Genomic DNA, 57,241 nt, shown 5'->3' on the forward strand with positions numbered 1-57,241 from the left:
TCAGAACGTCGTGAGACAGTTCGGTCCCTATCCGTCGCGGGCGTAGGAAATTTGAGAGGAGCTGTCCTTAGTACGAGAGGACCGGGATGGACATACCGCTGGTGTACCAGTTGTCTTGCCAAAGGCATCGCTGGGTAGCTATGTATGGACGGGATAAATGCTGAAAGCATCTAAGCATGAAGCCCCCCTCAAGATGAGATTTCCCATTACGCAAGTAAGTAAGATCCTCAAAGATGATGAGGTAGATAGGTCCGGGGTGGAAGCGTGGCGACACGTGCAGCTGACGGATACTAATCGATCGAGGACTTATCCTTTATGTTAATTAAGTATGGTTGAACTTGTGTTTAGCAACAATGTTGGTTTTATTCAGTTTTGAACGAACAAGATTTTCGTTCTATCGAGTTTTTTGAAAATACTTTTATAAAAAAAGTGCTTGTAAAACTCACCAAAGTTGGTATAATTAATATTGTCCTCATTGAACGAGACGAAGGTCTGGTGATGATGGCGAAGAGGTCACACCCGTTCCCATACCGAACACGGAAGTTAAGCTCTTCAGCGCCGATGGTAGTAGGGGGCTTCCCCCTGTGAGAGTAGGACGTCGCCGGGCCTGCAAGATTCATTACATAATGCAACACGCATGGACAACTTCCGTTTAAAGCGGAGTAGCAAGTGGATTGAAGAAACGATTGAGTGAATGAAGCTGACAAAAAAGTGCACAGCTTATCACATTTAAACCATGGAGGATTAGCTCAGCTGGGAGAGCACCTGCCTTACAAGCAGGGGGTCGGCGGTTCGAACCCGTCATCCTCCACCATATTATCTATACATTACACTTAGCCGGTGTAGCTCAACTGGTAGAGCAACTGACTTGTAATCAGTAGGTTGAGGGTTCAAGTCCTTTCGCCGGCACCACTTTTGAGCCATTAGCTCAGTCGGTAGAGCATCTGACTTTTAATCAGAGGGTCGCAGGTTCGAATCCTGCATGGCTCACCATTTATAAATTCTGTTTTGAACCAATTATGCGGGTGTGGTGGAACTGGCAGACACGCTAGACTTAGGATCTAGTGCCGCAAGGCGTGGGGGTTCGACTCCCTTCACCCGCACTTTCAATGCGGAAGTAGTTCAGTGGTAGAATACGACCTTGCCAAGGTCGGGGTCGCGGGTTCGAATCCCGTCTTCCGCTCCATATGAATAATTGCCGGGGTGGCGGAACTGGCAGACGCACAGGACTTAAAATCCTGCGGTAGGTGACTACCGTACCGGTTCGATTCCGGTCCTCGGCACCATTATTTTTAGTCAATGAAACATCGATATGCGCCCGTAGCTCAATTGGATAGAGCGTCTGACTACGGATCAGAAGGTTGTGGATTCGACTTCTGCCGGGCGCGCCATTAAGCTTAACGACGGGAAGTAGCTCAGCTTGGTAGAGCACTTGGTTTGGGACCAAGGGGTCGCAGGTTCGAATCCTGTCTTCCCGACCATCATATTGGGGCCTTAGCTCAGCTGGGAGAGCGCCTGCCTTGCACGCAGGAGGTCAGCGGTTCGATCCCGCTAGGCTCCACCAATATAATATTATTACTTTTCTTGGCGGCGTAGCTCAGCTGGCTAGAGCGTACGGTTCATACCCGTAAGGTCGGGGGTTCGATTCCCTCTGCCGCCATCCTAAAGGACCTTTAGCTCAGTTGGTTAGAGCAGACGGCTCATAACCGTCCGGTCGCAGGTTCGAGTCCTGCAAGGTCCACCACTATTTGAATAGTGAATACGGAGGAATACCCAAGTCTGGCTGAAGGAATCGGTCTTGAAAACCGACAGGGGTGTTAAAGCCCGCGGGGGTTCGAATCCCTCTTCCTCCGCCATAATGTATTAAAACAGTAGTGGTAGGTTTATGAAACACTGATAGCGTAGGATTTAAATTTTCTACAACTAATATTATTGCGGGGTGGAGCAAATCACATCACGCAGAATGTGATTTGTGTAATTTCCTAAAAGGAAATTACAACAAAGTCTCACGAAATACCGAATGCGTAGGCTTTAAAGTTCCTACAACTAATATTATCGCGGGGTGGAGCAGTGGTAGCTCGTCGGGCTCATAACCCGAAGGTCGCAGGTTCAAATCCTGCCCCCGCAACCAAAGGTCCCGTGGTGTAGCGGTTAACATGCCTGCCTGTCACGCAGGAGATCGCCGGTTCGATCCCGGTCGGGACCGCCATTCTTTAGTACTACATAAAGATTTTGATTTTAGAATAGGTTGATCTTGAAAGATAGAAACTTTTTTCTAAGTCACTTGTGGCTCAGTAGCTCAGTCGGTAGAGCAAAGGACTGAAAATCCTTGTGTCGGCGGTTCGATTCCGTCCTGAGCCACCATTATTTGCGGGTGTAGTTTAGTGGTAAAACCTCAGCCTTCCAAGCTGATGATGAGGGTTCGATTCCCTTCACCCGCTCCATGGGCCTATAGCTCAGCTGGTTAGAGCGCACGCCTGATAAGCGTGAGGTCGGTGGTTCGAGTCCACTTAGGCCCACCATATTCCGCAGTAGCTCAGTGGTAGAGCAATCGGCTGTTAACCGATCGGTCGTAGGTTCGAGTCCTACCTGCGGAGCCATATTAACTCGGGGAAGTACTCAAGTGGCTCAAGAGGCGCCCCTGCTAAGGGTGTAGATCGCGAAAGCGGTGCGAGGGTTCGAATCCCTCCTTCTCCGCCATATTGTTGGCCCCTTGGTCAAGCGGTTAAGACACCGCCCTTTCACGGCGGTAACACGGGTTCGAATCCCGTAGGGGTCATAACTAGAAAAAGAACTGCATTCATTTATACGAATGCAGTTCTTTTTATTTTGTTTCTATAATATTTGTTGGGGTGTTTGTACAAATTCAATAAAAATAAATACATGTACGCATATTCATCATGTGTTTTTTCTGTTTTGCACTTTTCTTTCCTTTCCTTTCCTCTACTTTTACACATTTAATTACGATCCCTAACATCGTGCAATTGATCACTTGATGGATATGGATTGGCCTGTTGCTTCTTTAATATGCTGGATGCTTCAATTTCCTCAGCGCTGCATCCGTATAACTTTCGTTACATCGGACGGATGAACAGTTTATAAAGTATTGATTGCTAAAAGCGTATCGTTTACTTGAGCTCTAGTGTATACAAGAGCGTTTCCTTCGTTCAATATGGATGCGATTTTTTTCGTTGTCTGGAGTTGATATGAGGAAGGGAGCGTTGAGTTAGCTATATTTTTAAGGAAAAAACCGTCATGCCCCTTTGAAAAGGAACTGACGGTTTTATTGCTTTTACAGGGTCAATAGTAATAACAGTAGACTTCAACGTTTTATCACCATCTCATCTTTCATTCAAATAGCTATCTTTTTGATGATAAGGGATATTGCCCATGGATGACTCCAACCCTTCATCATCTAACGTTTGTTCGTATTCCTCCGATTTTTCTGATCGCACAAAACCGCGTTTTTCTCCGGTAATATCTGTGCTGACGAATTCCTCCATTTGGTCAGCTGCCCCATCAAGTATTTCATCGTCATATAAAGAATTATAGTCATCATGGTCTCCTATAAAATCTGATGGTGTTTCTGATGTGCCTGATTTGGCGATTTCTTGAAAACTGTCTTCACTGTCTCTCCGTATACCTTCTCTTCGATCTGCAAAGGAATTTGCCTTTGCCATAACCAATAATTCATCTTCAACTGGTCGGTCTTCAGGAATGGATCGCTCAGTTGCATGTTCGTAACAATAGGACGTGTAAGGAATTGCTTCCAAACGCTCGTAGGGGATTTCTGTTTGACACTCTTTACAATACCCATAAGTACCTTCGTTCATCGCTTCTAGAGCGTGCTCAATCTTTTCTAATTCATCCCCCGCATGTACATTAATCGCCATATCCTTTTCCCGTTCATATAATTCGGTTCCCATGTCACCAGGATGATTGTCGTACATGGATAATTCGCCAACATCATTTTGAGAGGATTGTTTAATGTCAGTTTCTTGTTCAGTTTTCGTTAACTGCGTTCGCAATTGCAATAATTCTTCTCGAAGAGACGTTTTTTGGTGATCTGTTAACATGATTAGCACTTCCTTTGAAATTGTTTTCGTAGTATGGTCTGTTTCATGCAAGTTCATAGCTAAGAAATAATGCTAAGTAGTTTTCAATTCCCTATGCTGTAGCGAAACTAAACATTTATCGATAACTTCGTCAGATTTAAACGAAAAAACCGCATGGCGCAAAGTATAACAAACTTTGACATCATGCGGTTTCGTATGTGTTTTATTGACATAAATGATGGGTGTTTAGACCAAATGTCCAATCAGGATACCAATTCCGAGCAGTAGACCGAATATCGTATTGGTCACTGCTGTATGCTTCATCGCAGGCATTACCTCCAATGGGAGAAGATGTGCATGGAAGATTGTAATAGCTTTAATCGGTTTAGGAATACTGATTAGAACAAGTAATGCCCATGGTGTCAATTGACCAAGAATAACAAGACCTATCACCCATAAATAGCTGATGCAGAAAAACGTCGCAAGTATTTTAATGGCAGCGGGTCTGTCGACGAGAATGGCAAGTGTTTTTCTGCCTCCGATTTTATCTCCTTCAAGATCCCGAATGTTATTCGCTAACATGATTGCTGCAACGAGCAACATGCTTGGAATTGAAATAAGTATGGCTAGTGCGGTTACTGTACCGGTTTGAATATAAAAGGCAATTAATATGAGCAGCATCCCCATGACGACACCTGAAACAAGTTCGCCAAATGGTGTATAGGCGATTGGGTAAGGTCCACCTGTATATAAGTATCCGATCAGCATGGACACAAGCCCTACAAGTGCTAATCCCCAAGAGGTTTGGGAACAGATATATACACCAATCAACATTGAAACAGCGTAAAGTGCCAAGGCGATGGCTAAAACAGTTTGAGCTTTAATGCCATTTCGGACAATCGTTCCACCGATACCTACAGAATGCTCTGTGTCCAGACCTCTTTTGAAGTCATAATATTCATTGAACATATTAGTTGCCATTTGTATGAATAAGCTTGCGATAAGCATAGCCAAAAATAATGGGAAATGTAGGTCGCCGTATGTGAGTGCGATCATTGTCCCTAAAAAGACGGGGGCGAATGCTGCTGTTAACGTATGGGGTCTTGTCAATTGCCACCAAATTCGCCAACCGGTGTCTGCTTTAATAGTATGTTGCAATTTCCTCTCTCCTATTCTAAGGTTTCCGTTATTCATTGTACTCTAAATCGACGAAAAGAGGTATCCTTCTTTGCATTATATATGCGTGTTCTTATGATTTTCGGTATAATGTAAGTAAGATGTAAATAAAACAACTTATATGGTGAACGGAATTTTAATTGATTACACTGAAGGAGAGAAAATGATGAGCTACAAAATAACGGATGTCAGCAGCACGAAACAAGTGCCACTGTCTCCTCATACCCAGTTTTTCACTGAGACAGTGGAGGTTGGTAGGATTTCTCCTTTATCATTTTTCGAAGCAGGTGCATCGCACTATAAGAACGAGCGGTTCTATTGGCAAAATGCTGATAAGACGATGACGCTTGTCGGTGTAGGGCATGCCTATACAATTGTCAGTGAACAGCAGGACAAGCGTTATGAGGAGATCGCAAGTAAGTGGAAGCAGTTGTGTGCACTGTTAGTAAAAGAAGATAAAGATATCGAGCCAGTTCTGTTTGGTGGTTTTTCATACGATGAACGGAACAGACAGCCGTCAGAATGGGATGCCTTCCCATCTGCTTATTTTATTGTTCCGGCCTTTCAATTAAAGATTGAACATGGGAAGACGTACATTTCGATTAACATAGTGACAGATCAAAAAGATGTTTTATCATCTTTTGATGAACTACGTGAAGAACGGGATAGACTTATTCATACTGCACAAGTGGAGGAGCTTTCATTCACAGATACAAATCAAGTCATTGCAACAAAAGAGCGTGGCAAAGAAGCGTATTTAAAAGCTGTTGAAAATGTGACTGGAAAAATTCGACTCGGAAAAGCGGACAAAGTTGTCATTGCACGAGCAATTGAACTTGAATTTGAACAAGAGGTATCTGTTGCACGTACATTGCAATCCATTACAAATGAACAGCAAGAAAGTTATCATTTTGGACTTCAACAAGGAAAGTCCTTATTTTTTGGTGCTACACCTGAACGCTTAATTGAGGTGAAAAATGGAGAAGCCTATTCTGCTTGTGTCGCTGGATCGATTCGTAGGGGAAAAACTGCTCAAGAAGACCGAGAATTAGGTGAGCGATTGTTAGGCGATCCGAAAAATCGCGAAGAGCATCAACATGTAGTGAGTATGATATCTGATGTATTTGAGGCGTATTGTGAAGATGTGTGCGTTCCGAAAGTGCCGAAGTTAATGAAAATCCGGGATATCCAGCATTTGCACACACCTGTTCAAGGCACAATTAAGCAGAAGAGTGACATTTTCTCATTTGTACAAGCATTGCACCCGACCCCTGCATTGGGTGGTGTCCCGACGACGGTTGCTCTTGACATGATCCGGAACGAGGAAGGATTAGATCGTGGTTATTATGCAGCGCCAATTGGTTGGACTGATACGGCAGGGAATGGTGAGTTTGCTGTCGGCATACGATCTGCATTGTTGGATGGAAACAAAGCATATTTATACGCAGGTGGAGGAATTGTGGCCGATTCTGTTGCTGAAGAAGAATATGAAGAAACTTGGGTCAAGTTTAGACCGGTGTTAAGGGCGCTTGGAGGAAAGTTGAATGGATGAACGAAAAGTGTTAACCAACCATGTATTACGATTAACGCAGACTTTGATGCAAGCTGGAGTGAAATCGGTCGTCATTAGTCCAGGATCTCGATCAACACCGCTCGCTTATGCATTTGCAGCGAATGAACACATACAAACTTTCATGCAAGTCGATGAACGATCTGCTGGTTATTTTGCACTTGGCTTAGCAAAGGCGACAGGCAATCCTGTCGTCCTTTTGTGTACGTCTGGAACCGCAGCCTCCAATTATCATCCTGCAGTGACAGAAGCGTATTATGCACGCATACCTTTAATTGTCATGACTGCCGATCGACCACATGAACTAAGAGGTGTAGGGGCCCCTCAAGCAATCGACCAATTGAATATGTATGGCAAGCATGTAAAATTCAGTGTGGATTTACCGTTGGCTGAGGATAATGATGAATTGGATACTTTTCTTGAACGGCATACGCAACGGGCAGTTGCTATCGCAATGACACAGCCAACCGGACCGATTCATTTAAACATCCCTTTACGTGAACCATTACTGATCGATTTTGATAGACCTGCACCACCGATAACGTTTATGGAACGTATTGTAGGAGAGAATGAACTTTCTTTGCCAATGAAGGGACAGCTAAATAATCTTATTGCTAATGCAAAAAAAGGTTTGCTTATTGTAGGTGAAATGCCGATTAATTTTGATAAAAAAGCATTTTGGCATTTTGCTAAATCCCTGCAATGGCCGGTACTATGTGATCCATTATCCAATTTACGTTCAGAGGTTCCGACAGATTGTCTTCATCTGTGCATAGCCCATTATGATGCATTGCTAAAGAGTGAGCATTTTGCAGATATCGCAGTGCCTGATACGGTTATTCGTTTTGGCCCACAACCGGTGTCCAAACCATTGTCTCTGTTTTTAAAGAAAACAAAGCCTACAGTTTATGTCGTGTTTGATGAGTCTCCTGAGTTCCATGATTCGCTAGGTGTAGTTACGCACCATGTACAAGCATCACCACATGCTTTTTTTACAGCTGTTGATCAACTTCAGCGTACGGAATATGCAAAGTTATGGGCGACCGCTAATCAAGAAGCCGAACAATGTACACGTCATTATGAAGGGACGTTAGGCGACGAAGGAATCATTGTGAAATGTTTACTAGATAATCTTCCTACTGGCAGTGACTTAATAAGCAGCAGTAGTATGCCAATCCGAGACCTCGATACGTTTTTCTGTGCAACAGATAAGGAACTCATGCTTTTTGCCAATCGGGGAGCAAACGGGATTGATGGAGTTGTGTCAACTGCTCTTGGCATCGAACGTGCTCGTAAAAGACCTACATTTTTGCTTATTGGAGACTTAGCATTTCTCCATGACGTTAATGGCCTAATTGTGTCGCGTTTTCACGAAACGAGTATAACGATAGTGATCTTAAACAACGATGGTGGTGGTATTTTCTCTTATTTACCACAAGCATCTGAGCCAAATCACTTCGAGGAGTTATTTGGGACACCGACCGGCTTGACGTTTGAACATATTGGTGCAATGTATGATGCACAGTATGCGTCCGTTCACACAAAAGAAGAGTTTGTGCAGGAAATACAGAAGGACAAAGTTAAACCTATCCGCATCATCGAAGTATTTACAAGTAGACCTGTAAACGTACAAAATCACCGTGCTTATTGGGCTGATGTGGTTGAAAGGGTGAAGACGATTGGTTGAATTGACAATTACTGTTCGTGAATTACCGATTCACGTTGTCATGAACGGAGATGCACAATTACCGACAATCGTCTTTCTACATGGGTTTACAGGTTCAACAACGACTTGGCGAGAAGTTCTTGAACATGTTGGAAGTGAGTTCAGAACAATTGCTGTCGATTTGACTGGACATGGCAAGACAGGTGTACCTGAAGTTCCTGCCCGGTATGCAATGGAAGAGCAGATTGCTGATTTACATATGTTGTTTCAAAAGCTGTCCTTGCAATCCTTCGTGTTAGTCGGTTATTCGATGGGTGGCCGCATTGCGCTTGCCTATACAATTCAATACCCGGAACAAATCCAAGCACTTGTGTTAGAGAGTGCTTCACCAGGGTTAGCTACAGAAGAAGCACGAATTGCAAGACGCCAAGCAGATGAAAAGTTAGCGTGTAGGATTGAAGCTGAAGGTGTTCGTCCTTTTGTCGATAATTGGGAAAACATCCCGTTGTTTCAATCCCAAAAAAAGTTACCAGAAGAGAAACGTATCCAAATTAGAAACGAGCGGTTACAACAAAGCGGCCAAGGCTTAGCAAACAGCTTGCGTGGAATTGGGACAGGTAGTCAACCATCGTATTGGGGATTAATTGGTAATTTAAGGGAAAACGTATTGTTGATTACTGGAGAGTTAGATGAGAAATTTGTCACTATTGCCCGGGAAATGAATGAAATTGCATCGTTGTGGAAACATACGATCGTACCTGGAGCAGGCCATGCAATTCACGTGGAAAAACCGTCATTGTTTGCTACAATGGTAAAGGAATTTATTTTAGCTATACAAAAGGAGGAGCACTAGTATGACACGTCAATGGGAAACTATCCGTACATATGAGGATATTAAATACGAAAAGTACAATGGAATTGGTAAAGTGACGATTAATCGTCCAGAAGTGCGTAATGCTTTTAGACCGAAAACGGTTATGGAGCTAATTGATGCATTTTCACGGGCGCGTGATGATGAAAGTATCGGTGTTATCATTCTAACTGGCGAAGGGGAAAAAGCCTTCTGTTCTGGTGGAGACCAATCTGTACGCGGACATGGTGGTTATGTTGGAGACGACGAGATCCCACGTTTGAATGTATTAGACTTACAAAGACTGATCCGTGTAATACCTAAACCGGTTGTGGCAATGGTTGCAGGTTATGCAATTGGTGGTGGACATGTATTGCATGTAGTATGTGATTTGACAATTGCTGCAGACAATGCACGTTTTGGCCAAACAGGTCCTAAAGTTGGTTCATTTGACGCTGGTTATGGATCGGGTTATTTAGCACGTATTATCGGGCATAAGAAAGCGAGAGAGATCTGGTATCTATGCCGACAATATGATGCACAGCAAGCGTTGGATATGGGACTCGTCAATACGGTAGTTCCTTATGAACAATTAGAAGATGAAACGGTCCAATGGTGTGAAGAGATGCTTGCAATGAGCCCGACAGCTCTCCGTTTCATTAAAGCGGCAATGAACGCTGATACGGACGGATTAGCTGGTCTTCAACAAATGGCTGGAGATGCTACACTCCTTTATTACACAACGGACGAAGCGAAAGAAGGTCGTGACGCATTCAAAGAAAAGCGTAAACCTGATTTTGGTCAGTTCCCACGTTTCCCATGATGCAACTCCAAGGCACTCATTAAAATGGTGTAGACAAAGTCAAATATGGCTTTGTCTACACTTTTTTCAACAGCTTTTCTGATGAATAGAGGTGAAAAAGATGATTCCAAATTGGTTGGTACAAAGAGCAAATTTAACTCCGAATCGAATTGCACTTTCATTTGACAAGAAAGAGTGGACGTTTCGTCAGCTGTTGGACGAAGCAACAAACATAGCTCGAAAACTACGGACAAATGGGTTACAGGATGGGCAACGTATTGCGTTACTAGGTTCATCAACACCTGATATGGTGTTTATGATTCATGGCTGTTTGTTAGCAGGACTCGAGATTGTGATGCTAAACGCACGGCTGACATCTAGTGAATTGAAGTGGCAGTTGGACGATAGTGAGGCGGTAGCTCTATTATTGGATGATCAGAGTTCATTTCAGTTTACTAATTTATCGAAACCGATCTTGTCTTTTTCCGATATACATGCAAGTGGCAAATCCGAATTATCCATCATGGATAGGTGGCTGCCTTCCAAGACGCTAACGATTATGTACACATCAGGGACGACAGGTTTTCCGAAAGGTGTCCGACAAACAGCGGAGAACCATACGTCCAGTGCACTTTCTTCCGTTCTGAATCTAGGCTTGACAGAACATGATTGTTGGCTATGTACAATGCCGTTGTTTCATATTAGCGGATTTTCAATTATAGCCAGATCCGTTATTTACGGTATGACTGTACGTCTGTATGAGAAATTTGATGAGTATGCAGTTGCAGATGAGATACAGCGAGGGCAAGTGACACGAATGTCGGTTGTTGCGGCAAGTTTGCAACGGCTTTTAATGGTTATGGAAGAACAAAATCTGTATGCCTCAACAGCTTTTTTAACGATGTTGGCAGGTGGGGGCCCCATCCCAGTTGACTATTTACGAAGAGCGAGAGAACGAAGATTGCCCGTCCTACAAACGTATGGTATGACGGAAACGAGTTCGCAAACAGCGACTCTATCTGCTGAAGATGCTTTACGTAAAATCGGTTCAGCAGGCAAACCGCTCTTTTTCAATCAAATTAAAATTGATGTTTCAGCTAATGACGCAGTCGGTGAAGTACTTGTGGCGGGGCCGCACGTAACTCCAGGGTATATCGGACATGCAGCTGCAGTTAGTCCCACAACTGATGGCTGGTTCCCAACAGGGGATATTGGCTATGTTGATGAGGATGGATATCTTTTTATTGTCGATCGACGCTCAGATCTAATCATTTCAGGAGGCGAAAACATCTATCCTGCTGAAATTGAGAATATCCTGGCCTCTCATCCGCTCGTGGTGGAAGCTGGGGTTTGTGGTCAAGAAGATGAGAAGTGGGGAAGCGTACCCGTTGCATTTATTGTCAGTAAAGGTAAAATTGTAGAAAGCGATCTAGTGGCTTATTGTAAGCAACATTTAGCGGGCTACAAAGTTCCGAAGGCGTTTCATTTTGTCAAACAGTTACCGCGTAATGCTTCGAATAAATTAGTACGACGTAAATTAAAGGAATGGTTGTAAGGTGTTTTGTGGCGTATTAGAGGGTTAAATTGGATGAAGACTCGAGTAGTTCGGAAAAGTTATCAATCGAGTTCACAATCTTTTCGATTGTATTTATAGTTATCAATCAAGTTCACAAAGTACTCGCCATTTCATGACCTTTGGACTAAAAATTACCACAAACAAAACCAGTGCGATTACCTTCTTCGCACTGGTTTCTCTTTACTTACTCAAAGCTTGTTCAAAAACGCTTAAATTTCGTTCCATTAGAGTAAAATAGGTTTCCTTATTCTGAACATCTTCAGGCGTAAGGACGCCAAGGTTATGAAGCTGTAAAGATTCTGCACCGATTTCTTTACGGACGACATCGGTCAGTTTGGACGATACGTTTTGCTCAAACAACACGTATTGGATGTTTTCTTCTTTTGCTTGGTCAACGATTTTTGTAAGCTCTTTTTGGGAAGGTTCACTTTGGGAATTCAACCCAGCAATGGCTACTTGATTTAATCCATATGCATTCGCAATATAACCGAAAGCAGCATGTGATACAAAAAATGTTTTGGATGGGGCTTTATTTGCCATGTCAGCAAATCGTTCATCTAAATCCATTAATTGATCAGCAAGTGCATCATAATTCTTTTCGAATGTTTCTTTTTGCTCAGGCATTTTTGCGATGAGTGCTTCTTTAATAGATTTTGCTAACTCAATGCTTAACGTTGGAGAAATCCACACATGTGGATCAAATTCACCATGGTCATGGTCGTGGTGAGCTTCCTCACTATGCTCATCATGTCCTTCTTCACCATGTCCATGTTCGTCCTCACCGTGCTCATCATGTCCTTCTTCACCGTGACCATGTTCGTCCTCACCGTGCTCATCATGTCCTTCTTCACCATGTCCATGTTCGTCCTCACCATGCTCATCATGCCCGTCTTCATCATGATGGTGGTGATTTTCCCCTAAACGATCTTCCGAAATGGATTCTGCAGTGGCAATCATTTCGACGTGTTCGCTCTTTAACGTCTTTTGTGCATTTTCGACGAAACCTTCAAGACCAAGTCCGATATAAAAGAACAAGTCTGCATCTGCTAATGCCATCATATCTTTTTGGGTAGGATCGAATGTATGCTCATCTGCTCCTGCCGGATAAATGGATTGAACATGAACATGCTCTCCACCGATTTGTTCTGTGAAAAATTGTAACGGGTAAACAGTCGTATAGATGGATAATGTACCATCAGTCACCGTTGCTGCTTCCTCATTTTTATTTGTTTGCCCACAGGCTCCGACAATTAATGTCAGAACAAGCCCGACAAATAGTAGCCATTTTGTTCTTTTCATATTGTACCTCCGACTAATAATAGTAATGATTACGATTTGAACAATACCTACTATACAAGATGATTATTAGTTTGGCAATAAAAAAAGAAAAAAACCGGCAATTGCCGGCACAATCATTTAACAGTCTTCTCATTTTTTTCAGGAACTGGATCAAAACCACCTTCGTGAAAAGGATGACATTTAGAAATTCGACGTATTGCTAACCATGCTCCTTTTAGCGCACCGTGTTTTTCAATCGCTTCAACGCCATAGTGGGAACACGTTGGGTAAAATCGGCATGTCGGTGGCATAATAGGGGAAATGCTTTTTTGATAGATTTTGATGAAACCGATTAGTATGGCCTTCAATTCTAAACACCTTGCTTTCTGTTGTATGTTTAGTTTATTTGTTTTAGTGGTAAATTAACAGGGAGAAGCATTATAAACGAAGAGAGGTTTTACAATGAGTAAAGAATTGATGATGGAATTGAATAAGCAAGTGTCTACATGGTCGGTAATGTATGCAAAACTGCATAATTATCATTGGTATGTAAAAGGTAAACAATTTTTTACCTTACATGAGAAATTTGAAGAACTGTATAACGAAGCGACGCTCCATATGGACGAAATTGCTGAAAGAATCCTAACACTCGGAGGAGAACCAACTGCAACATTAAAAGAGCATCTTGAAGAATCAGTCGTCAAAGAAGCGACAGGTAAAGAAAATGCGGAAGAAATGGTTAAAACCATTGCAGACGATTTTGCGAAAATCATGAAATCCTTGAAAAAAGGGATGGAGTTCGCTGCTGAAAATGGAGACGATATGACAGAAGATATTCTGAATGCGGTCTATCAAAGCATTGAAAAACATCAATGGATGCTCAATGCATTTCTTGGTGAAGATAATAAATAATTCTTCATCCTCATCCAATTCCTCCGATAATAGAAGTGTGAAAGGAGGAATGGACAATGGAGTTAAATTCCATTATGGCAAGTCAATTGAGAAGTTTGCAATCGACTGTTCAACTGAGTGTCATGCATAAAGCGATGGCAATGAATACGACTGCAGCAACTGATATGTTGCAAAGCTTACCGGATCAGCCATCCACAGCATCCCATCCTCATAAAGGATTAGTCGTCGATCAAAAGGCGTAACTGATAAAAGCACGAATTCCAATGAGAGAAGGAATTCGTGCTTTTTATTCTGCTACAATTGTACATGAATCGTTTTGTTCCGAAGAACCATACTACGAAAAAAAGGTGGGGTTCAAATGGAAAGCGATAAAGTGAAAATGTACGTGTCCGTTCAAAGCCAGCAAGTTTATCCGCATAAATACGCATCACCATGGGAGTACGAAGTGGAAATGAGTAGAGAATTTCTTCCGATATTTGAACAGATCTTCAGAGAGATGGATCGGTTGGAGTTCAGGAATTTCTTACGTGCACACTTGCCGTACGTCCCTTATCATTATGATAAGAACAACCACGAAGTAGACGACAAAACAATGAAAATCTATGCATTGATCCATGAATTTTCGGATGAAGAAACGAAAAAGTTCATTGAAGGACTGCCGTATTTCACAAGACCGGCACTTCCGTAAATGAACGAGCCGCTCGTTTTTCGTCCGTTGATCGGAATGAAAGGACGATGATGGCGATGATTACAACTTACAAAGATTTAAAAGGAGCACATGTTGAGCTGACGTTTGGAGAGAATCGATTTGGCATGGAAGCGAGGCATGTGCTCGTTGTTGTGAAGCACGAAGGGAAATGGTTATTAACTCGTCATTCCATTCGTGGAATTGAATTTCCTGGTGGGAAAGCTGAAGTAGGTGAGTCCGTGATCGATGCTGCCATTCGGGAAACAATCGAAGAAACTGGGGTAACGATAACGAATCTCGTCCGTTTTGCGGAATACGTTGTCAATGGAGAAGAGCCCTTTTGTAAGGCAGTGTTTACAGGAACCGTGACACATATCGATGAACAGCCGACATTGCATGAAACAGAAGGGGCTCTTTGGTTGACGGATGAACAATTACTGGGTTGTACAACCTTGAGTTTTCATATGAAAGATGCAGGCATGCAGAAAATACGGGAATGGGTGAATGCCAATGGTTCCTAATGCGACAATTATACATAGAAGAGGCTATCCATCACCCAATCCACATATTCGATTGGAAGAAATTACGTATATGTCAGAAGGATTAAGGGTTAAAGGGATGCTTGCTACGCCTAAAGCTGACGGGAAGTATGAAGGCATTGTCTATTTGAGAGGCGGCATGCAACATATCGGCATGGTACGGCCAGCTCGCATCGCTCAATTTGCGTCACAAGGATTTGTCGTCTTTGCGCCTTATTATCGAGGCAATCGAGGAGGCGAAGGACGGGATGAATTTGCTGGAAACGATAGGCAAGATGCGATCTTTGCTGTTGATGTTTTGAAGCAACAACCCAATGTTCAACCAGATCGTATCCATCTTTTCGCTTTTTCAAGAGGGGGAATCATGGCGCTTTGGACCGCCATCCTACGTGAAGACATTACTTCCATCGTCACTTGGGCAGGGATTTCAGATGTGATTTTCACATACAATGAGCGAAAAGATATGCGACGTATGATGAAAAGGGTTATTGGCGGAACGCCCATTAATATGCCTGATGCCTATCGGGAACGGACGGCGTTATTTAGAGTAAACGAGATTAATGCACCAATTCTCATCATTCATGGGATGAAAGATGAGAACGTGTCATTCGAGCAGGCGATCCTATTGGAAGATGCGTTACGAGAACACGATCGTAAGTATGAGACATGGTATTTTCCGGAGTATACTCATTACTTTCCGGCTGCTCAAAATGCACAAACTGTGCGGGACCTATGTATGTGGATGAAACAGCAAGGGATGGAATAACTCAATATTTGCTAGTTGGAAGATAGACAGAAACTCTGACCGTATATTAGTACTAAAATAAAAGTATTACTAGAATCCCGGGATAATAAAATTTATGGAGGCTGGGACATAACAAAAAAAAGCTGCATTATGGCTAATTCGCCGTTTGCAGTTTTTTATATTTTTCCAATGTTTCTTTTCGAATTTTTGAGTGAATCGGAGCGGAAAAAGGCCGACTCCTGCGGGATTGTAGCGCGAATGTTGAGACCCCGCAGGAAGCGCATCGGACGAGGAGGCTCAAGCGCGCCCCGCGGAAGGGGTGCCTTTTGGAGCGCAGAGGAACGGTCTATTTAGAGTTTTGTCCCAGCCTCCAGACTGTAGACAAACACCTGAAATTATCAATTCCCCACTGTTTGTCGCTACGATAACTCCTGTCAAAACAATACTCTCGTTCATCTTCCGAAATAACATCGGTGAACTTCTTCATAAGAAGAAACGGATCACGTGGTTATGATTGTGGGGATTAACCGGAGTATCAAACTCCAATTCATCGATATACAGTTTGTAGAGAATATCTCCCTCAAATTTAAAGCTAGGTTTTCTTATTCCGTTCTTGGTCTGTTCCAAACTGGAATAGAAGCCTCTCCTCATGCCATTACTTGATTGTAGAGTCTTTTCGCTCATACAATAACACCCGTTCCAAAGATTTTTTACCTTTTTCATTTAAGACAAACAAAAAAACCTTTAGATGCTTGGTACACAGCAAATAAATTGCTACGACTACAAAGCAGCCCAAAAGGTTTTAACTATTCATCACCGAAAGACTAGAGCAGTCTGCAAAAAAATCAATGATAAGGTATACCTAAATCATCCAAATGGATCCCCCGTCGCAAATGTAATTAACCACATGTCACAAAAAAATTCACTGTAGGTGTTTACGAGTAGATAAGGATCTGTTCTTTGATTATTGAACATTACATGCTAAACACTTAACATAGTAAGAATTGGATATACCCATAAATTTCCATTCTCCTCTATAATTTACATAGTCGAAAGAATCAATTTTTTTGTCTGCAAGTGGGTTGTCTCCATTTCTATACCAAATCAGAAAAGCTTTCCCGACACCAGTAGGGTATTTGCCTGCTGCTACATAAGAAGCAACCCAACCACTTGCAACCCCAACAGCAATAGCACCTGCTGGATGTAGCGAAAGAAACCCTGCTATAAGAGAACTTATAATGGTAACTAGAGCGCCTGTACCGTAGGTGTCGAAATTCTTTTGAGCTTCATAGTTGACCCATTTACTACCCTTACTAGTCCAGGGACCAGGCTTTACTCCAGACCGTAGAAAGCCGTCAAAATATTGTATCTCAACGTTTTTATCGGGTGAAATTAGTTGGTCTTCGCCATCTTCCACGGTTACCTCAAAGTGGTTTATATCCCCATTGACAGCAAAATTATTACCCCCAAGTATTTCCACTACCTCTACCATATAATCTGTTATAGCTACCATTGTATCCTTGACATCTGTTTTCAGTATAATAACCTTCTCATCATGTATAATGTCGCTGTAGATTAAATTTTCATTCCAATTTTTTAGAGCTTTGTCTACAATTCGCTTTCTTTCAGGTGAGAGTTCTCTACTGTTTTCAACCGTTTCAGTATTGATTCCTGTTAGATGATTATTAATGATTTCTTGTTTTTTCTTTTCTAGTACATTCGTTTTAGGTGTGTCTTCACTTTTAAACTGATTCGCAAGAGCAATAGGATTAAATGAAGTGTTGAAAGTCATAATTAAAACGATTGTTATAATGAAAAACTTTAACGATTTATTCATCCTTTACTTCCCCCTATCAAAATTGTTGTACCGCATTAAGGTAAACACTTCACCCCTCCTTCATTGCTTGTCTACCTATGTAAGGAATTTTATTTTACGGTATTAATTCCATATTATCTCAAATGAACAAGAATTTCAAGAAATTGTTTGAAAAAAAAGAACCAAAAGACTATTATAAAAATATAGAAATAACCTAGGAGGGAAAAACTATGAAAAAATCGCGTTGGGAACTAGCTAAGCTCGGGCTAGCAGTGGGGGTAGGTTTGTATATTGGATGGGGTTTCGACTATTATGCCGGGTTGGGGGCATTAACCGCTGCATTGTTCTTAATTATCATAAATATAATCTACGTTATCTACACACATCCCAAAAAAAAAGGATAGAAAAGGAGATGTTATTAACATATAGCACATTGTGTAGAAATTCTTATTGGTTAACTTTAAGTCTATTATTCTAATTAAGCATGATACCCACTTAGTCTCTCGTCCTGCGGGTACTCATATATTCTTGTAATCCACGTTATCTATGCTCAAAAAGAAAAAAACGGGAAGTTTCCTCCAGCTTTTAATCCTACTTTATTGTTTGGTCAACATCTCATCTACTTTTTGGTTAAACTGTTTCTCAATTTCATGAGTCCAATCCGTTAGAAATAGATATACTTTTCTTTAGGAATCTCGATAAGGCTTTCCAAACAAACGGTGCTCCATTGGTAATTTCATCGATTACGTTGATTTTCGTTTCAGTCTCTTTACCACCCCCTCTGTTAGGGTAGATGTCGTAGATAGCTAACGTGATATAATTAAGTAAATTACACGGAGGTGACTCGGATACAGGGAAAAATAGAGAACTTTACACGAAAGAACGAAAAGAAGAAATCGTTAAAGCATGATGCCACCGCACAATGAGTCTGTTGCGCAACTTTCGAAAGACGAAGGGATTACAGAATTGACGTTGTACAAATGACGCAATGAAGCGCACGCGGAAGGTGAAGCGACGCCTAGTAATGGGCAACATCCGATAAATGGAGCAGCGAAGACAAGTTCTTAGTCGTGATGGAGACATTGAGATGAATGAAACGGAGCTTGCGGAATATTGCCGGTAAAAGGGATTATTCCGTGAACAGATCGAGGCATGGCGTTCTGTTTGCCTACAGGCAAAGGACAGGCATTTGACCAGGCAAAACAATTGAATACCCAGCTAAAAGAGGAAAAGCAACGCACAAAAGCGTTGAAAAAGGACTTGAAAAAGAAGGAGAAGGTACTCGCTGAGACTGCTGCGTTATTACTGCTTAGAAAAAAGGCCCAAGCGATTTGGGGGACGACGAGGAAGAATGATCAGCCCTTCAAATCGCGTACTCACTGTAGAATTAACCAGGAAGCCAATCAAAATGGCGCACGATTAGCGAATGCTTGTCAGGAGTTACAGATAAGTGTCCGGACATACGAACGTTAGGTGGCAGAGGCTTGATCAGCGTCGGCTTGTCAAACGACCTGTACCCAAAAACAAGTTATCTGAAGAAGAGAAGGAAGAAATCATTACTGTCGTGAAACAAGAAGATTTTGTGGATTTACCACCTACACAAATCGTCCCGAAACTTGCGGATCAAGGAACCTATATTGCTTCAGAATCAACCTTCTATCGTGTGTTGCGTGAGAAAAAGATGAAAACCATCGGGGGCGTAGTAAGAAACCCGAACGGAAATTGCCGAAAAGCCATCTTGCACTGCCCCTAACCAAGTATGGACATGTGATATCACCTGGCTCGCTGGAACTGTAAAAGGATTGTATTATCGTATGTATCTTATTCTGGATTTATTTAGCAGAAAGATAGTCGGTTGGGAGGTTTGAGAAACTGTAGAAGCGAAATATGCGGAAACACTCATAAAAAAGTCGGGCATCATCGAGAAAATCCAAGGTAGGCCACTCTTCCTCCACTCCGACAATGGCAGCCCTATGAAAGAATCAACATTCTGACCTTACTAGAGAAATTATGCATCCAAAGTTCATTTTCAAGACAGCACTTTAAAAAACATGAGTATGTCTATGACGAGCATTGTGACTGCTATCTATGTCCAGAAGGACAGGTCCTTACATTCCGAACAACTACAAAAGAAGGTTATCGCCAATATGCATCGACTTCTTCTATTTGTGCTACTTGTCCAGTGATTGACCAATGCACGCAGAGTAAGAATCAACAAAAGATGAATCAACGTCATATCTGGCAAGACTACTTGGATGTAGCTGAGGACTTGCGCCATAACTATGAAATTAAAGAAGTATATAAGAAGCGTAAAGAGACGATTGAGCGTGTCTTTGCAGATGCCAAAGAAAAGCATGGCATGCGATGGACAACCCTAAAGGGATTAAAAAAATTGTCCATGCAGGCGATGCTAACTTTTGCTGCCTTAATTCTCAAGAAACTGGCAACTTGGACGTGGAAAAGGCCAGCTATGGCATAATAGAAGCCAATATTGCGGGATAAAATGGCCTTTTCCGTTAAAATAACTTCATTTTTGAACGAAAGGGATGGAAATCAATTCGATTTCCATCCCTTTTGTCTACACTCTGGGACGACTTGCTGTTAAAGCAAATGGTCTTTTTTATGGATGAACAATCCGATTGTTATTGATTGGTATCTTTATTCTTGCTATTCTGTATGAAGACAATTATAGAGGGAGGTCAGACGATGAAACTTCGAGTTTCTGCTGTTCAGTATCATCTACATTCCATTCGTTCTTTTGAGGAGTTTGCCAATCAATGTGAGCATTACATTCGGAATGCTCAGGAGTATGAAGCGGAGTTTGTTTTGTTCCCCGAATTTTTCACCACACAATTGCTTTCAATTGGGGATGGAAACGGTAGAGCGATGGGGATTGAAGCATTACCTGGCTTTACGGAGCAATATCTTCAATTGTTCATAAGGCTTGCAACACACTATAACATGCATATCGTGGGCGGCACTCATGTCATTCAGCGTGAGGGGCGCCTATATAATGTCGCTCATTTGTTTTACCCAGACGGTACAATTGGTGAACAGGCGAAACTGCATATTACCCCTTTTGAAATCGAAGGTTGGAATATGGCTGCGGGCGATGAATTGAAAGTTTTTGATACAGCAAAAGGAAGAATTGCTATTTTAACGTGCTATGATATCGAATTTCCGGAAATTGTACGTATGGTGAAAGCAGCAGGTGCCGATGTCATTTTCTGTCCTTCTTGTACGGATGACCGTCACGGTTTTCATCGTGTTCGGTATACGAGTCACGCACGTGCCATCGAAAACCAAGTCTATGTTGTCTTGACGGGGACAGTTGGTTCATTGCCGACAGTCGACTTAATGCGTGCAAACTTTGGGCAAGCAGCGATCATTACGCCAAATGACATACCGTTCCCACCAAAAGGGCTTGCAGCTGAAGGAGAACTGAATAACGATATGTTGGTGACGGCTGATTTGGATTTGTCGTTATTGTACGAAGTACGGGAAAAAGGATCTGTCACGACATGGCGAGATCGTCGGACAGATTTGTATACAGATTGGGGTTCCAGTACACATAGAGGTACAGTCAATGACATATCGCAGTGAACAATTTGTTTTGTTTGATGGGACGTTCATGCCGATAGTGATCCGAAATTATACAGAGGCTGATTTTGACGAGATGATTGCTTTGCAAGCAGCATGTTTTCCGCCGCCCTTTCCGGAAGAATTGTGGTGGAATCGTCAGCAACTGACTGAACATGTACAACGGTTTCCTGAAGGTGCGATTTGTATTGAAAGCAACGGCACACTTATCGGCTCAATTACGAGTTTACGTGTTTCAATGAACGATGATGATCTGTCACATCGTTGGGAAGTAGTAACGGATAACGGCTATATTCGTACGCACGATCCGAACGGCAATGCGTTGTACATTGTCGACATTTGTATTCATCCTGCTTTTCGAAAAGCGGGGCTTGGAAAATGGCTCATGAACGCAATGTACCACCTTGTCATCAAACTCGACGTGCAACGAGTACTCGGTGGCGGCAGGATGCCAGGATATGGGGCAGTTGCGAACGAAATGACTGCACCACAATACATTGAAAAAGTAGTCGCAGGAACGCTTCGAGATCCCGTCGTTTCATTTTTACTGTCAACTGGTAGAATGCCAATCATGCTCATAGAAGATTATTTAGAAGATGAAGCATCAAAAAATTATGCGTTGCTCATGGAATGGAAAAATCCGTTCCATACGTAACTGTCAATTAGGGGGAATTGTACATGGAATATGTTCGCATCACATCAATTGAAGATCCATTGTTTCCGAAAATGCATACGTTACTCGGTGAAGTGTTTCCACCTGAAGAAGTGTTGGAATTCAATCTTTGGAAAGAACCATTGGAAGATCCAAGCATCCGGGTGTTTGTTGCAGTACATGATGGGGAAGTCGTTGGGTCTACAGAATACCGCTATTATCCGCAATGGAATATTGCAATGACCGATTTTACGATTATTGGGAAAACAGGGTTGGGCATTGGTCGATTCCTCGCGAAAAAGCGTGAAGAGGATTTAAAACAGTTAGCAGCAGAAAACGGTAAAGTATTGTTCGGGATGTTTGCCGAAATTTATAATCCGCAAGCACGTGAAGATTTTGCATTCGGAAATGTGTATGCGATGAATCCGTATGTTCGCCGGGAAGTGTTGTCGCATCTTGGCTACAAACGCTTAGACTTCTCCTACGTGCATCCATCTTGGAAAAATGATGGGGAAGCAGTGGAAGGCTTAGATTTCTGTTTTATGCCGATGGATGAAGAGACAAATGCTGTTCAATCTACACTCATTGTTGATTTTCTAACGGACTACTATTCCGTCCTCTCCAACAAACCAGACAAGTGGTTGAAAATGATCGATATGTTAAAACAGAAAGATACAGTGAAATTACTGCCTTTGTAATAAATGTTCAAGCCCTTTGCTCAATACGAGTGAAGGGTTTTTGTATGTTCTGAAAAATTTGTATTGACCAATGTGGTCGATGATTGATATAGTGGATTCGACCACATCGGTCTAATGGGTAAAGGTGGGTAAACGATGAAGGCATTTTCTAATCTAGAAGTTGAAAAACGACAAAAAATCATAAACGCAGCATTCAATGAATTTACTGAAAAAGGCTATGAATTAGCTTCTACTAACCAAATTGTGAAAAATGCAGGGATTGGAAAGGGGATGTTGTTTTATTACTTTACGAACAAGCATGAGCTGTTTTTATTCCTAATTGAGTATGCAATTGAAATAACGGAAAAGGAGTTTTTAAATAAACTGTCCGTTGCACCTGATTTGTTTGAACGATTTAAAAATGTAGCCATTCAAAAGTTGGCATTTTTAACACAGTATCCGAATGCAATGAATTTCATGGCGAAAGTAATGATCAATGAGGCGGTGCAGCTCGATGAAACCATAAAAGAAAAAATTCGAGTGTTGGAGCAAAAAACACATCAACGTTTGTATTCCACAATTGATACGGACTTGTTTCGTGAAGAGATTGATTCAGAGAAAGCGATCAAAATTATTCAATGGGCGTTTCGCGGATACGAAGAAGAAATAACGGTTCGACTGCAGAATGAAAACATAGATGTGCGAAACTTGGAGAACTATTTTGCGGAGTTTCATGAATATGTTGGCGTCATGAAAAAAGCATTTTATAAGGGGGGCCATTAAGATGGCGGTGTTGGAGACGATTGAACTAACGAAGCGTTTTGGGAATTTCACAGCACTGAACAAAGTAAGTATGTCGGTTGAAGAAGGGGAGGTATATGGTTTTATTGGGCCAAATGGGGCTGGTAAGTCAACAACGATTCGTATTTTACTTGGCATGTTGAGGGCGACAAGCGGACAGTCTACAATTTTTGGAATGGATGCATGGAAGGATGCGGTTGAAATCCATAAACGTCTGGCCTATGTCCCTGGGGATGTAAATTTATGGCCCAATTTGACCGGAGGCGAAGTTATTGATTTGTTTACCAAGCTTCGAGGTGAAAATGTTTCAAATCGGCGGAGTGAATGGCTGGAGCGCTTTGGTCTTGATCCTACAAAGAAGTGCCGAACGTATTCAAAAGGAAACCGCCAAAAGGTTGCGCTTGTAGCAGCCTTCTCTTCAAACGCCGATTTGTTCATTTTCGATGAACCGACATCCGGCTTAGACCCGTTAATGGAAAAGGTTTTTCAAGAAAGTGTCAAGGAATTGAAGCGTGAAGGGAAAAGCATTTTCTTATCCAGTCATATTTTATCCGAAGTAGAACGTCTGTGTGACAAGGTTGCCATCATCCGTCAAGGCGAAATTATAGAAGCCGGTACATTGGAGGAATTACGTCATTTAACCCGTGTACATCTTGTCGTTCAAACGAGAGAGCCCCTTACTGCCCTTCATACAATGCAGGGAGTTCACCAAATCAATCAAACTGGAAATGCTTATTCATTTCAAGTAGATGCTGATGCAATGGAGCATGTAATGGCAACGATCAGTACTTTCGGGATTGTTTCATTGGAAAGTGCCCCGCCGACATTGGAGGATTTGTTCATGCGCCATTATGAAGGGGCTGATTCCTAATGCGAACGGTGATGTTTAGGAATCTATTCACAATGAGTCGGTTTATCCTCCGTAGAGATCGTGTCAGGTTATTTGTGTGGCTGTTTTCAATAAGTGCGCTGACATGGTTGACCGCGATTTCGTTTACAGGTCTTTATCAAACTGAACAAGAGCGACAAGCCATTGCAGAAACAATGAAAAATCCAGCCATGTCGGCAATGATAGGAAAAGGATACGGACTAGATGCCTATACAACAGGCGCGATGCTTGCTCATCAAATGTTGTTGTTTACAGCAGTGGCCGTCGCCATTATGAGTATTTTGTTCGTCAACCGACATACAAGAGCAGAGGAAGAAGATGGTCGTTTCGAATTGCTTCGGGCATTGCCAGTCGGTGGGTTAACGAATATTGGGGCGACACTGTTACTAAATGCAACTTTCAACGTATTGTTAGCGATCGTAACAGCAATTGGTCTACTCGCTTTACAGATTGAAAGTATCGATCTAGTCGGTTCAATGCTGTACGGTGCAGCGTTAGGTGTAACTGGAATTTTCTTTGGAGTAGTTACTGCTCTCTTTGCCCAGCTTTCTGAAAGTGCGAGAGGTACGATTGGTTTGTCATTTTCGATCCTTGGATCAGCTTATTTGCTTCGAGCTGTCGGAGATGCAGGAAACGCTATTCTTTCCTGGTTCTCACCTCTAGGTTGGGTGTTAGCAGCAGAAGTATTTGTGAATAATTATTGGTGGCCAATTGTGCTTACGTTGGCAGGCGCATTAGTGATCGCTTGTATTGCCTTCTACTTACACGCTTTACGTGATCTAGGGGCAGGATACATACGAGCGAGGAGAGGGAGGAAAAGTGCCTCTGTTTTCCTGCAAAGTTCATTTGGCCTTGCTTTCAGGCTCCAGCGAACAACCCTCTATTCGTGGGCAATCGGTATGTTCGTGTTAGGTCTTTCATATGGATCCGTCTTAGGAGACTTGGAATCATTTTTCATGGAAAATGAAATGCTCGCACAAATGCTACAGCCTGTAGAAGGGTTCTCATTACTGGAACAATTCATTCCGATGCTCATGTCGGTCATCGCCATGATTGGTACAATTCCTGTCTTACTGGTCATGCTTAAAGTGAGACGTGAGGAAAAGAAAGGACGGTTAGATGCAATACTCAGTCGCTCGGTTTCAAGGATTCGATTACTGAGCGAATACGTCCTATTATCCTTTCTAACTTCCATCGTCATGTTAGGTGTGGGTGCTCTTGGATTATGGAGTGCTAGTTCTGCCGTATTAACAGAAAATCTGTCGATTGGTTTGTTACTGAAAGCGGTATACGTAAATGTCCCTGCGATTCTTGTGATGATTGGGATGGTAATCCTTCTAATTGGGCTGTTGCCGTCGCGCTCAAACGCGATATGGGTCTATTTGATCTATTCTTTTATTGTCGTCTATATGGGCGGTCTGTTGCAATTCCCAGACTGGCTACGCAAGTTATCCCCATTCGGCTATGTCCCACAAGTGCCGATTGAACAGGTGAATGGTACGATAGCTAGTTTGGTCGTACTACTCGGAATCGTCTTGATAGCATTCGGGATGAAAATGTTTAGTAAAAGAGATCTTCAATAGGGGGAGTAGATGGGTGATGTCCTAGTATATCACCTTTTGTTGATGGAAATTACGTCAAACCAAGCCTTCCCTCGCCCGAACCAACCAATCGCACTCCTATTTTGATAGAGTGGAACGATGATACGAAAAAAATGTTATTACCAAATAGGGTTGGACAAAACTCTACATAGACCGTTCCTCTGCGCTTCAAAAGGCACGCTTTCCGCGGGGCGCGCTTGAGCCAATCGAACAACGAAGAGTTCGATTTGCCGTATTTCTGCGTACTTTGCGGAAATTAAGGCATCCTTGCTCCCAACGCTTCGCTTATGCTCGCAAAAGCCGTTCTACGTGACGGCTTTTCCTGTGGGGTCTCAACATTCGCGCTACAATCCCGCAGGAGTCGGCCTTTTTCCGCTCCGTTCCACTCATGATTATGAAAAAGAAACATTGTGAAAGCAAAAATAATATCTGATAATTTTACCTTCATGCATTTTTTATGTTTTGTCCCAGCCTTGTTCTTACAATTAGTCAACCTTTTTAAAAGATTTATTTATACTTTCTAGGATGGTTAAGAGGGGCGGGATATCCCACCCCTCTTAACCGTCCTTTTTAGATACGCCAAAAAGACCTGACGATTTTAATTTTTTTCGAAAGGTCATTGTGGTATAGTTCTAGGTAAGTGATTACGATTTCTGAGCTGGTAGTGCGGACTCATAATCGTATAGAATGCCACACGTCAGTAACTGAAATGTCACTTTCAGAAACTTATTGATGCAGGCGATGATCGCAACCTTATGGGGCTTCCTCTGAGGTTGCTTTTTTAATTTGTAGTAATAATCCACAAAATGATTCGGCTTTCTTTTAGCCATAAGCATAGCGCATATCATAAAATATAGAATCTTCCGCAGATGTTTGTTTCCTCTTTTATTAATACGATCTCTATATTGTGTATTGCCCGACTGGTATCGCATAATATCGATGCCTGCGTAAGCGTTCAATTGTTTCGCATTCTTAAAGCGGCGAATATCTCCAATTTCTCCGATTAATCGGCATGCCGTCGAATCGCCTATACCCGGTATCGAGCGGTAAACAAGATATTCTTTTCGGCCTTCTGATAACTTTTTCATTTGTTTTATCAGTGTATCTTTCTTCTCCTTCAAGTCGGCAATTCGGGACGCGTAATCACGAACCTGGTCGCATCGAATATCATTCGGTTTGATGGCTGGATAGCTGTTTCGCGCTGCTTCCAATAGAACGGATGCTTTCGCTTCAGCTCGTGCCAACGAAAGGTTCTTTCTTGTATTAGCTTTTAAACGATTCTTAATGACCGTCTTTGAATGATCCAGTAAAAGTGCAGGATGCGGATAGAGCTGAACAATATTTAAGAACAGAGCTGAACTTGGTGTAATGAGCTTTTCTAATTCCGGGAAGCTAAGATGTAAAATAGAATGCATTCTGCTTTTCAGTAAAATCATTTCTTCATCAATTTCATCGTAATAACGCGTCAAGGCACGCATCTGTTCATAATAATCATCTTGGATATATGTATGTTTACGCGCCGCTTGGAAATGGGTCTTCGCAAGTTCATGGGCATCACTAAGATCTGTTTTATGCCGCCGCATCTTCGCCATCTGTAAATTGGCTTCAAGTGGATTCATGCGGCAATACGCATAGCCAAAATCTTTGAGAAATGTTTCGATAGGTTTTGAATAGACGCCGGTTGCTTCAAACACGATATCTGGTGCCTGGCCATCTACCTTTGTGATCTCTGCCATTCTTTCGTGCAATCGTTCAAATTCAACACGTGTATGATGAAATTCGCCTTCAAATTCACATTGGCGATAACCATCATAAATCGCAATCGTACTTTTTCCTTTACTCACATCTAAAGCTACGACATGTTTCATGTTCATTTCTCCTTCTTGACCAATCATAGAAGCCTCCACACTACCTTATCGATTCCACTTTCTTATACACGATCTCTATGGACCCAACATACTAAACTGATTCATATAAGGGCGTGAAGTTAGCCGGTTTTAAATACGGACTCAAAAGGTCCAAGAGGCTGGTCGGCTTTTCTTCACTTCTACTATAAAAAAATAGTAGCACAAACCATGGCCTTGGTTTGTACTACTAATGTTAGTATGTTTTCTTTCTTCAAATAAGTCTAATGTTATCTAATTAATGATTTGAAACAATTATTTCTCCATTATCAGTACTTATATAGTATAAAACATCGAATAAGTACTCTTTAGCAGGTCCTTCAGCAGAATTTACATGGATTCTATATACTAAAACATCCCGTTCATATTTTATAGAGTATACACTTTGCATCATTGTATTCCAGTCGGAAGAAATTTTAGGTGAGTCGTGTCCATCTAATTTAGCTTGATCTAATGCGATTCGTTCTGCATCCTCTTGTGTAATATTTATAGGATCTTCCCACGCGCTTTTATGGCCAGGAAACCTAGTTGTTTCCTCACTTGTGGCTGACAAATTGCTGCAACCCGTTAAGAACAAGAGACAGATTACACTTGAAAATAAAATCCTTTTGATGAATAACCCTCCCTATTTTTTATGTAGGATGTATCAAACGTCACGGATATTGTTAGGAATCAAATGACTATGATTGATTTGCAATGCTTATCTAGTTATATTTATAAAGTTATGTTAACTTTACCCTATTGTCCATCACAAAACAATATGTATTCAAAGACACAGGCTTGTTTATTGGCTATTTTTAAATAAGAATTCCATCGACTTGGCATCAGTTAAAAATTCAACAGCAGTAAAAAAGCTTCAGAATCCACCATATGAAAATTTCAAAGAACTATTTCAACAGCTCGTCAGTAAATGGAACCTTGCATACAGACGAACAAAAGTGTTGAAACGCGAAATAGCAATCCGTCCTGATGAGATCGCGAGCCATTCGGGAATAAGAGAGAGATGAAACTAGCAGGATGTAAAGATAGAAACAGGGATTAGAATTGTATATCGAATTACAAAGATACAGTGGATATTCTTAGCGTGAATGGGGCCACTGAACAAATCTACGTTAAATTTTAGTTTTACAACTAGTTGAGTTGAGAATTACACTATAACAAACAAAAAATCCAAGGCTCGCAATGAGCACTTGGATTTCAAGGTATCTATTAAGCAGTTGGTCCGCCTTTAAGCGTGATTTCTTCTGAAACGTGACCGAACTTCTTGAAGTTTTCACGGAACAAGTCCGCCAATTCATTTGCTTTTTCGTCGTATGCTGCTGGATCAGCCCAAGCGTTGCGCGGGTTCAACACTTCTGTTGGAACACCTTCGATTGCTTTTGGCATAGCCAAACCGAATACTTCGTTGATTTCGTATTCAACGTCATTCAATTCACCTGCGATTGCAGCGCGAACCATTGTACGTGTGTGTTTTAACGACATACGTTGTCCGACGCCGTAAACGCCACCTGTCCAGCCTGTATTGACGAGGAATACTTGTGCATCGTGTTCGTCAATTTTCTTTCCTAGCATTTCAGCATACACAGTTGCTGGCAATGGTAGGAAAGGAGATCCGAAACAAGTTGAGAATGTCGCTTCTGGTGATGTGACACCACGCTCTGTTCCTGCAAGTTTGGACGTGAAGCCACTTAGGAAGTGGTACATCGCTTGCTCTTTCGTCAATTTAGAGATTGGAGGCAATACGCCGAATGCGTCCGCAGTCAAGAATACGATTGCTTTCGGATGACCAGCGACAGAAGGAGTCACGATGTTTTCAATGTTGTGGATCGGATATGCCGCACGTGTGTTTTCAGTCAGTGAATTATCATCATAGTCTGGTACTCGTGTTTCTTCGTCTACCACTACGTTCTCTAAAACAGAACCAAATTGGATTGCACCAAAGATTTCAGGTTCTTTTTCTTGTGATAAATTGATACATTTCGCGTAACATCCACCTTCGATATTGAATACGCCATTATCTGACCAACCGTGCTCATCATCACCGATCAATTTACGGTGAGCATCTGCTGATAGGGTAGTTTTACCAGTACCTGATAATCCAAAGAATAAAGCTACGTCGCCTTCTTCTCCAACGTTTGCGGAGCAATGCATTGGAAGAATTCCTTGTTCAGGAAGCAAGTAGTTCATAACAGAGAAAATAGATTTTTTCATTTCTCCAGCATATTCTGTGCCACCAATTAACACAATTCGCTTCTCAAGTGATACAATGATAAATGTTTCGGATTTTGTGCCGTCAACAGCAGGATCTGCTTTGAAAGATGGAGCAGCAAGAATCGTAAATTGTGCTTCGTGTGTTTTCAACTCTTCCGCAGTTGGGCGGATGAATAGATTGTGGACAAACAAGTTTTGCCACGCGTATTCATTAATCACTTGAAGTGACAATTGAGAGTCTTTATCTGCACCTGCAAAGCCTTTGAATACGAACAATTCGTCTTTCGTTTTCAAGTGATTTAGTACTTTCGTATATAGGGAATCGAAAATTTCAGATGAGATTGGGCGATTCACTTTGCCCCAATCGATTTTATCTTTTGTTGAAGCTTCTTCTACAATATATTTATCTTCTGGTGAACGGCCAGTGTACTTTCCAGTTTTCGCAGTAATTGCGCCATCTGATGAAAGTTTCGCTTCTCCGCGAGCAGTCGCCTTTTCAACCAATTCCGCCACTGAAGGCTGTACATTGACGTTGTTGCCTGAGAGCAACTCGTTTAGTCCATTTTCAATTTTCGCTGAGATCATAGTATCTTACCGTCCTTTGCATGTAATCCCATCGTGTGGGTTTCATCACATTTCCGTAAATAGTATAACACATTTAGAATAATAATCTATACTAATTAAAAACTCAAGCACTAAACTCAGAAAAGATTTGACAAAATCCAACTTTTTTCGTAGCATAGGTAAATGAACGGATACTCTTATCCCGAGCTGGCGGAGGGACAGGCCCTATGAAGCCCGGCAACCTGCGCGGACATTGTCTGCGAAAAGGTGCCAAACCTGGAGCAAGGTACGATTCCTTGGACGATAAGAGTGAAAGGTGCTGCTTTTGAAATCATGCCTTTCCTCATGTATTTACGTGAGCGAAGGGCTTTTTATATTTATTTAGCTTTATGTCAATGATTGTAGAGGGAGAGACGTGTAAGACGGTCAACGAACCTCTAACTGGCGTTTGAAATGTTTACTAAATAAATATAAGCCTACGGCGGAAGTCAAAATTTGCCGTGGCCTAATCGATTTTATATGCCCTTAATCCTTGTGTATGTTGACGTCGACTCTCTTCAGGCGTGGAACAAAACTGGGACAAATAGAGTACCGTATCAATATTTGCAAGCTGTTAAGGAGGAAATTACATTGACTAATCGCCGTTTGTTTACATCAGAATCGGTAACTGAAGGACATCCTGACAAAATGTGTGACCAAATCTCGGATGCCATTTTGGATGCAATCCTTGAAGAAGACCCGAATGCACGTGTTGCGTGTGAAACGACCATTACAACTGGTCTCGTGCTCGTCATTGGGGAAATTACTACAACAACGTATGTGGATATTCCAAAAGTTGTTCGTGATACTGTGAAGGAAATTGGGTACACACGTGCTAAATTTGGTTTCGATTGGGAGACATCTTCCGTCTTGACATCGATCGATGAACAGTCACCGGATATTGCAGCAAGTGTCGACCAAGCACTTGAAGCGCGTGAAGGAACAATGACAGATGAGGAACTCGAAGCAATTGGAGCAGGGGACCAAGGATTGATGTTCGGTTTTGCGTGTAATGAAACACCTGAACTCATGCCGTTGCCAATTAGTTTATCCCATAAACTTTCACGTAGACTAGCGTACGTGCGTAAAGAAGAGATTCTTTCCTATTTACGTCCGGACGGTAAAACGCAAGTGACCGTTGAGTATGACGAAAACGACAAACCAGTTCGCATCGATACAATTGTTATCTCAACACAACATCACCCGGATACGCCACTTGCACAAATACAAAAAGAAATAAAAGAGCATGTTATTCTGCCAGTCGTCCCTGCGGAATTGTTAGATGATGAAACAAAATACTTCATTAATCCATCTGGCCGTTTCGTTATCGGTGGACCTCAAGGGGACGCTGGTCTAACAGGACGGAAAATCATCGTTGATACGTATGGCGGCTACGCCCGTCATGGTGGCGGTGCGTTTTCAGGGAAAGACGCGACAAAAGTGGACCGCTCTGCATCTTACGCGGCACGCTATGTGGCAAAAAATATCGTAGCAGCAGGATTGGCTGAACGTTGTGAAGTTCAATTAGCATATGCAATTGGTGTTGCTAAGCCAGTATCCATTTCCATCGATACATTCGGCACAGGAAAAGTCGCTGAAAGCAAGCTCGTTGAAATTGTTCGAGAATTGTTCGACCTTCGTCCAGCAGGCATCATTAAAATGCTTGACCTTCGTCGTCCAATCTACAAACAGACAGCTGCTTATGGACATTTTGGGCGTACGGATATCGAATTGCCATGGGAACAAACAGATAAAGCGGCTGCGTTAGTGGAAAAAGCTGGCGTTGTCACGCAATAAGTATCTACAAACCGGGAAGCATCCTTGCTTCTCGGTTTTTTTGGCTACAGTGGACACCGTAATAGTAGGAAACTATTCCATTAGCAAAGCGTCTAAATCTATAAGTCGGAGGAGGGAGAGGGGTGTAGTTGGCTATGAGCATCTTATTATTAGTGGTCATTGGCGGCATAGCACTAGTTAGCGTAGCAGCGATTATCATCCTATTAGTAGCAGTTAAGAAATAAAGGTGCAGCTCGAGTGAGCAGCACCTGTTTCAGTCTTAAATGGTATTTTTAATGTTACAAGCTATCACAATTCGTCTCTAACGACCCGTTTACTTTTGCATTTGCTTATATATTTGCCCTTTTTCGATGTAACTGTTGACAACGCGTTCCATTTCTTTGCGATCCTCTTCATTTAAATCGCGGACAACTTTGGCAGGAGACCCTAATGCAAGGCAACCAGGTGGGATTTTCTTACCCGGAGGAACAAGCGCTCCTGCGCCGATAAAGGCACCTTCACCAATTTCAGCACCATCGAGAATAATGGAACCCATTCCAATGAGCGCTCCTTTTCGAATAATACAGCTATGTAATAATGCTTTATGGCCAACTGTTACATCGTCTTCAATGAGTAGTGTCTTCCCTGGACTTTGATGAAGACAACTGAGGTCTTGAATGCTAACTCGTTCACCAATAATTGTTGGCGCAACATCACCACGAATGACCGTATTAAACCAAATCGAACTGTTTGCGCCAATCGTGACATCCCCTGTAATTGTCGCGTATTCTGCCACATAGACAGAAGGATCGATTTGTGGTGACTTTCCATTGTATGGATAAATCATCAACATCTCCTCTTTCCTTAAAATCGTGTATAATTTATCGTATCATAAATCCTTTCCGTACAAAAAGGGAATCTCTTTCTTGTAGCGAAAGGAACGGAGGTGAGACACATGTGGAAATGGGAAGCGGAAGGACAGCCAAAAGCAGTCGTCGTCATTGTCCATAGTGCATATGAACATCATAGGAGGTATGCATGGCTCATTCAAAAGCTGCGTAATGGCGGTTTTCATGTTGTCACGACTGACTTGCCTGGACATGGTGCCGAAAGTGGAAGAAAGACACATGATGAATCGTTTGCTTCTTACATAGAGCACGTTAAGAAATTAATAGAAGTAGCATTGCAAGACAATTTGCCTCTTTTTGTAGTAGGGCATGGTCTCGGTGCAACATTGGTTATGGACATTTTGCAAAAAGAAAAACTGGAATGTGCGGGCGTAATCCTCAGTTCACCATGGCTAGCACTGTCCCATCAACCCCCGAGACTTTCAGGGATGTTAACAAAGTTGTCGAGCTCCATGAAAGTGAAGCATGACGTGACGATTGAATTGTTGACGCGCAACTATGATATGTATGTCGAGTTTCAAAATGATAGGCATTATAGTTCCACAGTTGTTGCTTCTTGGTACCGTGAGCTGCAAGCGATGATGAAGTCTATTAATATTCATGAGGACACGATCTTTAACGTCCCCGTCTTACTGCAAACAGGCGGCAATGACAAACTTACAGAAACGGCGTTTGCTAAGAAGTGGTTACTAAAACAACAACTAACCGAGTTTCAATATAAACAATGGAAGCATCTCTACCATGATTTGTATCAAGAGCCTGAACGGGAAGAAGTTTACTTGTACACCGAATCGTTCATGAATAATGTTCTCCGTTCACTCGGCTATATCGTGTAGTACAATGACAAGAGGGGGATTTGTATGACAATTATTGGATTTGTAAGACATGGTGTAACAGCTTGGAATAAGGAAGGAAGGGCACAAGGGAGCTCTGATATCCCGTTAGACGAAGAGGGATTTGAGATGGCAGCGCGTGTTGCTGACCGTTTGGCGGATGAACAATGGGACGTCATCTATTCAAGCCAGCAACTTCGAGCAAAGCAAACTGCTGAAGTCATTGCACAGAAAATGGGGAATGTGGACGTTCGGATTGATCCTCGCCTCCGTGAAGTGGGAGGCGGAAAGATTGAAGGGACGACAGAAGCAGAACGGATTGAAAAGTGGGGAGAAGGCTGGAGACTACTCGATATGGGTTTTGAACCTGCCGAATTAATTCTTGCAAGAGGTACGGAATGCTTAACGGAAATCCAACAACAACACAAAGGAAAAAGAGTGTTAGTTGTTAGTCATGGCAGTTTCATAAAGCGAATGGTCCAAGCACTTGTCCCTAATCCTGCCTATGAAAAAAGTTTAGCGAATACATCACTAACGGTAATTGAACTAGCGGATGATGAAAACCGGTGTGAACTGTTCAATTGTACAAAACATTTATCGTAATTAATTGACTGTTAGACAAGCATGAGCTACGCGTCAACGGGTACTTGGTCAATGCACCTCTAGTCATGCTAAAAAGAGAGCAAGTTGTTTCATCGATAAACATAGAATAAGAGAACGAACCGATACGTTTTCCAACGACGTATTGGAATGGGAGGCTTTTCATTGAAAACAGAAACGAAAAAAGAAGTTTGGTCCTGGATTAAATCCATCGTCATTGCATGTGTACTTGTTTTTGTCATCCGACAATTCCTCTTTGCACCCGTCCTCGTGTCAGGTCAATCAATGGAACCGACTTTTGAATCGGAAAACCGAGTTGTCATCTCCAAAATCCATAAACTCGATCATTTTGATCTGATCGTCTTTCATGCACCTGGTTCAAAGGAAGACTATATTAAGCGCGTCATTGGACTACCAGGTGATACAGTTGTCATGAAAGATGACAAACTCTTCATTAATGGAAAAGAATATGAAGAGCCGTATGTCCAATCGAACAAAGAACGGATTTTCGAAAATCAGAAACTGACTGAGGACTTTGAAGTTACCGTGCCGGAAGGACAATTGTTTGTATTAGGGGATAACCGACGAAATAGTACTGATAGTAGAACAATAGGTTGTATCGATGAAAGTGCAGTCGTTGGAAAAGTAGGCTTTAGGTTTTATCCATTTAATTCAATCGGGATTCCGAAATAAGTGAAAACGACCATTATTGGAGTGGATGGATTAGGCGGGTCAGGAAAAACGACTTTTTCGAAAAGGTTGCAACAAACATTTGAGCGAGCGTACTTGTTTCACTTGGATGATTTTATACACCCGCGAAAAATTCGTTACGACGAAAAATACGAAGAATGGGAAGCTTACTACCACGCTCAGTGGCGGTATGACTATTTGTTGCAAACACTCATCCGTCCTCTATTTGACGGTGAACCGATTGACCAAATCATCCAATTTTATCATAAAGAAACCGATACGTACGATTTAAAAAGAATACAAATTCCGGTAGGGTCAACGGTTATTCTTGAAGGTGTATTTCTTCAACGGGACACACTTCGATCCTATTTTTCGCATGTGTACTATATCGATGTTAATAAAGAAACCCGACTAGCGCGTGTTCTTGACCGAGATGGCTATATAGGTGACAAAGCGGCTATTCTTGCAAAATATGAAAATAGGTATTTTCCAGCAGAAGAACAGTATGTAAAGGAATACAATCCAATCAAGCTTGCACATACAGTCATTACCCATTCGTTTTAAATCGGAGGTAGTTGCAGATGACATTCCCTGAATTGACGACAGAGCGGCTTCAATTAGTCGAAGTGAAGGTAGAACATGCACCAGCCTTATTCAAAAATTTTTCCAACCAGAAACTACTTCAATATTATGGTAGCGAGCCGATGACAGAAGTTGGTCAAGCAGAAAAACTGGTGCATCATTTCAACTCAAGCTATGAAGCAAAACGAGGAATACGCTGGGCAATCCTATTGAAGGATGAGCAACATTTCGTTGGAACAATCGGATTAAATCTTTTGTCGATGGGCATGAAACGGGCAGAAATCGGTTATGAAATCCATCCGGACTATTGGCGTAGTGGAATTACATCTGAAGCACTACAAGCAGTATTGACCTATTCTTTTAAAGAATTAGGCCTACATCGAATGGGTGCTGTCACGTTTTTAGAAAATAGTGCTTCCATTGGTCTTTTAGAGAAATTCGGGTTTCAAAAAGAAGGAATCCTCCGTAGCTATTTAAGGCAAGGCGGGAAGTCGTATGATGCCCAACTGTTTTCCTTGTTGCATACGGAATGGACTTGTCATGAGTAAATCTTCTTCTTTCGGGTATTCTGAATAAGACTACTCATGAAGGAGTGATGACCATGACAAAACAGGACAAACACAACAAGCAAACAGGTCAAACCGACACGAACCGAGCAGAGTTTACAGAAACCGAGTATACAGACGAACAACGAAGAACGAATGAAGTGGCGTCGACTGCGTACCAAGGTAGCAAGAAGGAAAAAGTGGATATCCAAAACGATCGCCTTGAATCAGGTGGCTTTTAACATCGTATAATGGGAAGTAGAAGTTCGGGTTGTTCATCATCCGAACTTCTACTTTTTTCATGGAACTGTGTTCGATGGAGCATCAGCTCTACAATTGTACATACATATGGTAAATTATATACAACGTCAGAAGAAGGAGTATCTATGCATGACTGATTTTTTTACTAGGAAAAAGAACGAATTACAAATTGAATTGAATAGCGTCCAGCAGCAGGCAGTCGTCCAGACGGATGGTCCGCTGTTGTTATTAGCTTGCCCAGGTTCAGGGAAAACAACGACGATGATTATGCGAATCGGCTATTTAATCGAAGAACAAAACGTGCATCCATCTCGCATTAAAGCGATTACGTTCAGTAAATCGGCTGCACAAGACATGACCGAACGTTTCAAACGTTTTTTTCCTCAACACCCACCAATTGACTTTTCAACAATCCATAGCTTAGGATTTGCCATTACGCGAACGTACATGACAAAGACTGGCGTCTCGTATGAATTAATTGAAGGTGGGAGAGGGAAAACAGGACTCCACAAATCACAAATCCTAAAAAATCTGTATAAACAAGTGTTAAAAGACGATGGAACAGAGGATGAATTGAATGCGCTCTCCACATTCATTAGTGCGTTGAAAAACCAGATGGTGCCTTTCAAAGACTGGGAAAACGTTTCCGGCCCGTTTGATCGGGCTGGTGAAATTGCGCTGAAATATGAACAATTGAAATCAAAAACACCGGGGCATCTGTTACTTGATTTCGATGATATGTTAACGATTGCAGAACAAGCTTTACGGACAGATGAGCAGATTGCGGATCAATTTCGTCAACAATACGATTACTTGTTGACGGATGAAAGCCAAGATACGTCACTCGTACAGCACCGAATAGTAGAGCACTTAGTCGCCCATCATGGAAATCTCTGTGTTGTGGCGGATGATGACCAATCGATCTATACGTGGCGCGGGGCAGACCCTCAATACTTGCTCGATTTCAAAAAGGTTTATCCCGATGCACAACTGCTGATGATGGAACAAAACTATCGTTCTTCAAAAGAAATTGTTGAGACTGCTGCAAAATTTATTAAGCGAAATAAACACCGCTATGAGAAAGAAATGATGACCGCAAATGGCGATGCAGGACCCATACATATTCGGCAATTTGAAGATCAGAAACGTCAACTTGAATACATTACGTATGAATTGTTAAATGAGCAGCATTTGAACGAAATCGCGATTTTATTCCGCAATAATGCGTCTTCGACATTGTATGTGAATGAACTGCATCGTAGAGGCATTCCGTTTTACATGAAAGACGCTGACGACAAATTCTTCTCCCATTGGGTCGTTGAAGATATGCTGAACTTTATGCGCCTCAGTTTCAATGTCGAACGGAAAGACATTTTTGCAAAAATCGCTATGAAGCTCAATCTATTCATTTCCCGCACGATGCTCAATGAATTCCTTGGAAAAGACACGGATGGCAATGTATTTGATGCTTTTATGCAAACCGTCCAACTGAAAAATACACAAAAGGACAAGCTCACTGCTTATAAAGCTGTATATAAAAAGATTCCTGACATGCGCCCGGCTCAAGTGATTCGAGTCATTCGTTACGAATTGGAATATGAAGATGCGCTAAAAAGCCGTGCAGAAAAATTCGGTTACCGGATTGAACACCTTCTCGGAATTTTGGATACGCTTGAAGGCATTGCGTCGCAAGTACGGACGATGGTGGAATTTGCAAATCGATTGAAAGAGTTGGAAGTAGCTGTCCAACAAGCAAAATTTAATCCCCCTGCAAATGCGTTGACGTTATCCACTTTCCATAGCGCAAAAGGGTTGGAATTTAGACGCGTCTTCATGATCGACTTAGTAAAAGGGGTCATTCCTTCTGAAGAGGACGAGTTGGATCCACTTCTGTTGGAAGAAGCACGCCGTTTGTTTTACGTCGGGATGACACGTGCAAAAGAACGGTTGGAATTACTTTCGTACCAACAGCACAATGGTAAATCGAAAGAAGATTCCCGGTTTGTCAATGAAGTGCGAGGCATCCTCATGAAACCGGAAGATCGCATCATTGAAAAAGAGAAATTATTGAAACGTAAAAAAGTGAATGAAGCCGACAATCCAAATGGTATTAGTGAGAGAGGAAAGTTAGCAGTCGGTATGCCCGTTTCCCATCGCGTTTTTGGGCGAGGAACGATTGTTGACATCGGGGAAGCCGACATCCACATTCAATTTGATAAGTCTGAAAAACGCCTTTCTCTTGAAATGATTTTAACGCGACGCTTACTGGAAGAGGTGGACGTATGAAGGTAGCGTTATATGTTGGCATAGCAGGAGCGATCGGTGCACTCAGCCGAGTGGCTATAGGGGAGTTTTTGCATGGATTAACCGTATTTCCGCTTGCCACATTCATCGGAAACATGATCGGTACGTTCCTCCTTTGTTTACTTGGAGGAGGGCTTTTGCAACGGTTCGTTCAAAATGGTACGCTTCAAACTGCTGTGACGACAGGTTTTTTTGGCTCCTTTACGACGTTTTCCGCAGTCAGTATGGAAACGGTCGATTTATTTCAGCGAGGGAATGCAATGATTGCTAGTAGCTATTTATTGGCAAGTGTTACCGTAGGGCTCTATTTAGGGTTTGTCGGCATGCGGCTCGGCCGGAAGGTGGTGCGGGCATGACGATGATGGAGGGTGTTGTTGTAGCGATGGGTGGATGTATCGGTGCGATTGTCCGTTATTTTTTCTCCGTTAAGTTAAACAAAGAGGACGGACTTCCGATTGGTACACTTGTCGTCAATGTAACAGGATCATTACTAATTGGTGTTGTTTTCGGCTTACAACTATCGCTGCTTTGGACGCTCTTTCTCGTTTCCGGTTTAGCAGGTTCTCTAACCACTTTCTCCACGTTGAACAAGGAGTTTGTATTGTTATGGGAGAGTGGAAATCGAAAGGCGTTTGTAGGATATCTTCTCTCTACATACGGGTTGGGTTTGTTTAGTGCGTTGATCGGCTATTCTGTTGGTGTGAATGTGTAAAATTTTTTACGTTTTGAGTCGGTCCAGTCGGGAATAGAGTAGGTGACTACAAAATCGACTGGAGGAATTGTTTTGACCGCAAACAATGAACGCTTAAGCAAAGACAAACAGCTCGATCAGTATCGTTCACTCGATAAAGGGAAGAAAATGACGACCAATCAAGGATTAAAAATATCCGAAGACGAACATTCCTTGAAAGCCGGTTCCAGAGGACCGACGTTAATGGAGGATTTTCATTTCCGTGAAAAAATGACACACTTTGACCATGAGCGTATTCCAGAGCGTGTCGTCCACGCAAGAGGATTTGCTGCTCATGGCGAGTTTGAATTATACGAGTCAATGAAAGACTATACAAAGGCAGCATTTTTGCAAAAACCTGGATCCAAAACGCCTGTTTTTACGCGTTTTTCTACAGTGGCAGGGAGTCGGGGATCGGCTGAGACGGTTCGTGATGTGCGAGGATTTGCCGTGAAATTTTACACAGAGGAAGGGAATTACGATTTAGTCGGCAATAATATGCCTGTATTTTTCATTCAAGATGCCATTAAATTTCCGGATTTAATTCACGCAGTAAAACCTGAACCTCATAATGAAATGCCTCAAGCAGCTTCAGCCCATGATACGTTTTGGGATTTTGTCGCGAACAACCAAGAGTCTGCCCATATGATCATGTGGCATTTGTCGGACCGGGCCATCCCACGGAGTTTCAGAATGATGGAAGGTTTCGGTGTCCATACGTTCCGTTTTGTGAATGCAGAAGGAAAAGCGCATTTTGTGAAGTTCCATTGGAAGCCGAAACTAGGTGTGCATTCATTAGTGTGGGATGAAGCACAAAAAATTAGCGGGAAAGACCCCGATTTCCATCGTCGCGACTTATGGGAAGCGATTGAAAATGGAGATTTTGTGGAATTTGAATTAGGTGTCCAACTCATTGACGAGAAAGATGAATTCATGTTTGACTTCGATATTCTCGATCCGACAAAGATTTGGCCTGAAGAACAAGTTCCTGTAAAAATTATCGGGAAGATGACGTTAAACCGTAATGTGGACAATGTTTTCGCTGAAACCGAACAAGTCGCATTCCATCCTGGTCATGTTGTACCGGGTATCGACTTTACGAATGATCCACTGCTGCAAGGCAGATTGTTCTCCTATACGGATACACAACTGATTCGGTTAGGCGGACCGAATTTCCACGAGTTGCCGATTAATCGCCCTGTTTGTCCGTTCCATAATAATCAGCGGGACGGTTATGGCAGGCAGACAATCAATGTCGGCCAAGTAAGTTACCATAAAAATTCTTTAGCGGATAATACACCTTCCACCTCGAGTGAAGAAGAGGGTGGATATGTGCATTATGAAGAAAAAGTAGAAGGACGCAAAATCCAGGCGCGAAGTGATTCATTCAAAGATCATTTCTCCCAAGCGAAGTTGTTCTGGAACAGTATGTCGAAAACCGAGAAAAAACATATTGTCGATGCATTCAGTTTCGAAGTCGGGAAAGTGAAAAACAAAGAGATTCGCCAGCAAGTTGTCGACATGTTTGCGAATGTCGATGTCGGTCTAGCAACAGCAGTGGCGGAAGCAGTAGGGACTGAGTTCCCGACAGATGTTGAAGAATCTCAAGTGACCGAGACGTCACCGGCATTAAGTCAACTGACGACAGCGAAACTTCCGAACACGCGCAAAGTGGCCGTGCTGATCGGCAAAGGATTTAACGGTGAGGAAGTAGAGTCAGTCGTCAATGCATGTGTGGAAGCTGGCATGACCGTTGACGTCGTCAGCGATAAATTTGGTGTCGTTTACGGTAAAAACGATTTGGCAGTTGAAGTGGATGAAACATTTTTAACTGTCCATTCGACGTTGTATGACGCTATTTATGTAGTCGGTGGAGAAGCTGACAATATGAAAAAATTCACGATGGATACAGTAGAGTTCATCAACGAAGCGTACAAGCATTACAAACCGATTGCCGTTGCATCTACTGGAAAAACGTTCTTTGAAGCTTCTGACGCAGAAGAAGGCCGGGGAGTCATTATAGGAGAAGATTCTTCTAAGTTCGGCAAAGCATTTGTCGATGCAGTGGCAGCACATCGCCATTGGGATCGGAAAGTGTTTGGCTGGGAAGGATGAAAAATGAGAAAACTGTCAACCTGTATGGGGTTGGCGGTTTTTTTATGAATTTATTTCAAAAAAAGATTGCTGAAATTTATTGCAGAGGTCATTAATCTAACTAACCTGCTAACAATACATAAACGTGCTAGAATGGTATAAGCAGCTACATAAAGCGGATGGGCGGTTGACACTCCCTTGAGAAAGGGGGTGTTTATATGGTGACATACGATGCAATGAATATGTTATTCCAATTTGGAATGTTTCTCGTAGCAACGGTAACAGCGGTTGTTGCGATAATTGCTCTATTCATCAACAGAAAAAAGTAACCACCCTCCGCTACGACCAAAGTAGATGAGGTGGTTACTTTTTCTATTCAAACATCTTATCAACTGGTCAACCGCACTTCATGCGGATGTCAGCTGCATTGACTGGGTGTTAGCGCACCTAGTCTTTTTTAGTATATCCTTAGTTTACCACAATTATGCTAAGTAGACACATGTTTAAGGAGTGTTTTTAACAAACTAGATTAAACGTTTCTGTTTGGCCTTTTCAATAGTATTACATCTCCATTTGGACCTAAAATATAAAGCTGAAGAATAAAGAATGAGGAATTTGTCAACTTAATAGTGTTGGCCTTATTGTGTAAAAGATTTTGTCTGAATAATTGCGAAAAGTTTGATATAATAAAACTAATACAACAGGTGTAATTTTTTATAATATATGGAAGAAGAATCAGGCAGTGTACTCTTTTAGATTGTAAAGATCACGACACCTATCGATGTAATTGAACGAGGGGGAAAGGATATGTTCAAAAGAAAAATCGCAGCGATGGTAGCGGCGTTTGGAATTTTCCTCGCTGGATGTGTGGAGGATGAAAAGCCAGCAGTAGACTCGGAAGAGAAAGAGAGTGCAGTTGTGGACGGTCAAACAGATGCAAAAGTCGTTGATCATTATTGGTCAATGTCGATTGAATCAGAGATCTGTCAAACAGTTGGCGAGTGCCGTGATCTAGGGGACACATATGGAGATGAACATTTTATTAGTTTTTATGGTTTCCTGAAAACTACCAATCACATGTCCTATTTGAAAGTGAATACAAGTGATGATCCTTCTAAATTTTCGGCGCGTAACACAGAAGACGAAAAAATAATTAGCGCTCGCTATGAATTAGTAGACAACGCATTTGTTAGAACACAGGGTGAAGAAGTGAGTATTTTTAAGAACCTAGTTGAGCTTGTGAGTGTGTTGTTCGATCGAGACAAAGCTAATATTCAAATGATTGTGTTCCAGGAGGATGTGTACCCACATGTTGATATATATGAAAGGAAATTGGTGTTACCTTCAAATATGATCACACAAACGTTGCAAGCAGATATGATCAGAATTCTCATGCATGAATTTGGCCATATGCTGACATGGAATGAAACGGATTTCGTCAAATCGGATAACTGTGCTGCTGATCGCTATCATTCCATTCCATTCGAAGAGTGTTATAACGATGAAAGTTATATGACCTTATTTTATGAAGCTTTTTGGAAGGATTATGACGAGCAATGGCTGCAAACTGGTTACGGGACTATTGAAGAAAGACTTGCTTTTTATGAAGATCATAAAGATTCTTTTGTGTCAACGTATGCTACGGTACATCCTTATGAAGATATAGCAGAAAATTTTTCTCATTTTATGTTAACGCCATACAATGATAATCCACAATCTGTACCAGAAAGAAAAGTGAACTTCTTCTATCAGTTTCCTGAACTTGTAGCACATCGCGCATTCGTACTGAAGGAATTGAAAGATCGAAAAGACGAGAAGTTATCTTTTTACTGAGGCAAGCAAGTGGCATGGGTTTAATATTTTTATAATTGGTTGACGGCTCTACTGTTTAACCGGTTGGCAATAAAACGTATTGTAAATATCGAACATGCCTCAATCGTGCCTTTCTAAAGAATCTCAGCTATGACTCAAGGGGGGAGAGTGCTATGACCATCGGATTGGAAATTATAAAAGAAGTATTGTCTCTTTATAACATTAAAGGACAAGTGACTACTGTTTATGATTTTATTCATTATCGTGATGAGAACGAATTAAAAATAATATCTAAAGTGGATTTTACCGATAGAGATTCGCTCGTAATAAAATTCGTAAGGGAAGATAAACATCCTTCCCATATTATTGAATCTCAAAGTGCCTTTTCTGAATACTTGAGAAGTCAAGGGATTTCGACGCCAAGAAGATATTTGAGCGAAGATAAGTACTGTATTCAATATAAACTGGATTATATGGATGTAGATATTACCCTTGAAGATTACATAGGTGAGGAAATACGTACTCTTGACACTCATCTTGCTACGAAAGTAGGGGAATTGATGGGGAAAATACATACACATTCAGAGAATGGAAACTGTCTAATTGGACAAAGTACGATATTCGATTTACTTGGATATAACGAAGTCAGTGGGTACAATACGTTTTGCGAGCTAGGTGAAACCCACAACATAGATGTGAAAATGTACCAGAAAATAAAAGAGCTCTATCATAAGAGGCTAGAAAAAATTAGGGTACATTGGAACACGTTACCGAGGTTTGCAACACAAGGTGACATTTCCATTAATAATTTGACGTACGTAGGCGACACCATTGGTATTTTTGACTATAACATTGCAGGTGATGAAACGCTTGTTGGTGACATGGTACTAGAGGGATTGTTACTAGCATATGAAATGGATTTATCTTTTGGATTGACAGATAACGATCGAGCTATTCTTTTTCAGCATTTTATTCAGGGATATCTTACTGAAAGACCTTTAACAGTGGACGAAAAAAATGTGTTAAGTGACATTTATTCAATTGCATTTGCTTTTTGGTTTACGAAGATAAAATACGATGAACATTCATTGGAAAAGTTAATAGAGCGTAATGAGCAAGAAAAAGTTGGAAGGCTATTACATGAAATCTACACTAGTTTAGTGAGAAATGAATTTGATGAACAATGCGAGTTGAATTGGAAAGTGCTAGGCTCGTAAGAATGAATGTATAAAACTTCTAACTTATATGGAGTTAGCGATTTTTACAGTTTTTGGCGTTGTGTGAATTTGAAATTAATTAAGATGAATTATAATTATTGTTAATGTTTGCGGGCAATTCAAATAGTGTATAAGTTCTTCAACTTCTGTTATACGATTAGGTAGCATATTTTCAAAGTACTAGCATTTAAATAGGACAACATTGTCTTTTTTAAGAAGTGAATGGGTAGTCAACCGTAAGTAAAGTTCTGGAAGTATTGGAGGTGAAGTGGTGAGTATTTGGTTTTATATAACAATCATAACAGGTTTTTCTCTTATTTATTATGGTTATGATAAAAAGAAAAGCTACGAATTAAAAGGAAAACAAATAGAGTTGGAGCAAAAGAAGTTAGAATTAGAGATGAAAAAGCTTGAAAAGGAAAGGGAATTATAAATTTTCTAAGCTCAATGTCAATCTAATTGTTACATCAAATGTTATAGCCACTCAACACAGACTATTGACTTCTTCCACAGACATGGTAGTATATCAAACATACATGAACAATCCAGTAATCATTACTAAATATAAAAATGGAGAGTTGACCTAGTAATCTTGTTGTGGGCAGTAAACAGAGACTGAATGGACAGTGGAAATTCAGGCAGCAACAAAGGTGAAGTACACCAACAGTTTTTCTCCAATTGCAATGAAGAGGATGATAGGTGTGCCTATCATCAACTAGGGTGGTATCGCGGAGAGCTCCTTCGTCCCTTTTTTAGGGATGGAAGGGGTTTTTTATGTTCAAAATACAATTGGGGAGGAATCCATGATGTTTCAAATTAAAGCGATCCATTCGCCTTCAGTAGTAGCATCCGCACTACTCACAATCAGTATTGTCGTAATGATGAGTACGAGTATCATTCTTTTCGAATCTGTGCCGCATATACCGATTTTGTTTTCAATCTTGTTGTTATTGGGCTACGGATTCTTTAAAAAGATTCCTTTTAAAAATTTGGAAAAAGGTTTGGTGGAAGGTGCCGGAGCAGGGATGAGTGCAGTGTTTTTGTTCTTCTTTATCGGCATTCTCATTAGTAGTTGGATGATGAGCGGTACGATTCCGACATTGATTTATGCAGGATTTCATCTCATTACACCTGCTTTCTTTTTCGCCATCGTCTTCGTCGTCACGTCGATCGTCGGGATTTCCATCGGTAGTTCATTGACAACCGTTGCGACAATTGGCGTAGCTTTCATTGGTATGGCTGATGTGCTGGAACTGTCTTTGCCATTAGCTGCAGGTGCGATTGTGTCCGGTGCTTTCTTTGGGGATAAAATGTCTCCATTGTCGGATACGACCAACTTAGCATCATCGATTGTTGGCGTCGATTTGTTTACGCATATCCGCAATATGGGATGGACGACGATTCCAGCGTTTCTGTTGTCGCTACTGTTGTTTGGCATTCTTTCGCCTTCCGTTAGTGGAGGAGAGTTTAACAAAATTACGCTCTTTCAAGAAACGCTCCTCAAAACGGAGCTCGTTCATTGGTATACGATTATTCCGCTTTTCGTGTTATTTGCATTGAGCATGAAGAAGGTACCTGCACTTGTTACACTGGCAATTAGTTCTGCTGTTGCGATTGGGCTTTCCTATTTCCATCACCAGTATGGTGTATCGGAAGTGATGGGCATTTTATTTAAAGGATTTGTTTCTTCGACAGGAGTGGAAGAAGTGGATGTCTTGTTGTCACGCGGTGGAATGAACAGCATGATGTTCACGGTCGGTTTAGTATTATTGGCATTAAGTATGGGCGGATTGTTGTTCACGCTTGGCATTGTACAACGTTTATTGGCAACAATTGAAGCACTTTTGAAGAAAGTGTCATCCGTTATATTGGCGTCTGCATTGACCGCGATCAGCATTAACGTCTTGATTGGCGAGCAATATTTATCGATTTTATTGACGGGGCAAGCGTTTAGAAAGCCGTATGAAAAAGTTGGACTTGCAAATAAAAACTTGAGCCGTGTTATGGAGGATGCGGGAACTGTGGTGAATCCACTTGTTCCGTGGAGTGTATGTGGGATTTTCATCGCAGATGTGCTAGGTGTATCGCCACTTGCTTATTTACCGTTTGCGTTTTTCTGTTTGTTGTCGCCGATTTTGACGATTGGCTATGGATATGTTGGGAAAACGTTGACGCGGGTTGCGCGGATTGATTGAAGAATGAGATTATGCGGCGATTTTTAGCGTTATGCTGTGTTTCTATTGGGGAATGCGGCGTTCTACGGATTTATGCCGCGTTTTGCTTGAATATGCTGCGTTCTTCTGAAGTATGCGGCGTTTGGAGAACTTATGTGCCGTTTGATTGCTTGTACCGCGGGAAAGTGTATTTGCTGGATAAATTTGTTGCGTTAAAAATGGTTTTGACAAACTAAAGGTTTCTTTAAAAAAGAATCTATTCCTTGCGCCAATCCAGGAGTTTGAGCGCTTTTCCAAGATGTGCAAATATAATGAAAGGCTGAGACATTTTTTGTCTCAGCCTTTATGCGTTAATCAATCGAAAATTCTTCACGATAATTTGTAGCATCTTTTAGTGCTTTCTCTTCTGCCGGTATACGGACGGACATCATCCATACGTTAAGGATTGTGAAGAGAATTGCTGTGAAATAAGCACTGAACAGTAATGGCAAGACGAGTAATTCAGTTGCGACGATGACATAGTTCGGGTGCCGAATCCATTTGTAAGGCCCTTTTCGTACAACTTTGGCATTAGGTAGGACAATGATTTTTGTGTTCCAATATTTTCCTAGTGAAGTGAGGCACCAGATTCGCAATAGTTGTGTAAAAAGGAAGATCGATAAGAACAGGCCCCAAATCGGTGATAGCGGGCGGTTAAAGATGTAGATTTCGATGAGCAATGAGAGAAAGAAACAGACGTGCATGGCAACCATGAAAGGGTAATGCTGAGCACCTGCTTCAAATGCACCTTGGCGCTTCATCCATTTTTCATTCCGTTTTGCGATGAATAATTCGACAATGCGTTGAAGGATGACAACAGAAAGTACGATTGGAATCATCAAGTTGAAGTCACCTCAATCCCACTGGATGAGGAGTAATTCTCCACAAAATCCTGGTCCTAATGCAGCGACGATGCCATATTCACCAGCTTGGGGCGTCAATGCCATGAATTGTTGAAGGACATACAAGACAGTTGGTGAGGACATATTGCCGTTATTCCGGAGTACATCACGCGAAATTTCCGTCATGGATGCATCGAATCCTAAAGCCTGTTCATAGGCAGCCAACACTTTCTTTCCTCCTGGATGAGCGACAAAGTGCGCAATGTCATCTTTCGTCAAACCGTGAGTAGACAGGAATTCATGTACAAATGGTCCTAACCACTCTGTAATGATTGAAGGGATGCTTTTTGAAAATACGACGTGTAGACCATTATTTTTAACATCCCAACCCATCACATCTTCTGAATTCGGCATTAGTTTGGATGTAGTTGCGACAATTGTAGGAACAGCACGAGAGACGGCTATTTTAGATTGATCACCAGCAATGAGGGCGCATGCGACGCCGTCAGAAAATAATGAGACACCGACAAGATTGCTCTTTGAATAATCGTCTTTTTGGAACGTTAAACTGCATAATTCAACCGCCAAGACAAGCACATTTTCTTTGGGAAATGCTTTGCAATATTCAAATGCGCGACTTAAACCGGCAGCGCCTCCAGCGCAACCCAATCCCCATAACGGGATCCGTTTGACGTCGTCCCGAAAAGGAAGTTCATTCATAATGCGTGCATCGATACTTGGCGTGGAAATGCCTGTGCTGGAAACAAAGATGATGGCATCAATTTCAGAAGGAGAAACGTCTGTCTGTAAAAAGTCCGATTGTTGCAGGCAAGATTGAATGGCTTTAATGCCTAAATGCGTTGCATGGTGAATGTACAAATCGTTGCGCTCTTCAAAATCGTGTTCTTGTCCATACCATTCCAACGGCATACAAACATCTCGTTTTTCGATATCACCGTTTTGAAATACTTTTAATAGACGCTCAATGTCTTTAAACCTATTGCTAAAAAGGGAGCGGGTCAGTTCAACAGCTTCTTGCTGTTTCACTTCATAGGGAGGGAGAACTGTACTGACGGATAGGATTTTTGGCATTTTCTAACCTCCGGAACATTTATCATTCTTTAACCTCGTAAGCTTGTACATAAACATTGGGATGTCTGTTGCTAAATTTGAATCAGATTCTCTTTTTAATTGCAATCTCAAACAATACTTAATAGTTGGAGAAGGAAAGACATGCCTCATTATATGAAAAGATTTTGGCAAATATGAAAGCCCACCAGTAATGGAGGGCTCATTGTTTCTGGGATAATAAAAATTGACATAATTCCCGCAAACTATTGATGAATTTCTCATTGCTTTCTTTTGATCGTTTTTTAGGTCCTTTTAGGCGACCACCGGCCATCCTGATTTTTTGGGCGGTATGTCTTGCTAATAGGAGTTGATCAATATTGTCATTCGTATAGCGTCTTCCGTTTTGATCGATCGGATGACCTTGTTTCGCTAAAACCATTGCCGCTAGCCCATAATCCTGCGTGACGACAATATCGCCTTTGTTCACTTTGTTTACTAATACAAAGTCGACTGCATCCGCGCCTTTTGAAACGATGACTGTATCGGCCCCGTCCCGATGCATTTCATGGGCTGTGTCACAAATAAGAGTACAAGGCATCTTAAATTTCTTGGCAATGGAAATCGTTTCATTCACAACAGGACAGCCATCAGCATCCACAAAAATCGTTACCATGACAGAACCCCTTTTCCGTATGAAGTAGATAAGTGCTCGTAAAAAATAGGAAGGATTAATGTCTCACTATATCATATTCACCGGAAAATTATTAATTCAAAAGTGAGAAATGTGAACATGGCGTAAAAGTTGAATCTATCTATTGTGCTATTCACTTCACTAAATCTTTTTGTTCAACAATGTTTTTTTGAAACAAAACGGTGAGTTAATCGTAAATTAAAGCAAAGCTGTGAAGTTGTAGGTTCTTATATTTTATAGGGAAATTAACATTTATGAAATGAAGAGAGGTAATACGCATGGGAAGCGAATATTTTGTCGGTTGGGGTACGTTGGCACTCATTAATGCGGGTATCGCGCAAGGGAAGAATAGAAGTGGATTGAATTGGTTTTTGTTGTCATTACTCCTGGGCCCTTTTGCAACGTTCTGTCTAGTCATTGCAGAAAAAAGATAATTCTTTCATTTTGACATTGTTATGGTAAACTATTTCTAGTATCGAAATAGATCAGTAGGGGGAAACGTGTATGACAGAAGTGAAAGTGATTTGTGCGAGCCATGAATTGATTGCTGGAAATGAGCCTTTAAAGAAATTTGTCGACCAACAAAAAGGGGCGCATTGTTCTGTTTTGGTTAATGAAACGCAGTACGTTGTCGTGAAAGTTGCAAAAGAAGCGGATATCGAAAAAGTCCGTGCAACAGCAGGCAATATTGCACGTGATCTTGCGAGTCAAAAAGTGGAGAAAGCACTTGTACTTGAAGGGACATTGGAAACAGCCTTTGAACATCTTGTAAAAGAAACGGTGTTTACAGCATTTGCAGAAGGTTGGGATCTTGGTTCATACCAATTCCTTACGTATAAATCAAAAGAAGAGTCATTCCAGACTGCACTAGAAGTAGAAGGGGAGGACGTCCAATCTGCTGTCGAACTCGGAAAAATCCGTGCCGCTGCTACTGCGTTTTCACGCGACTTGATGAATGAAGTGTCTGATGTGTTAAATCCTGAAACGTATCCTGATGTTCTGAAAAAACAATATGCAGACACAGGAATCGAAGTGACTGTGTATCGAAAAAAGGAAATTGAAGAGATGGGCATGAACGGCGTGTTGACTGTTTGTCGCGGTAGTAAATACAGCCCTTCATTCGTAGAAATGAAGTATGTCGGAGATACGTCAAAACCATTAGTGGCGCTTGTCGGGAAAGGAGTCACATTCGATACGGGCGGCATCAGCTTGAAGAGTGGGAAAGATTTAAGTGACATGCGTATGGATATGGGCGGTTCGGCTGCGGTAGCTGGTGCAATGCAGTTGTTAGCAAAAACGGAAGCGAAAGTGAATGTCGTTGCACTCATCCCGATGGTTGAAAATACGCCGGACAACACATCCGTATTTCCTGGTGAAGTAATTACGTACAAAAACGGTACGACAGTACAAATCGGAAATACCGATGCAGAAGGTCGTCTCATCTTGGCGGATGCCCTTATTCGTGCAGGTGAGTTGAATGCAGAATACATCGTGGACATAGCGACACTTACGGGTGCAGTCGTCAATGCGTTAGGAACGGAAATCGGTGGTGTATTTGGCGATGAAGAGCAGGCATTCATCATGAAAAAAGTCGGTGATGAAAACGGTGACTTCGTATGGCCGATGCCGTTAGTCGAAGCGTATGACAAATCATTGGCGAGTGACTATGCAGACATGAATAATATCAGTTCATTAAGCTATGGCGGTTCAATCACGGCTGCTCTATTCCTTCGTCGATTTGTTCCAAAAGACAGCAAATGGCTTCACGTAGACATGGCCGGCATGATGAGCAAATCGAGTAATTCTGGTTACTATGCTAAATCCGCAACAGGGTATGGCGCGCGATTACTTGCGGACTATGCTGTGAAGATTTCGGAGTGAAGTCCTGTTAGAACTGCGCTTTTGTCATCAAGCCGGTTGGCTACTCGTATAGCATTTCGAATGGAGAATTTACTATGAAAGAATGGTTTGGTTCTGCCGCTGTTTGTATGAATGAAAACAATGAAGTACTAATGGTGAAAAGTTATCATTCTGATGCATGGGCTATCCCTTCAGGTGGGATTGAAAAAGGAGAAACGCCAGAGGAATGTTGTGTAAGAGAAGTGATGGAAGAGACAGGTTATAGGGTGGCTATTGTGGAGAAGCTTTTTATAAAAGAAGTTACCATTACCAATATACAAGTTCAAACACATTACTATAAAGTAAAAAAACTTGGTGAGAGTAGTGGGATTAATGATCCAGATAACATCATTGAAACTGTAGCTTGGAAATCTCTCAATGACTTGGAGACAATCGAGCATGCCTATCCTGAGGATAAAGAGTTATTAATAAGGATTATTACTTCGATATAAAACGAGAAAACGCTTAGGTCTATTCCCAAGCGTTTTCTTTTTTGATTATCGATAAAAATGAGGAGAGAGTACCTTGTTTTTCATTTGCAAACAAGAATCTGTCTCTCAAACGTACCTTTCTTGGCGACACAACGATCGACAATTTGGAAACCGGCTTCCTCAATCATATCGTCCATCGGTTCAATCGTGGCGACGACGAGTTTTGACGTTATGCGTCGGGCATTCTTTAATATATCCAATTGTCCTTCAGCAGTAATATGGGTAAACAAATTATAAGGCATGTCAATAATTGCAGCATCATATGTAGTTGTCACTTCAGCGATAGGACCTTTAACGACTTCGCCAGCCAAACCGAAATGGGCAAGATTTTTGCGGGAACCAAGGCAGACAAGTGGATTAATATCTCTCCCAACCATATCAATCCCCATTGAACGTGCTTCGACTAACACCGTACCAATTCCACAACACGGGTCAATCGAACGGACCCCTTCAGGATGAGGAACTGCAATATTAGCCAACGCGCGAGCGACGCGCGTACTTAAAGCAGTCGAATACATATGCGGTTTTTGCATATGGTAGCGCCAAATCGGTTCACTTACTTGAAGGATGCCGAAATACCAAAGGCCATTCAGAGAGAGAATGCCAAAATTGACTGCCGGATTGTCTAAATCTGCTTCTCCCTCAATTTTTTCACCGATTTCTCGTTCCATCGCTCTTCGTTCTGGATGATGAATTTTAGCCGTGTCATTCAATGCGATGTCATTCATACAAGTGACTTTAAATGTCGAGTGACTGACGAACCCTTCAGCTTGTGCAAGTAAATCTGCCCAATCGTGTGCTGTCCATACTATTTCCAATCGCTCCTTCATAAAAGGGCTGCGACTAGGGTCAATGGCTACATTGCTAATTAAGGCATTTGCTGGAGTTTCGTACCCAAAGAACGCCCGCATTTCCAAACGGCAAAGCTCATGCTCATCCATTTGCCGGATATACGTGTAGGCATACTCACGTTGATGTGTTTCAAATGCCTGCTTCAATTTGTCGCCTCAAGTGCTGCGAGCATGTTGAAAATGAAACGATAAGCGAGATCAACCGCATCTTTTAATGGTAAATCTTTGTGGAATCCTTCAAGAGCATCAAGCGGTATGTTAATGTCCCATAGACCGTCCTGATCCGAGAACATTGCACTGTACGTTTTTAGACCGACGTTCGTTTCCAAATGCTCCTTAATGAAAGCTCCCCATTTCTTCTGAAGCTTTAATCCGAATAATACTGTAATGGTTTGAAAGACATCGTCCATTTCAATTGCCATTGCATCAACACCGATTGTGGTAAATGCTTCTGACTCGACATAGACAAATTGGTCAATGTTACCCCCGAAATAGGATACCGGCTCATTCATGAATGAGGGCGACTTTTCTTCTAGCATTTCTTCTGTCTCTTTTAAGCATAACTCGATGGCGGAGAAATCCCATTGTTTTGGTTGGACCAACTGATTAGCTGACAGCAGACCATTTCTTTCGGCATATTCTTTTTCAATTGAAAATAGCGCAATTGGTTGTTGCTCTATCGTATGTGCAAGTTTTTCTTTTAGCATGTGTGACACTCCTTTTCATTCAACAGTATACCTCATTTGTGCGTATGAAGTTTCGTTCTGCGCAGTATGAAGAATTAATTTTCATCTGGATACCATGGATTCAAATGGATGAGCACTTCATCCACATCAGCATGGGCTTCAATAATCATATTACGAATTTTACTCGATACGTCGTGACCTTGTTGGATGGTCAACGTCCCAGGAATACCAATCCGTAAATCGACTAGCACGTAATGGCCGTGTTCTCGAGCACGAAGTCGATCAATTCGCTTTACTTCAGGCACCGTGCGAATCAATGCGGCAAACTCCTGCAAACGCGCTTCAGGTACATTTTTCTCCATTAATACATCCATTGCCTCGATCCCCATTCCATAAGCTAAACGGAGCACGAGAATGGAAACAATCACACCGGCAAATGGATCCCCGTATGAAAGAAAAGGAATGGCAAATGCATCCCCGATCAAAGCCAACCCGATTCCGACAACAGCCGCAAGCGATGCATACACATCTGCAAGGTGATCATAAGCAGTCGCAATCAACCCCTTACTATTTGCTTTCTTACCGACGCGCATCGTATACACATAGAGAACCTGTTTCCAGACAAGGGAAACAATTGCCGTAATTAACGCAATAACACTCGCTTTTGCGGGCTCCTCAAAAAATGTTTTGACCGCTTCAAAACCAATATAAATGGCAGCGATCCCTAAAATAATTGCAACAAGTCCCGATCCAATCACTTCAGCTTTTCCGTGTCCATATGGATGGTCTTCATCAGCCGGTCTTTGTGAGAATCGCATCGAGGTCAAGGCTGCAGCGGAAGCGACAACATCTCCCGCGTTATGAAAGCCGTCAGCAAGCAAAACGGGACTATTAAAGAGAACCCCTACAAGAATTTTAACGACAGTCAACACGATGTTACTCATTAAACTGATCCAAATGGCAAAAACGGAAGCGATGGAATGTGAATGCTTATTTGTCATTGTACAACCTCCTGTTGAAAGTTTTCCTAGAGGAAAGAAAAACCCCTGACAACGTTCTGTCAAGGGATGATTGGAAAAATTAGATTAGTGGCGTCTTTTATTGTCAGTATCATTCTGATCACTCATTTATCGGTTAGTCTTACAAGCATATCACTATGTAAGTAACCGAGCAACAATTTGACAAAGCGAAATGCTATTGATTGTTTTTTTAGGATGATTGAGTTACAGGAAAGTATGGTGTGCGTCACTAAAAGTAGTTTAAAGACACTTTAGAGTGAAAAATACTTGCTGTCGCGTCATTATAAGAGGTTTAATGAAACGTTAGAGTGAAAAATGTTTGCTGACGCGTCGATAAAAACATTTTATGACACGTTGACGAGGAAAAAGGTTGTTAGCGCGTCATGAAAAGCGGTTTAACACCCCTGTCTAAGTAAAAAACTGTACATTGGTATTTTAATTGTAAGAGATGAGTTCTAAATGCCCGTCAGTGCTACAAAACGTGAGTAACGGTCAAATAGAAGCGTTCTAAATGCCCGCCAGTGCTACAAAACGCAAGCCTCGGTCAAATAGAAGCGTTCTAAATGCCCGTCAGTGCTACAAAACGCAAGCCTCGGTCAAATAGAAGTGATCTAAATGCCCGTCAGTGCTACAAAACGTGAGTAATGGTCAAATAGAAGCGTTCTAAGTGCCCGTCAGTGCTTCAAAACGTGAGTAACGGTCAAATAGAAGTGTTGTAAATGCCCGCCAGTGCAACGAAACGTGAGTAACGGTCAAATAGAAGCGTTCTAAGTGCCCGTCAGTGCTTCAAAACGTGAGTAACGGTCAAATAGAAGAGTTCTAAATGCCCGTCAGTGTTATAAAACGTGATCGACGGTCAAATAGAAGCGTTCTAAGTGCCCGTCAGTGCTACAAAACGTGAGTAATGGTCAAATAGAAGCGTTCTAAGTGCCCGTCAGTGCTTCAAAACGTGAGTAACGGTCAAATAGAAGTGTTGTAAATGCCCGCCAGTGCTACGAAACGTGAGTAACGGTCAAATAGAAGCGTTCTAAGTGCCCGTCAGTGCTTCAAAACGTGAGTAACGGTCAAATAGAAGAGTTCTAAATGCCCGTCAGTGTTATAAAACGTGATCGACGGTCAAATAGAAGCGTTCTAACTACCTACCAGTGCTACAAAACGTGAACAACGGTAAGTTAGAAATATATTTTTCCCGTTAATGGAGAATTATCAATGTTATCTTGTACATGGAGGCAGCGAAAAGTCCCTTTTAACAAAAAGCAGCTTATGAACGACAACGCTCTAGGACTGCGCAAGTAGATAACCAGAAGACCAAAAGTTTGAAGGATGTAACCAGGGTTACAAACCAAACATATCAAAGCTAATAATGTATACTTAAGTGAAAACAATCGCGTCATTGCAATCCATACATCAAATCATTATAATACAATAAAGTGAATAAAAATACATACGAGAGGTTGATTATAGATGAAGCTTTGGGGAGGACGTTTTTCTAGTCGTGCGGATGAAATAATGGAACAGTTCAATACATCTTTGCCTGTCGATTATCGACTATACAAAGAGGATATTGCGGGTAGCCTTGCTCACGTTACGATGTTGGTTCATTGTGACTTGCTAACACCGGAGGAAGGGGATCTGTTAGTACAAGGCCTTGAATCCATTTTACAAGATATTGAATCAGGTGCGCTCGTCATTGAAGGAGATTATGAAGACATTCATTCATTTGTTGAAATGCATTTGACCGAAAGAATAGGTGAAACCGGTAAGAAATTGCATACAGCGCGAAGCAGGAATGACCAAGTCGCTGTCGATATGCGCCTTTATGCAAAAAATAAAGCAGTCGACGTGATGAACGGTTTGCAGACGCTAATTGATTCATTACATGAAAAAGGAAAAACAAACAATGTCATTATGCCGGGCTACACACATCTACAACGTGCGCAAGTTGTGACATTCGGCCATCATTTAGGCGCTTATGAGCAAATGTTCAAGCGGGATAAAAAACGTGTTAGTAACGCACTTGAACTATTGGATGAAAACCCGTTAGGCTGTGGTGCGTTAGCTGGGACGACACATGCAATCGACAGAAACGTTACGACTGAACTGTTGCGTTTTGCAAAGCCCGTCGACAACTTTTTGGACGGTGTCAGTGATCGAGATTATATGCTTGAGCTGATGTCTGATTTCTCCATCATCATGATGCATTTAAGCCGTTTAAGTGAAGAATTGATTTTGTGGAGTAGCCAAGAATTCAAGTTCATCACAATGGCGGATGCTTATTCAACAGGAAGCAGTATTATGCCACAGAAGAAAAATCCCGATGCAGCGGAATTAATAAGAGGGAAGACAGGTCGCGTATACGGCTCATTATTCGCTTTATTAACAACCTTAAAAGGGTTGCCGTTAACGTATAACAAAGACATGCAGGAAGACAAAGAACAATTTTTCGATGCGCTGGATACCGTCTTGGATTGTATGGAAATCATGTCGAAGATGATTGACACGCTGACGGTCAATG

The 57,241-nt window shown here is 41.8% G+C and carries 53 protein-coding genes, 20 tRNA genes, 2 rRNA genes, 1 pseudogene and 1 riboswitch (2 of these 77 only partly in view); of the genes and pseudogenes, 61 read left to right on the top strand and 15 right to left on the bottom strand.

Translation table 11 applies throughout. The features are described from left to right. From ACVHUV_RS09425 to ACVHUV_RS09530, 22 genes are all read left to right on the top strand, one after another. Nucleotides 1–314, top strand: a 23S ribosomal RNA gene (locus ACVHUV_RS09425); it begins 2,618 nt to the left of the window's first position. A 177-nt stretch (nucleotides 315–491) separates the two neighbouring features. Then, nucleotides 492–607, top strand: a 5S ribosomal RNA gene (rrf, locus tag ACVHUV_RS09430). A gap of 131 nt (nucleotides 608–738) precedes the next feature. Further along, a tRNA-Val gene (locus tag ACVHUV_RS09435) sits at nucleotides 739–814 on the top strand. 22 nt (nucleotides 815–836) lie between these two features. After that, nucleotides 837–912: transfer RNA gene (locus ACVHUV_RS09440), tRNA-Thr, on the top strand. 5 nt (nucleotides 913–917) lie between these two features. Further along, nucleotides 918–993 (top strand) — tRNA-Lys (locus ACVHUV_RS09445). Between the two features lie 28 nt (nucleotides 994–1,021). Continuing rightward, nucleotides 1,022–1,103, top strand: a tRNA-Leu gene (locus ACVHUV_RS09450). An 8-nt stretch (nucleotides 1,104–1,111) separates the two neighbouring features. Beyond that, nucleotides 1,112–1,186, top strand: a tRNA-Gly gene (locus tag ACVHUV_RS09455). An 11-nt stretch (nucleotides 1,187–1,197) separates the two neighbouring features. After that, nucleotides 1,198–1,286: transfer RNA gene (locus ACVHUV_RS09460), tRNA-Leu, on the top strand. A gap of 28 nt (nucleotides 1,287–1,314) precedes the next feature. Further along, nucleotides 1,315–1,391: transfer RNA gene (locus tag ACVHUV_RS09465), tRNA-Arg, on the top strand. 13 nt (nucleotides 1,392–1,404) lie between these two features. After that, nucleotides 1,405–1,481, top strand: a tRNA-Pro gene (locus ACVHUV_RS09470). A 7-nt stretch (nucleotides 1,482–1,488) separates the two neighbouring features. Continuing rightward, nucleotides 1,489–1,564, top strand: a tRNA-Ala gene (locus ACVHUV_RS09475). Nucleotides 1,565–1,586: 22 nt separating this feature from the next. Then, nucleotides 1,587–1,660: transfer RNA gene (locus tag ACVHUV_RS09480), tRNA-Met, on the top strand. Nucleotides 1,661–1,667: 7 nt separating this feature from the next. Further along, nucleotides 1,668–1,744, top strand: a tRNA-Ile gene (locus ACVHUV_RS09485). 19 nt (nucleotides 1,745–1,763) lie between these two features. Next, nucleotides 1,764–1,856 (top strand) — tRNA-Ser (locus ACVHUV_RS09490). A 200-nt stretch (nucleotides 1,857–2,056) separates the two neighbouring features. Then, nucleotides 2,057–2,131: transfer RNA gene (locus ACVHUV_RS09495), tRNA-Met, on the top strand. A gap of 2 nt (nucleotides 2,132–2,133) precedes the next feature. Beyond that, nucleotides 2,134–2,209: transfer RNA gene (locus ACVHUV_RS09500), tRNA-Asp, on the top strand. 79 nt (nucleotides 2,210–2,288) lie between these two features. Continuing rightward, nucleotides 2,289–2,364 (top strand) — tRNA-Phe (locus ACVHUV_RS09505). A 6-nt stretch (nucleotides 2,365–2,370) separates the two neighbouring features. Further along, nucleotides 2,371–2,444: transfer RNA gene (locus ACVHUV_RS09510), tRNA-Gly, on the top strand. A gap of 1 nt (nucleotide 2,445) precedes the next feature. Then, a tRNA-Ile gene (locus ACVHUV_RS09515) sits at nucleotides 2,446–2,522 on the top strand. Between the two features lie 3 nt (nucleotides 2,523–2,525). After that, nucleotides 2,526–2,600, top strand: a tRNA-Asn gene (locus ACVHUV_RS09520). Nucleotides 2,601–2,609: 9 nt separating this feature from the next. After that, nucleotides 2,610–2,700: transfer RNA gene (locus ACVHUV_RS09525), tRNA-Ser, on the top strand. Between the two features lie 7 nt (nucleotides 2,701–2,707). After that, a tRNA-Glu gene (locus tag ACVHUV_RS09530) sits at nucleotides 2,708–2,779 on the top strand. A gap of 562 nt (nucleotides 2,780–3,341) precedes the next feature. Here the strand turns inward: ACVHUV_RS09530 and ACVHUV_RS09535 are convergent. Next, complete coding sequence (locus ACVHUV_RS09535; protein WP_462084441.1) at nucleotides 3,342–4,076, bottom strand: TraR/DksA C4-type zinc finger protein; 735 nt, start codon at nucleotides 4,074–4,076, stop codon at nucleotides 3,342–3,344. A gap of 225 nt (nucleotides 4,077–4,301) precedes the next feature. Then, a complete protein-coding gene (locus tag ACVHUV_RS09540) occupies nucleotides 4,302–5,213 on the bottom strand; it encodes a 1,4-dihydroxy-2-naphthoate polyprenyltransferase (RefSeq protein WP_462084442.1) in 912 nt (303 codons plus the stop codon). A 184-nt stretch (nucleotides 5,214–5,397) separates the two neighbouring features. Between ACVHUV_RS09540 and ACVHUV_RS09545 the strand changes: the two genes are divergently transcribed. The 5 genes from ACVHUV_RS09545 to ACVHUV_RS09565 all read left to right on the top strand — a co-directional run bounded on the left by ACVHUV_RS09545 (nucleotide 5,398) and on the right by ACVHUV_RS09565 (nucleotide 11,674). After that, the gene (locus tag ACVHUV_RS09545; protein ID WP_462084443.1) at nucleotides 5,398–6,783 is read left to right on the top strand and encodes an isochorismate synthase; all 1,386 of its coding nucleotides are present in this window, start codon (nucleotides 5,398–5,400) and stop codon (nucleotides 6,781–6,783) included. Then, entirely contained in the window at nucleotides 6,776–8,488 is a 1,713-nt protein-coding gene (gene menD / locus ACVHUV_RS09550) for a 2-succinyl-5-enolpyruvyl-6-hydroxy-3-cyclohexene-1-carboxylic-acid synthase (RefSeq protein ID WP_462084444.1), read from the top strand. The genes ACVHUV_RS09545 and menD overlap by 8 nt, the downstream gene beginning before the upstream one ends. Next, on the top strand, nucleotides 8,481–9,320 hold the full coding sequence (menH, locus tag ACVHUV_RS09555; RefSeq protein ID WP_462084445.1) for a 2-succinyl-6-hydroxy-2,4-cyclohexadiene-1-carboxylate synthase: 840 nt from the start codon (nucleotides 8,481–8,483) through the stop codon (nucleotides 9,318–9,320). Before menD ends, menH begins: the two co-directional genes overlap by 8 nt. Before the next feature lies 1 nt (nucleotide 9,321). After that, nucleotides 9,322–10,140: a 1,4-dihydroxy-2-naphthoyl-CoA synthase gene (gene menB, locus ACVHUV_RS09560; RefSeq protein WP_317946432.1), complete on the top strand. Its 819-nt coding sequence runs from the start codon at nucleotides 9,322–9,324 to the stop codon at nucleotides 10,138–10,140. Nucleotides 10,141–10,240: 100 nt separating this feature from the next. After that, a complete protein-coding gene (locus ACVHUV_RS09565; protein WP_462084446.1) occupies nucleotides 10,241–11,674 on the top strand; it encodes an o-succinylbenzoate--CoA ligase in 1,434 nt (477 codons plus the stop codon). Between the two features lie 201 nt (nucleotides 11,675–11,875). Here ACVHUV_RS09565 and ACVHUV_RS09570 read toward each other — a convergent pair whose 3' ends face one another. Both ACVHUV_RS09570 and yidD read right to left on the bottom strand, forming a co-directional pair. Beyond that, nucleotides 11,876–12,994, bottom strand: a complete 1,119-nt coding sequence (locus ACVHUV_RS09570) for a metal ABC transporter solute-binding protein, Zn/Mn family (protein ID WP_462084447.1) — start codon at nucleotides 12,992–12,994, stop codon at nucleotides 11,876–11,878. 113 nt (nucleotides 12,995–13,107) lie between these two features. Then, the gene (gene yidD / locus ACVHUV_RS09575) at nucleotides 13,108–13,341 is read right to left on the bottom strand and encodes a membrane protein insertion efficiency factor YidD (protein WP_462084448.1); all 234 of its coding nucleotides are present in this window, start codon (nucleotides 13,339–13,341) and stop codon (nucleotides 13,108–13,110) included. Nucleotides 13,342–13,435: 94 nt separating this feature from the next. Here yidD and ACVHUV_RS09580 point away from each other — a divergent pair, with 94 nt between their 5' ends. The 5 genes from ACVHUV_RS09580 to ACVHUV_RS09600 all read left to right on the top strand — a co-directional run bounded on the left by ACVHUV_RS09580 (nucleotide 13,436) and on the right by ACVHUV_RS09600 (nucleotide 15,878). Beyond that, entirely contained in the window at nucleotides 13,436–13,885 is a 450-nt protein-coding gene (locus tag ACVHUV_RS09580; protein ID WP_317946440.1) for a Dps family protein, read from the top strand. Nucleotides 13,886–13,941: 56 nt separating this feature from the next. Beyond that, entirely contained in the window at nucleotides 13,942–14,127 is a 186-nt protein-coding gene (locus tag ACVHUV_RS09585) for a putative motility protein (protein WP_317946442.1), read from the top strand. 116 nt (nucleotides 14,128–14,243) lie between these two features. Further along, nucleotides 14,244–14,573 carry a transposase gene (locus tag ACVHUV_RS09590; RefSeq protein ID WP_317946443.1) on the top strand — a complete coding sequence of 110 codons (330 nt, stop codon included), beginning with the start codon at nucleotides 14,244–14,246 and terminating at the stop codon, nucleotides 14,571–14,573. 56 nt (nucleotides 14,574–14,629) lie between these two features. Then, nucleotides 14,630–15,094 (top strand): NUDIX domain-containing protein, encoded by a 465-nt coding sequence (locus ACVHUV_RS09595; protein WP_462084449.1) that lies wholly within the window; start codon nucleotides 14,630–14,632, stop codon nucleotides 15,092–15,094. Next, nucleotides 15,084–15,878, top strand: coding sequence for an alpha/beta hydrolase family protein (locus ACVHUV_RS09600; RefSeq protein ID WP_462084450.1), 795 nt, complete (start codon nucleotides 15,084–15,086; stop codon nucleotides 15,876–15,878). The genes ACVHUV_RS09595 and ACVHUV_RS09600 overlap by 11 nt, the downstream gene beginning before the upstream one ends. Nucleotides 15,879–16,821: 943 nt before the next feature. On the opposite strand, the gene ACVHUV_RS09605 is transcribed toward ACVHUV_RS09600, so the two are convergent. Then, the gene (locus tag ACVHUV_RS09605; protein ID WP_462084451.1) at nucleotides 16,822–17,694 is read right to left on the bottom strand and encodes a hypothetical protein; all 873 of its coding nucleotides are present in this window, start codon (nucleotides 17,692–17,694) and stop codon (nucleotides 16,822–16,824) included. A gap of 1,143 nt (nucleotides 17,695–18,837) precedes the next feature. On the opposite strand from ACVHUV_RS09605, the gene ACVHUV_RS09610 reads away from it, so the two are divergent. The 9 genes and pseudogenes from ACVHUV_RS09610 to ACVHUV_RS09650 all read left to right on the top strand — a co-directional run bounded on the left by ACVHUV_RS09610 (nucleotide 18,838) and on the right by ACVHUV_RS09650 (nucleotide 25,875). Further along, nucleotides 18,838–19,146 carry a hypothetical protein gene (locus tag ACVHUV_RS09610; RefSeq protein WP_462084452.1) on the top strand — a complete coding sequence of 103 codons (309 nt, stop codon included), beginning with the start codon at nucleotides 18,838–18,840 and terminating at the stop codon, nucleotides 19,144–19,146. Then, nucleotides 19,124–19,426 carry a helix-turn-helix domain-containing protein gene (locus ACVHUV_RS09615; RefSeq protein ID WP_462084453.1) on the top strand — a complete coding sequence of 101 codons (303 nt, stop codon included), beginning with the start codon at nucleotides 19,124–19,126 and terminating at the stop codon, nucleotides 19,424–19,426. Before ACVHUV_RS09610 ends, ACVHUV_RS09615 begins: the two co-directional genes overlap by 23 nt. A 288-nt stretch (nucleotides 19,427–19,714) precedes the next feature. After that, nucleotides 19,715–20,152, top strand: a pseudogene (locus ACVHUV_RS09620) (transposase); the annotation flags it as partial. 227 nt (nucleotides 20,153–20,379) lie between these two features. After that, entirely contained in the window at nucleotides 20,380–21,276 is an 897-nt protein-coding gene (locus tag ACVHUV_RS09625) for a carbon-nitrogen hydrolase family protein (protein ID WP_462084454.1), read from the top strand. After that, the gene (locus ACVHUV_RS09630; RefSeq protein ID WP_462084455.1) at nucleotides 21,260–21,928 is read left to right on the top strand and encodes a GNAT family N-acetyltransferase; all 669 of its coding nucleotides are present in this window, start codon (nucleotides 21,260–21,262) and stop codon (nucleotides 21,926–21,928) included. Before ACVHUV_RS09625 ends, ACVHUV_RS09630 begins: the two co-directional genes overlap by 17 nt. Nucleotides 21,929–21,951: 23 nt before the next feature. Beyond that, a complete protein-coding gene (locus tag ACVHUV_RS09635) occupies nucleotides 21,952–22,623 on the top strand; it encodes a GNAT family N-acetyltransferase (protein WP_371389696.1) in 672 nt (223 codons plus the stop codon). A gap of 135 nt (nucleotides 22,624–22,758) precedes the next feature. Further along, nucleotides 22,759–23,385, top strand: coding sequence for a TetR/AcrR family transcriptional regulator (locus ACVHUV_RS09640; protein WP_462084456.1), 627 nt, complete (start codon nucleotides 22,759–22,761; stop codon nucleotides 23,383–23,385). A 1-nt stretch (nucleotide 23,386) separates the two neighbouring features. After that, on the top strand, nucleotides 23,387–24,274 hold the full coding sequence (locus ACVHUV_RS09645; protein WP_462084457.1) for an ABC transporter ATP-binding protein: 888 nt from the start codon (nucleotides 23,387–23,389) through the stop codon (nucleotides 24,272–24,274). Between the two features lie 32 nt (nucleotides 24,275–24,306). After that, the gene (locus ACVHUV_RS09650; protein WP_462084458.1) at nucleotides 24,307–25,875 is read left to right on the top strand and encodes an ABC transporter permease; all 1,569 of its coding nucleotides are present in this window, start codon (nucleotides 24,307–24,309) and stop codon (nucleotides 25,873–25,875) included. A 662-nt stretch (nucleotides 25,876–26,537) separates the two neighbouring features. Here ACVHUV_RS09650 and ACVHUV_RS09655 read toward each other — a convergent pair. From ACVHUV_RS09655 to pckA, 3 genes are all read right to left on the bottom strand, one after another. Continuing rightward, nucleotides 26,538–27,761, bottom strand: a complete 1,224-nt coding sequence (locus ACVHUV_RS09655; RefSeq protein WP_371391898.1) for an IS110 family RNA-guided transposase — start codon at nucleotides 27,759–27,761, stop codon at nucleotides 26,538–26,540. Between the two features lie 274 nt (nucleotides 27,762–28,035). Then, nucleotides 28,036–28,350, bottom strand: a complete 315-nt coding sequence (locus tag ACVHUV_RS09660) for a hypothetical protein (protein WP_462084459.1) — start codon at nucleotides 28,348–28,350, stop codon at nucleotides 28,036–28,038. A 656-nt stretch (nucleotides 28,351–29,006) separates the two neighbouring features. Next, on the bottom strand, nucleotides 29,007–30,593 hold the full coding sequence (gene pckA / locus ACVHUV_RS09665) for a phosphoenolpyruvate carboxykinase (ATP) (protein ID WP_462084460.1): 1,587 nt from the start codon (nucleotides 30,591–30,593) through the stop codon (nucleotides 29,007–29,009). Nucleotides 30,594–30,766: 173 nt separating this feature from the next. Then, nucleotides 30,767–30,882: riboswitch (SAM riboswitch) on the top strand. Nucleotides 30,883–31,202: 320 nt separating this feature from the next. Between pckA and metK the strand changes: the two genes are divergently transcribed. Further along, nucleotides 31,203–32,408 carry a methionine adenosyltransferase gene (gene metK / locus ACVHUV_RS09670; protein ID WP_371389702.1) on the top strand — a complete coding sequence of 402 codons (1,206 nt, stop codon included), beginning with the start codon at nucleotides 31,203–31,205 and terminating at the stop codon, nucleotides 32,406–32,408. 313 nt (nucleotides 32,409–32,721) lie between these two features. On the opposite strand, the gene ACVHUV_RS09675 is transcribed toward metK, so the two are convergent. Continuing rightward, a complete protein-coding gene (locus ACVHUV_RS09675; protein WP_371389703.1) occupies nucleotides 32,722–33,234 on the bottom strand; it encodes a gamma carbonic anhydrase in 513 nt (170 codons plus the stop codon). A gap of 108 nt (nucleotides 33,235–33,342) precedes the next feature. On the opposite strand from ACVHUV_RS09675, the gene ACVHUV_RS09680 reads away from it, so the two are divergent. From ACVHUV_RS09680 to nhaC, 15 genes are all read left to right on the top strand, one after another. Further along, nucleotides 33,343–34,131, top strand: a complete 789-nt coding sequence (locus ACVHUV_RS09680; RefSeq protein WP_317946478.1) for an alpha/beta hydrolase — start codon at nucleotides 33,343–33,345, stop codon at nucleotides 34,129–34,131. Nucleotides 34,132–34,155: 24 nt separating this feature from the next. After that, nucleotides 34,156–34,731 (top strand): histidine phosphatase family protein, encoded by a 576-nt coding sequence (locus tag ACVHUV_RS09685; RefSeq protein ID WP_462084461.1) that lies wholly within the window; start codon nucleotides 34,156–34,158, stop codon nucleotides 34,729–34,731. 162 nt (nucleotides 34,732–34,893) lie between these two features. After that, nucleotides 34,894–35,421, top strand: coding sequence for a signal peptidase I (gene lepB, locus ACVHUV_RS09690; protein ID WP_462084462.1), 528 nt, complete (start codon nucleotides 34,894–34,896; stop codon nucleotides 35,419–35,421). After that, entirely contained in the window at nucleotides 35,422–35,982 is a 561-nt protein-coding gene (locus ACVHUV_RS09695) for a nucleoside/nucleotide kinase family protein (RefSeq protein WP_462084463.1), read from the top strand. Nucleotides 35,983–35,999: 17 nt separating this feature from the next. After that, entirely contained in the window at nucleotides 36,000–36,548 is a 549-nt protein-coding gene (locus ACVHUV_RS09700) for a GNAT family N-acetyltransferase (protein ID WP_462084464.1), read from the top strand. A 53-nt stretch (nucleotides 36,549–36,601) separates the two neighbouring features. Beyond that, the gene (locus ACVHUV_RS09705; protein ID WP_317946488.1) at nucleotides 36,602–36,787 is read left to right on the top strand and encodes a hypothetical protein; all 186 of its coding nucleotides are present in this window, start codon (nucleotides 36,602–36,604) and stop codon (nucleotides 36,785–36,787) included. A 148-nt stretch (nucleotides 36,788–36,935) separates the two neighbouring features. Then, nucleotides 36,936–39,092, top strand: coding sequence for an ATP-dependent helicase (locus tag ACVHUV_RS09710; RefSeq protein ID WP_462084465.1), 2,157 nt, complete (start codon nucleotides 36,936–36,938; stop codon nucleotides 39,090–39,092). Then, on the top strand, nucleotides 39,089–39,466 hold the full coding sequence (locus ACVHUV_RS09715) for a fluoride efflux transporter FluC (protein ID WP_462084466.1): 378 nt from the start codon (nucleotides 39,089–39,091) through the stop codon (nucleotides 39,464–39,466). The genes ACVHUV_RS09710 and ACVHUV_RS09715 overlap by 4 nt, the downstream gene beginning before the upstream one ends. Beyond that, nucleotides 39,463–39,822 (top strand): fluoride efflux transporter FluC, encoded by a 360-nt coding sequence (locus ACVHUV_RS09720; RefSeq protein WP_462084467.1) that lies wholly within the window; start codon nucleotides 39,463–39,465, stop codon nucleotides 39,820–39,822. The genes ACVHUV_RS09715 and ACVHUV_RS09720 overlap by 4 nt, the downstream gene beginning before the upstream one ends. Before the next feature lie 72 nt (nucleotides 39,823–39,894). Next, complete coding sequence (locus tag ACVHUV_RS09725; RefSeq protein ID WP_462084468.1) at nucleotides 39,895–41,955, top strand: catalase; 2,061 nt, start codon at nucleotides 39,895–39,897, stop codon at nucleotides 41,953–41,955. 197 nt (nucleotides 41,956–42,152) lie between these two features. Further along, nucleotides 42,153–42,263 (top strand): putative holin-like toxin, encoded by a 111-nt coding sequence (locus ACVHUV_RS09730; protein ID WP_371389714.1) that lies wholly within the window; start codon nucleotides 42,153–42,155, stop codon nucleotides 42,261–42,263. A 478-nt stretch (nucleotides 42,264–42,741) separates the two neighbouring features. Then, nucleotides 42,742–43,767 carry a hypothetical protein gene (locus ACVHUV_RS09735; RefSeq protein WP_462084469.1) on the top strand — a complete coding sequence of 342 codons (1,026 nt, stop codon included), beginning with the start codon at nucleotides 42,742–42,744 and terminating at the stop codon, nucleotides 43,765–43,767. Between the two features lie 152 nt (nucleotides 43,768–43,919). Next, entirely contained in the window at nucleotides 43,920–44,963 is a 1,044-nt protein-coding gene (locus ACVHUV_RS09740) for an aminoglycoside phosphotransferase/kinase family protein (RefSeq protein WP_462084470.1), read from the top strand. Nucleotides 44,964–45,234: 271 nt separating this feature from the next. Beyond that, nucleotides 45,235–45,396 (top strand): hypothetical protein, encoded by a 162-nt coding sequence (locus ACVHUV_RS09745; RefSeq protein ID WP_317941924.1) that lies wholly within the window; start codon nucleotides 45,235–45,237, stop codon nucleotides 45,394–45,396. Nucleotides 45,397–45,769: 373 nt separating this feature from the next. Continuing rightward, the gene (gene nhaC / locus ACVHUV_RS09750) at nucleotides 45,770–47,158 is read left to right on the top strand and encodes a Na+/H+ antiporter NhaC (RefSeq protein ID WP_462084471.1); all 1,389 of its coding nucleotides are present in this window, start codon (nucleotides 45,770–45,772) and stop codon (nucleotides 47,156–47,158) included. A 329-nt stretch (nucleotides 47,159–47,487) separates the two neighbouring features. Here the strand turns inward: nhaC and ACVHUV_RS09755 are convergent, their stop codons facing one another. The 3 genes from ACVHUV_RS09755 to ACVHUV_RS09765 all read right to left on the bottom strand — a co-directional run bounded on the left by ACVHUV_RS09755 (nucleotide 47,488) and on the right by ACVHUV_RS09765 (nucleotide 49,762). Continuing rightward, nucleotides 47,488–48,015 carry an isoprenylcysteine carboxyl methyltransferase family protein gene (locus ACVHUV_RS09755; RefSeq protein ID WP_462084472.1) on the bottom strand — a complete coding sequence of 176 codons (528 nt, stop codon included), beginning with the start codon at nucleotides 48,013–48,015 and terminating at the stop codon, nucleotides 47,488–47,490. Nucleotides 48,016–48,030: 15 nt separating this feature from the next. Then, nucleotides 48,031–49,110 (bottom strand): type III polyketide synthase, encoded by a 1,080-nt coding sequence (locus tag ACVHUV_RS09760; RefSeq protein ID WP_462084473.1) that lies wholly within the window; start codon nucleotides 49,108–49,110, stop codon nucleotides 48,031–48,033. A 199-nt stretch (nucleotides 49,111–49,309) separates the two neighbouring features. Continuing rightward, nucleotides 49,310–49,762, bottom strand: a complete 453-nt coding sequence (locus tag ACVHUV_RS09765) for a YaiI/YqxD family protein (RefSeq protein WP_317941920.1) — start codon at nucleotides 49,760–49,762, stop codon at nucleotides 49,310–49,312. Nucleotides 49,763–50,058: 296 nt separating this feature from the next. On the opposite strand from ACVHUV_RS09765, the gene ACVHUV_RS09770 reads away from it, so the two are divergent. From ACVHUV_RS09770 to ACVHUV_RS09780, 3 genes are all read left to right on the top strand, one after another. Then, nucleotides 50,059–50,214: a hypothetical protein gene (locus ACVHUV_RS09770; RefSeq protein WP_317941919.1), complete on the top strand. Its 156-nt coding sequence runs from the start codon at nucleotides 50,059–50,061 to the stop codon at nucleotides 50,212–50,214. 70 nt (nucleotides 50,215–50,284) lie between these two features. Continuing rightward, entirely contained in the window at nucleotides 50,285–51,661 is a 1,377-nt protein-coding gene (locus tag ACVHUV_RS09775; protein ID WP_462084474.1) for a leucyl aminopeptidase family protein, read from the top strand. A gap of 74 nt (nucleotides 51,662–51,735) precedes the next feature. Continuing rightward, nucleotides 51,736–52,131, top strand: coding sequence for an NUDIX hydrolase (locus ACVHUV_RS09780; protein ID WP_462084475.1), 396 nt, complete (start codon nucleotides 51,736–51,738; stop codon nucleotides 52,129–52,131). Nucleotides 52,132–52,211: 80 nt separating this feature from the next. On the opposite strand, the gene ACVHUV_RS09785 is transcribed toward ACVHUV_RS09780, so the two are convergent. The 3 genes from ACVHUV_RS09785 to ACVHUV_RS09795 form a co-directional block, all read right to left on the bottom strand. Next, complete coding sequence (locus ACVHUV_RS09785) at nucleotides 52,212–53,111, bottom strand: TRM11 family SAM-dependent methyltransferase (protein WP_462086889.1); 900 nt, start codon at nucleotides 53,109–53,111, stop codon at nucleotides 52,212–52,214. A gap of 53 nt (nucleotides 53,112–53,164) precedes the next feature. After that, nucleotides 53,165–53,728 carry a branched-chain amino acid aminotransferase gene (locus ACVHUV_RS09790; RefSeq protein WP_462084476.1) on the bottom strand — a complete coding sequence of 188 codons (564 nt, stop codon included), beginning with the start codon at nucleotides 53,726–53,728 and terminating at the stop codon, nucleotides 53,165–53,167. Nucleotides 53,729–53,802: 74 nt separating this feature from the next. Beyond that, nucleotides 53,803–54,708 (bottom strand): cation diffusion facilitator family transporter, encoded by a 906-nt coding sequence (locus ACVHUV_RS09795; protein ID WP_462084477.1) that lies wholly within the window; start codon nucleotides 54,706–54,708, stop codon nucleotides 53,803–53,805. A 1,482-nt stretch (nucleotides 54,709–56,190) separates the two neighbouring features. On the opposite strand from ACVHUV_RS09795, the gene argH reads away from it, so the two are divergent. Continuing rightward, a protein-coding gene (argH, locus tag ACVHUV_RS09800) for an argininosuccinate lyase (protein ID WP_462084478.1) crosses the window boundary here: on the top strand, nucleotides 56,191–57,241 show its 5' portion. It continues 278 nt past the right edge of the window; the window shows 1,051 of its 1,329 coding nt (coding positions 1–1,051); it begins with the start codon at nucleotides 56,191–56,193; the stop codon falls past the right edge of the window.

This window comes from Sporosarcina saromensis, assembly GCF_054901285.1.

Excerpts from the sequence above, each read along its gene's own strand:
- ACVHUV_RS09535 (WP_462084441.1), bottom strand. The coding sequence starts at position 4,076 with ATGTTAACAGATCACCAAAAAACGTCTCTTCGAGAAGAATTATTGCAA.
- ACVHUV_RS09545 (WP_462084443.1), top strand. The coding sequence starts at position 5,398 with ATGAGCTACAAAATAACGGATGTCAGCAGCACGAAACAAGTGCCACTG.
- menD (WP_462084444.1), top strand. The coding sequence starts at position 6,776 with ATGGATGAACGAAAAGTGTTAACCAACCATGTATTACGATTAACGCAG.
- menB (WP_317946432.1), top strand. The coding sequence starts at position 9,322 with ATGACACGTCAATGGGAAACTATCCGTACATATGAGGATATTAAATAC.
- ACVHUV_RS09565 (WP_462084446.1), top strand. The coding sequence starts at position 10,241 with ATGATTCCAAATTGGTTGGTACAAAGAGCAAATTTAACTCCGAATCGA.
- ACVHUV_RS09570 (WP_462084447.1), bottom strand. The coding sequence starts at position 12,994 with ATGAAAAGAACAAAATGGCTACTATTTGTCGGGCTTGTTCTGACATTA.
- ACVHUV_RS09580 (WP_317946440.1), top strand. The coding sequence starts at position 13,436 with ATGAGTAAAGAATTGATGATGGAATTGAATAAGCAAGTGTCTACATGG.
- ACVHUV_RS09585 (WP_317946442.1), top strand. The coding sequence starts at position 13,942 with ATGGAGTTAAATTCCATTATGGCAAGTCAATTGAGAAGTTTGCAATCG.
- ACVHUV_RS09590 (WP_317946443.1), top strand. The coding sequence starts at position 14,244 with ATGGAAAGCGATAAAGTGAAAATGTACGTGTCCGTTCAAAGCCAGCAA.
- ACVHUV_RS09595 (WP_462084449.1), top strand. The coding sequence starts at position 14,630 with ATGATTACAACTTACAAAGATTTAAAAGGAGCACATGTTGAGCTGACG.
- ACVHUV_RS09600 (WP_462084450.1), top strand. The coding sequence starts at position 15,084 with ATGGTTCCTAATGCGACAATTATACATAGAAGAGGCTATCCATCACCC.
- ACVHUV_RS09605 (WP_462084451.1), bottom strand. The coding sequence starts at position 17,694 with ATGAATAAATCGTTAAAGTTTTTCATTATAACAATCGTTTTAATTATG.
- ACVHUV_RS09625 (WP_462084454.1), top strand. The coding sequence starts at position 20,380 with ATGAAACTTCGAGTTTCTGCTGTTCAGTATCATCTACATTCCATTCGT.
- ACVHUV_RS09630 (WP_462084455.1), top strand. The coding sequence starts at position 21,260 with ATGACATATCGCAGTGAACAATTTGTTTTGTTTGATGGGACGTTCATG.
- ACVHUV_RS09635 (WP_371389696.1), top strand. The coding sequence starts at position 21,952 with ATGGAATATGTTCGCATCACATCAATTGAAGATCCATTGTTTCCGAAA.
- ACVHUV_RS09640 (WP_462084456.1), top strand. The coding sequence starts at position 22,759 with ATGAAGGCATTTTCTAATCTAGAAGTTGAAAAACGACAAAAAATCATA.
- ACVHUV_RS09645 (WP_462084457.1), top strand. The coding sequence starts at position 23,387 with ATGGCGGTGTTGGAGACGATTGAACTAACGAAGCGTTTTGGGAATTTC.
- ACVHUV_RS09650 (WP_462084458.1), top strand. The coding sequence starts at position 24,307 with ATGAGTCGGTTTATCCTCCGTAGAGATCGTGTCAGGTTATTTGTGTGG.
- ACVHUV_RS09655 (WP_371391898.1), bottom strand. The coding sequence starts at position 27,761 with ATGAAACATGTCGTAGCTTTAGATGTGAGTAAAGGAAAAAGTACGATT.
- pckA (WP_462084460.1), bottom strand. The coding sequence starts at position 30,593 with ATGATCTCAGCGAAAATTGAAAATGGACTAAACGAGTTGCTCTCAGGC.
- ACVHUV_RS09675 (WP_371389703.1), bottom strand. The coding sequence starts at position 33,234 with ATGATTTATCCATACAATGGAAAGTCACCACAAATCGATCCTTCTGTC.
- ACVHUV_RS09680 (WP_317946478.1), top strand. The coding sequence starts at position 33,343 with ATGTGGAAATGGGAAGCGGAAGGACAGCCAAAAGCAGTCGTCGTCATT.
- ACVHUV_RS09685 (WP_462084461.1), top strand. The coding sequence starts at position 34,156 with ATGACAATTATTGGATTTGTAAGACATGGTGTAACAGCTTGGAATAAG.
- ACVHUV_RS09700 (WP_462084464.1), top strand. The coding sequence starts at position 36,000 with ATGACATTCCCTGAATTGACGACAGAGCGGCTTCAATTAGTCGAAGTG.
- ACVHUV_RS09705 (WP_317946488.1), top strand. The coding sequence starts at position 36,602 with ATGACAAAACAGGACAAACACAACAAGCAAACAGGTCAAACCGACACG.
- ACVHUV_RS09710 (WP_462084465.1), top strand. The coding sequence starts at position 36,936 with ATGACTGATTTTTTTACTAGGAAAAAGAACGAATTACAAATTGAATTG.
- ACVHUV_RS09715 (WP_462084466.1), top strand. The coding sequence starts at position 39,089 with ATGAAGGTAGCGTTATATGTTGGCATAGCAGGAGCGATCGGTGCACTC.
- ACVHUV_RS09720 (WP_462084467.1), top strand. The coding sequence starts at position 39,463 with ATGACGATGATGGAGGGTGTTGTTGTAGCGATGGGTGGATGTATCGGT.
- ACVHUV_RS09730 (WP_371389714.1), top strand. The coding sequence starts at position 42,153 with ATGGTGACATACGATGCAATGAATATGTTATTCCAATTTGGAATGTTT.
- ACVHUV_RS09735 (WP_462084469.1), top strand. The coding sequence starts at position 42,742 with ATGTTCAAAAGAAAAATCGCAGCGATGGTAGCGGCGTTTGGAATTTTC.
- ACVHUV_RS09740 (WP_462084470.1), top strand. The coding sequence starts at position 43,920 with ATGACCATCGGATTGGAAATTATAAAAGAAGTATTGTCTCTTTATAAC.
- nhaC (WP_462084471.1), top strand. The coding sequence starts at position 45,770 with ATGTTTCAAATTAAAGCGATCCATTCGCCTTCAGTAGTAGCATCCGCA.
- ACVHUV_RS09755 (WP_462084472.1), bottom strand. The coding sequence starts at position 48,015 with ATGATTCCAATCGTACTTTCTGTTGTCATCCTTCAACGCATTGTCGAA.
- ACVHUV_RS09760 (WP_462084473.1), bottom strand. The coding sequence starts at position 49,110 with ATGCCAAAAATCCTATCCGTCAGTACAGTTCTCCCTCCCTATGAAGTG.
- ACVHUV_RS09765 (WP_317941920.1), bottom strand. The coding sequence starts at position 49,762 with ATGGTAACGATTTTTGTGGATGCTGATGGCTGTCCTGTTGTGAATGAA.
- ACVHUV_RS09770 (WP_317941919.1), top strand. The coding sequence starts at position 50,059 with ATGGGAAGCGAATATTTTGTCGGTTGGGGTACGTTGGCACTCATTAAT.
- ACVHUV_RS09775 (WP_462084474.1), top strand. The coding sequence starts at position 50,285 with ATGACAGAAGTGAAAGTGATTTGTGCGAGCCATGAATTGATTGCTGGA.
- ACVHUV_RS09780 (WP_462084475.1), top strand. The coding sequence starts at position 51,736 with ATGAAAGAATGGTTTGGTTCTGCCGCTGTTTGTATGAATGAAAACAAT.
- ACVHUV_RS09785 (WP_462086889.1), bottom strand. The coding sequence starts at position 53,111 with ATGGATGAGCATGAGCTTTGCCGTTTGGAAATGCGGGCGTTCTTTGGG.
- ACVHUV_RS09790 (WP_462084476.1), bottom strand. The coding sequence starts at position 53,728 with ATGCTAAAAGAAAAACTTGCACATACGATAGAGCAACAACCAATTGCG.
- ACVHUV_RS09795 (WP_462084477.1), bottom strand. The coding sequence starts at position 54,708 with ATGACAAATAAGCATTCACATTCCATCGCTTCCGTTTTTGCCATTTGG.